This window comes from Nesterenkonia sp. AY15 (assembly GCF_022565855.1).
In the GTDB taxonomy this organism is placed as follows: domain Bacteria; phylum Actinomycetota; class Actinomycetes; order Actinomycetales; family Micrococcaceae; genus Nesterenkonia.
Genome location: NZ_JAJOYV010000002.1, coordinates 113541 through 169473, shown reverse-complemented (window position 1 = coordinate 169473; position 55933 = coordinate 113541). Strand labels below are relative to the sequence as shown.

At 66.0% G+C, this 55933-nt stretch carries 65 protein-coding genes (2 of these 65 only partly in view); 53 read left to right on the top strand and 12 right to left on the bottom strand.

Annotation, left to right across the window (positions count from 1 at the left end; genetic code table 11):
* The 40 genes from rpoB to glmM all read left to right on the top strand — a co-directional run.
* Positions 1-259: the end of a DNA-directed RNA polymerase subunit beta gene (rpoB, locus tag LSI54_RS04635; protein WP_241465390.1), read on the top strand. The gene continues 3260 nt to the left of window position 1, outside the view; the window shows 259 of its 3519 coding nt (coding positions 3261-3519); the start codon falls outside the window, past its left edge; it ends in the stop codon at positions 257-259.
* Between the two features lie 62 nt (positions 260-321).
* Positions 322-4209 (top strand): DNA-directed RNA polymerase subunit beta', encoded by a 3888-nt coding sequence (locus LSI54_RS04630; RefSeq protein ID WP_241465389.1) that lies wholly within the window; start codon positions 322-324, stop codon positions 4207-4209.
* A 382-nt stretch (positions 4210-4591) separates the two neighbouring features.
* Positions 4592-4966, top strand: coding sequence for a 30S ribosomal protein S12 (gene rpsL / locus LSI54_RS04625; RefSeq protein ID WP_036473238.1), 375 nt, complete (start codon positions 4592-4594; stop codon positions 4964-4966).
* A complete protein-coding gene (gene rpsG / locus LSI54_RS04620) occupies positions 4966-5436 on the top strand; it encodes a 30S ribosomal protein S7 (RefSeq protein WP_106121792.1) in 471 nt (156 codons plus the stop codon). Before rpsL ends, rpsG begins: the two co-directional genes overlap by 1 nt.
* 18 nt (positions 5437-5454) lie before the next feature.
* Positions 5455-7569, top strand: coding sequence for an elongation factor G (gene fusA / locus LSI54_RS04615; protein WP_241465388.1), 2115 nt, complete (start codon positions 5455-5457; stop codon positions 7567-7569).
* Between the two features lie 240 nt (positions 7570-7809).
* Positions 7810-9000, top strand: a complete 1191-nt coding sequence (tuf, locus tag LSI54_RS04610) for an elongation factor Tu (RefSeq protein WP_241465387.1) — start codon at positions 7810-7812, stop codon at positions 8998-9000.
* A gap of 574 nt (positions 9001-9574) precedes the next feature.
* Positions 9575-9883: a 30S ribosomal protein S10 gene (gene rpsJ, locus LSI54_RS04605; RefSeq protein ID WP_022871716.1), complete on the top strand. Its 309-nt coding sequence runs from the start codon at positions 9575-9577 to the stop codon at positions 9881-9883.
* A 21-nt stretch (positions 9884-9904) separates the two neighbouring features.
* Positions 9905-10567, top strand: a complete 663-nt coding sequence (gene rplC, locus LSI54_RS04600; RefSeq protein WP_241465386.1) for a 50S ribosomal protein L3 — start codon at positions 9905-9907, stop codon at positions 10565-10567.
* A 5-nt stretch (positions 10568-10572) separates the two neighbouring features.
* A complete protein-coding gene (gene rplD, locus LSI54_RS04595) occupies positions 10573-11187 on the top strand; it encodes a 50S ribosomal protein L4 (RefSeq protein WP_106121922.1) in 615 nt (204 codons plus the stop codon).
* Positions 11184-11492, top strand: coding sequence for a 50S ribosomal protein L23 (rplW, locus tag LSI54_RS04590; protein WP_106121796.1), 309 nt, complete (start codon positions 11184-11186; stop codon positions 11490-11492). Before rplD ends, rplW begins: the two co-directional genes overlap by 4 nt.
* A gap of 37 nt (positions 11493-11529) precedes the next feature.
* Entirely contained in the window at positions 11530-12366 is an 837-nt protein-coding gene (rplB, locus tag LSI54_RS04585) for a 50S ribosomal protein L2 (protein ID WP_241465385.1), read from the top strand.
* A gap of 12 nt (positions 12367-12378) precedes the next feature.
* Positions 12379-12660: a 30S ribosomal protein S19 gene (rpsS, locus tag LSI54_RS04580; RefSeq protein ID WP_036473245.1), complete on the top strand. Its 282-nt coding sequence runs from the start codon at positions 12379-12381 to the stop codon at positions 12658-12660.
* 68 nt (positions 12661-12728) lie between these two features.
* Entirely contained in the window at positions 12729-13094 is a 366-nt protein-coding gene (gene rplV, locus LSI54_RS04575) for a 50S ribosomal protein L22 (protein WP_036473246.1), read from the top strand.
* Positions 13094-13912 (top strand): 30S ribosomal protein S3, encoded by an 819-nt coding sequence (gene rpsC, locus LSI54_RS04570; protein ID WP_241465384.1) that lies wholly within the window; start codon positions 13094-13096, stop codon positions 13910-13912. Before rplV ends, rpsC begins: the two co-directional genes overlap by 1 nt.
* The gene (gene rplP / locus LSI54_RS04565) at positions 13912-14328 is read left to right on the top strand and encodes a 50S ribosomal protein L16 (protein WP_036473248.1); all 417 of its coding nucleotides are present in this window, start codon (positions 13912-13914) and stop codon (positions 14326-14328) included. The genes rpsC and rplP overlap by 1 nt, the downstream gene beginning before the upstream one ends.
* A 2-nt stretch (positions 14329-14330) precedes the next feature.
* Entirely contained in the window at positions 14331-14618 is a 288-nt protein-coding gene (gene rpmC / locus LSI54_RS04560; RefSeq protein ID WP_106121797.1) for a 50S ribosomal protein L29, read from the top strand.
* Between the two features lie 2 nt (positions 14619-14620).
* Complete coding sequence (rpsQ, locus tag LSI54_RS04555) at positions 14621-14893, top strand: 30S ribosomal protein S17 (RefSeq protein ID WP_106121798.1); 273 nt, start codon at positions 14621-14623, stop codon at positions 14891-14893.
* Between the two features lie 423 nt (positions 14894-15316).
* Complete coding sequence (rplN, locus tag LSI54_RS04550) at positions 15317-15688, top strand: 50S ribosomal protein L14 (RefSeq protein WP_036473253.1); 372 nt, start codon at positions 15317-15319, stop codon at positions 15686-15688.
* Between the two features lie 3 nt (positions 15689-15691).
* On the top strand, positions 15692-16027 hold the full coding sequence (rplX, locus tag LSI54_RS04545; protein ID WP_241465383.1) for a 50S ribosomal protein L24: 336 nt from the start codon (positions 15692-15694) through the stop codon (positions 16025-16027).
* A complete protein-coding gene (gene rplE / locus LSI54_RS04540) occupies positions 16027-16602 on the top strand; it encodes a 50S ribosomal protein L5 (RefSeq protein ID WP_036473255.1) in 576 nt (191 codons plus the stop codon). The genes rplX and rplE overlap by 1 nt, the downstream gene beginning before the upstream one ends.
* Positions 16603-16716: 114 nt before the next feature.
* Complete coding sequence (gene rpsH / locus LSI54_RS04535; protein WP_036473257.1) at positions 16717-17115, top strand: 30S ribosomal protein S8; 399 nt, start codon at positions 16717-16719, stop codon at positions 17113-17115.
* A 20-nt stretch (positions 17116-17135) separates the two neighbouring features.
* The gene (rplF, locus tag LSI54_RS04530) at positions 17136-17672 is read left to right on the top strand and encodes a 50S ribosomal protein L6 (protein WP_241465382.1); all 537 of its coding nucleotides are present in this window, start codon (positions 17136-17138) and stop codon (positions 17670-17672) included.
* Between the two features lie 3 nt (positions 17673-17675).
* Positions 17676-18047, top strand: a complete 372-nt coding sequence (gene rplR / locus LSI54_RS04525; RefSeq protein WP_106121803.1) for a 50S ribosomal protein L18 — start codon at positions 17676-17678, stop codon at positions 18045-18047.
* Entirely contained in the window at positions 18044-18805 is a 762-nt protein-coding gene (gene rpsE, locus LSI54_RS04520; protein WP_241465381.1) for a 30S ribosomal protein S5, read from the top strand. The genes rplR and rpsE overlap by 4 nt, the downstream gene beginning before the upstream one ends.
* On the top strand, positions 18802-19038 hold the full coding sequence (rpmD, locus tag LSI54_RS04515) for a 50S ribosomal protein L30 (protein WP_241465380.1): 237 nt from the start codon (positions 18802-18804) through the stop codon (positions 19036-19038). Before rpsE ends, rpmD begins: the two co-directional genes overlap by 4 nt.
* 2 nt (positions 19039-19040) lie before the next feature.
* Positions 19041-19535, top strand: coding sequence for a 50S ribosomal protein L15 (gene rplO / locus LSI54_RS04510; RefSeq protein ID WP_241465379.1), 495 nt, complete (start codon positions 19041-19043; stop codon positions 19533-19535).
* A gap of 162 nt (positions 19536-19697) precedes the next feature.
* The gene (gene secY / locus LSI54_RS04505; RefSeq protein WP_241465378.1) at positions 19698-21005 is read left to right on the top strand and encodes a preprotein translocase subunit SecY; all 1308 of its coding nucleotides are present in this window, start codon (positions 19698-19700) and stop codon (positions 21003-21005) included.
* Positions 21002-21571: an adenylate kinase gene (locus LSI54_RS04500; RefSeq protein WP_241465377.1), complete on the top strand. Its 570-nt coding sequence runs from the start codon at positions 21002-21004 to the stop codon at positions 21569-21571. The genes secY and LSI54_RS04500 overlap by 4 nt, the downstream gene beginning before the upstream one ends.
* A complete protein-coding gene (map, locus tag LSI54_RS04495) occupies positions 21568-22410 on the top strand; it encodes a type I methionyl aminopeptidase (RefSeq protein WP_241470674.1) in 843 nt (280 codons plus the stop codon). Before LSI54_RS04500 ends, map begins: the two co-directional genes overlap by 4 nt.
* 253 nt (positions 22411-22663) lie before the next feature.
* Entirely contained in the window at positions 22664-22885 is a 222-nt protein-coding gene (gene infA, locus LSI54_RS04490) for a translation initiation factor IF-1 (protein WP_036473267.1), read from the top strand.
* A 62-nt stretch (positions 22886-22947) separates the two neighbouring features.
* Positions 22948-23064 (top strand): 50S ribosomal protein L36, encoded by a 117-nt coding sequence (gene rpmJ / locus LSI54_RS04485; protein WP_036473268.1) that lies wholly within the window; start codon positions 22948-22950, stop codon positions 23062-23064.
* A gap of 214 nt (positions 23065-23278) precedes the next feature.
* Positions 23279-23647 (top strand): 30S ribosomal protein S13, encoded by a 369-nt coding sequence (gene rpsM / locus LSI54_RS04480; protein WP_241465376.1) that lies wholly within the window; start codon positions 23279-23281, stop codon positions 23645-23647.
* A 63-nt stretch (positions 23648-23710) separates the two neighbouring features.
* Entirely contained in the window at positions 23711-24112 is a 402-nt protein-coding gene (gene rpsK / locus LSI54_RS04475) for a 30S ribosomal protein S11 (protein WP_036473271.1), read from the top strand.
* Positions 24113-24231: 119 nt separating this feature from the next.
* Complete coding sequence (locus LSI54_RS04470; RefSeq protein WP_241465375.1) at positions 24232-25248, top strand: DNA-directed RNA polymerase subunit alpha; 1017 nt, start codon at positions 24232-24234, stop codon at positions 25246-25248.
* Positions 25249-25325: 77 nt separating this feature from the next.
* Positions 25326-25862 (top strand): 50S ribosomal protein L17, encoded by a 537-nt coding sequence (gene rplQ, locus LSI54_RS04465; RefSeq protein ID WP_241465374.1) that lies wholly within the window; start codon positions 25326-25328, stop codon positions 25860-25862.
* Positions 25863-25969: 107 nt separating this feature from the next.
* Entirely contained in the window at positions 25970-26848 is an 879-nt protein-coding gene (locus LSI54_RS04460; RefSeq protein ID WP_241465373.1) for a tRNA pseudouridine synthase A, read from the top strand.
* Positions 26849-27087: 239 nt separating this feature from the next.
* Positions 27088-28551, top strand: a complete 1464-nt coding sequence (locus LSI54_RS04455) for a sugar porter family MFS transporter (protein WP_241477849.1) — start codon at positions 27088-27090, stop codon at positions 28549-28551.
* Between the two features lie 368 nt (positions 28552-28919).
* Positions 28920-29363, top strand: a complete 444-nt coding sequence (gene rplM / locus LSI54_RS04450; protein ID WP_241465371.1) for a 50S ribosomal protein L13 — start codon at positions 28920-28922, stop codon at positions 29361-29363.
* A 37-nt stretch (positions 29364-29400) separates the two neighbouring features.
* Complete coding sequence (gene rpsI, locus LSI54_RS04445; RefSeq protein WP_241465370.1) at positions 29401-29898, top strand: 30S ribosomal protein S9; 498 nt, start codon at positions 29401-29403, stop codon at positions 29896-29898.
* Between the two features lie 115 nt (positions 29899-30013).
* On the top strand, positions 30014-31366 hold the full coding sequence (glmM, locus tag LSI54_RS04440) for a phosphoglucosamine mutase (RefSeq protein ID WP_241470570.1): 1353 nt from the start codon (positions 30014-30016) through the stop codon (positions 31364-31366).
* Positions 31367-31559: 193 nt separating this feature from the next.
* On the opposite strand, the gene LSI54_RS04435 is transcribed toward glmM, so the two are convergent.
* Positions 31560-32507 carry a M15 family metallopeptidase gene (locus LSI54_RS04435; protein ID WP_241477848.1) on the bottom strand — a complete coding sequence of 316 codons (948 nt, stop codon included), beginning with the start codon at positions 32505-32507 and terminating at the stop codon, positions 31560-31562.
* 54 nt (positions 32508-32561) lie between these two features.
* Complete coding sequence (coaA, locus tag LSI54_RS04430) at positions 32562-33554, bottom strand: type I pantothenate kinase (RefSeq protein ID WP_255727424.1); 993 nt, start codon at positions 33552-33554, stop codon at positions 32562-32564.
* An 83-nt stretch (positions 33555-33637) separates the two neighbouring features.
* Between coaA and glmS the strand changes: the two genes are divergently transcribed.
* The 8 genes from glmS (at position 33638) to tsaD (ending at position 41777) form a co-directional block, all read left to right on the top strand.
* Complete coding sequence (gene glmS, locus LSI54_RS04425) at positions 33638-35509, top strand: glutamine--fructose-6-phosphate transaminase (isomerizing) (RefSeq protein WP_241477847.1); 1872 nt, start codon at positions 33638-33640, stop codon at positions 35507-35509.
* Between the two features lie 74 nt (positions 35510-35583).
* Positions 35584-35934, top strand: coding sequence for a holo-ACP synthase (locus LSI54_RS04420; protein WP_241465366.1), 351 nt, complete (start codon positions 35584-35586; stop codon positions 35932-35934).
* Between the two features lie 2 nt (positions 35935-35936).
* Positions 35937-37421: an NAD(P)H-hydrate dehydratase gene (locus LSI54_RS04415; RefSeq protein WP_241477846.1), complete on the top strand. Its 1485-nt coding sequence runs from the start codon at positions 35937-35939 to the stop codon at positions 37419-37421.
* Between the two features lie 43 nt (positions 37422-37464).
* Complete coding sequence (gene alr / locus LSI54_RS04410; RefSeq protein WP_241477845.1) at positions 37465-38712, top strand: alanine racemase; 1248 nt, start codon at positions 37465-37467, stop codon at positions 38710-38712.
* Entirely contained in the window at positions 38709-39320 is a 612-nt protein-coding gene (gene tsaE / locus LSI54_RS04405; protein WP_241470566.1) for a tRNA (adenosine(37)-N6)-threonylcarbamoyltransferase complex ATPase subunit type 1 TsaE, read from the top strand. The genes alr and tsaE overlap by 4 nt, the downstream gene beginning before the upstream one ends.
* Complete coding sequence (gene tsaB, locus LSI54_RS04400; RefSeq protein ID WP_241477844.1) at positions 39317-40057, top strand: tRNA (adenosine(37)-N6)-threonylcarbamoyltransferase complex dimerization subunit type 1 TsaB; 741 nt, start codon at positions 39317-39319, stop codon at positions 40055-40057. Before tsaE ends, tsaB begins: the two co-directional genes overlap by 4 nt.
* A complete protein-coding gene (gene rimI, locus LSI54_RS04395; protein WP_342357796.1) occupies positions 40054-40641 on the top strand; it encodes a ribosomal protein S18-alanine N-acetyltransferase in 588 nt (195 codons plus the stop codon). Before tsaB ends, rimI begins: the two co-directional genes overlap by 4 nt.
* A complete protein-coding gene (gene tsaD / locus LSI54_RS04390) occupies positions 40638-41777 on the top strand; it encodes a tRNA (adenosine(37)-N6)-threonylcarbamoyltransferase complex transferase subunit TsaD (protein WP_241477843.1) in 1140 nt (379 codons plus the stop codon). The genes rimI and tsaD overlap by 4 nt, the downstream gene beginning before the upstream one ends.
* A gap of 32 nt (positions 41778-41809) precedes the next feature.
* On the opposite strand, the gene LSI54_RS04385 is transcribed toward tsaD, so the two are convergent.
* Complete coding sequence (locus LSI54_RS04385) at positions 41810-42973, bottom strand: glutamate--cysteine ligase (protein WP_241465360.1); 1164 nt, start codon at positions 42971-42973, stop codon at positions 41810-41812.
* Positions 42974-43144: 171 nt separating this feature from the next.
* Between LSI54_RS04385 and LSI54_RS04380 the strand changes: the two genes are divergently transcribed.
* Entirely contained in the window at positions 43145-45013 is a 1869-nt protein-coding gene (locus LSI54_RS04380) for a glycoside hydrolase family 3 N-terminal domain-containing protein (protein WP_241477842.1), read from the top strand.
* A 4-nt stretch (positions 45014-45017) separates the two neighbouring features.
* Here LSI54_RS04380 and LSI54_RS04375 read toward each other — a convergent pair whose 3' ends face one another.
* Positions 45018-46307 carry a THUMP-like domain-containing protein gene (locus LSI54_RS04375; RefSeq protein WP_241465358.1) on the bottom strand — a complete coding sequence of 430 codons (1290 nt, stop codon included), beginning with the start codon at positions 46305-46307 and terminating at the stop codon, positions 45018-45020.
* Positions 46308-46618: 311 nt separating this feature from the next.
* On the opposite strand from LSI54_RS04375, the gene LSI54_RS04370 reads away from it, so the two are divergent.
* The 4 genes from LSI54_RS04370 (at position 46619) to LSI54_RS04355 (ending at position 50795) form a co-directional block, all read left to right on the top strand.
* Positions 46619-47710, top strand: a complete 1092-nt coding sequence (locus LSI54_RS04370) for a siderophore ABC transporter substrate-binding protein (RefSeq protein WP_241477841.1) — start codon at positions 46619-46621, stop codon at positions 47708-47710.
* A gap of 180 nt (positions 47711-47890) precedes the next feature.
* Positions 47891-48940 (top strand): ABC transporter permease, encoded by a 1050-nt coding sequence (locus LSI54_RS04365; RefSeq protein WP_241477840.1) that lies wholly within the window; start codon positions 47891-47893, stop codon positions 48938-48940.
* Complete coding sequence (locus LSI54_RS04360; protein ID WP_241477839.1) at positions 48937-50028, top strand: iron chelate uptake ABC transporter family permease subunit; 1092 nt, start codon at positions 48937-48939, stop codon at positions 50026-50028. Before LSI54_RS04365 ends, LSI54_RS04360 begins: the two co-directional genes overlap by 4 nt.
* A complete protein-coding gene (locus LSI54_RS04355; protein ID WP_241477838.1) occupies positions 50025-50795 on the top strand; it encodes an iron ABC transporter ATP-binding protein in 771 nt (256 codons plus the stop codon). The genes LSI54_RS04360 and LSI54_RS04355 overlap by 4 nt, the downstream gene beginning before the upstream one ends.
* On the opposite strand, the gene LSI54_RS04350 is transcribed toward LSI54_RS04355, so the two are convergent.
* The 8 genes from LSI54_RS04350 to LSI54_RS04315 form a co-directional block, all read right to left on the bottom strand.
* Positions 50789-51061: a hypothetical protein gene (locus LSI54_RS04350; protein ID WP_241477837.1), complete on the bottom strand. Its 273-nt coding sequence runs from the start codon at positions 51059-51061 to the stop codon at positions 50789-50791. The genes LSI54_RS04355 and LSI54_RS04350 overlap by 7 nt on opposite strands.
* A gap of 187 nt (positions 51062-51248) precedes the next feature.
* Positions 51249-51827 carry a DUF3618 domain-containing protein gene (locus tag LSI54_RS04345; protein WP_241476041.1) on the bottom strand — a complete coding sequence of 193 codons (579 nt, stop codon included), beginning with the start codon at positions 51825-51827 and terminating at the stop codon, positions 51249-51251.
* Complete coding sequence (locus LSI54_RS04340; protein ID WP_241465352.1) at positions 51824-52183, bottom strand: phage holin family protein; 360 nt, start codon at positions 52181-52183, stop codon at positions 51824-51826. Before LSI54_RS04340 ends, LSI54_RS04345 begins: the two co-directional genes overlap by 4 nt.
* 101 nt (positions 52184-52284) lie before the next feature.
* Positions 52285-53076, bottom strand: a complete 792-nt coding sequence (locus LSI54_RS04335) for a hypothetical protein (RefSeq protein WP_241477836.1) — start codon at positions 53074-53076, stop codon at positions 52285-52287.
* A 227-nt stretch (positions 53077-53303) separates the two neighbouring features.
* A complete protein-coding gene (locus LSI54_RS04330; RefSeq protein WP_241477835.1) occupies positions 53304-54407 on the bottom strand; it encodes a YihY/virulence factor BrkB family protein in 1104 nt (367 codons plus the stop codon).
* Between the two features lie 63 nt (positions 54408-54470).
* Positions 54471-54650 carry a DUF4235 domain-containing protein gene (locus LSI54_RS04325; RefSeq protein ID WP_342357725.1) on the bottom strand — a complete coding sequence of 60 codons (180 nt, stop codon included), beginning with the start codon at positions 54648-54650 and terminating at the stop codon, positions 54471-54473.
* Positions 54586-54939 (bottom strand): phage holin family protein, encoded by a 354-nt coding sequence (locus LSI54_RS04320; RefSeq protein WP_241477834.1) that lies wholly within the window; start codon positions 54937-54939, stop codon positions 54586-54588. The genes LSI54_RS04325 and LSI54_RS04320 overlap by 65 nt, the downstream gene beginning before the upstream one ends.
* Positions 54940-55223: 284 nt before the next feature.
* Positions 55224-55933, bottom strand: the 3' portion of a protein-coding gene (locus LSI54_RS04315; RefSeq protein ID WP_241477833.1) for a DUF2382 domain-containing protein. It continues 58 nt past the right edge of the window; the window shows 710 of its 768 coding nt (coding positions 59-768); the start codon falls outside the window, past its right edge — the gene reads right to left on this strand; it ends in the stop codon at positions 55224-55226.

Here is a 55933-nt window from a genome sequence, read left to right as displayed (position 1 = left end):
CAAGTCCGATGACATCCACGGTCGCGTGAAGGTCTACGAGGCCATCGTGAAGGGCGAGAACATTCCGGAGCCAGGCGTTCCGGAGTCGTTCAAGGTGCTCATCAAGGAGATGCAGTCGCTCTGCCTCAACGTGGAGGTCCTCTCCGCGGACGGCAGCAAGGTCGAGATGCGTGACTCGGAGGAAACCGGGTTCAGCGCTGCGGAGGAGCTCGGCATCGACCTCTCCCGCGCAGAGCCCAGCTCGGTCGAAGAGGTCTGAGGGCCTCACCGATGCACCTTCACTCCGTCACGAATCTTTAGAGAAAAGAGAGATACCGGACTATGTCCCAAGAATCCTCATTCGGCACAATGCGTATCGGGCTTGCCACCGGTGACGAAATCCGTGGTTGGTCATATGGTGAGGTCAAAAAGCCTGAAACCATCAACTACCGCACCCTGAAGCCCGAGAAGGACGGACTCTTCTGCGAGAAGATCTTCGGCCCGTCCCGGGACTGGGAGTGCTACTGCGGCAAGTACAAGCGGGTCCGCTTCAAGGGCATCATCTGTGAGCGCTGCGGCGTCGAGGTCACTCGCGCCAAGGTGCGTCGTGAGCGGATGGGCCACATCCAGCTCGCCGCCCCGGTGACCCACATCTGGTACTTCAAGGGCGTCCCCTCGCGCTTGGGCTACCTGCTTGACTTGGCGCCGAAGGACCTCGAGAAGGTCATCTACTTCGCCGCCTACATGATCACCGAGGTCGACACCGACCGTCGCCACGACGACCTGCCGAACCTGCAGGCCGAGATCGATCAGGAGCTCAAGCACCTGGCCGATCAGCGTGACTCCGACATCGCCGCGATCTCCAAGGACCTCGAGGGTGACCTCGAGCGCCTGGAGGGCGAGGGTGCCAAGGCTGCCGAGAAGAAGAAGGCACGCGACACCTCCGACAAGCAGATGTCGCAGGTGCGCAAGCGCGCCGACGCCGAGATCGAGCAGCTCGAGCGAGTCTGGGATCGCTTCAAGAACCTCAAGGTCTCCGACCTCGAGGGCGATGAGGCGCTCTTCCGTGAGATGCGCACCCGCTACGGGCAGTACTTCGAAGGTGCGATGGGCGCTGAAGCGATCCAGCGTCGCCTGGCCACCTACGACATGGAGGCCGAGGCAGAGCGTCTGCGCGAGATCATCGCCACCGGCAAGGGCCAGCGCAAGACCCGCGCCCTGAAGCGGCTGAAGGTGCTCAACGCGTTCCTCGCCAACGGGACCACCCCGCGCGGCATGGTGCTCGAAGCCGTCCCGGTGATCCCCCCGGAGATCCGTCCGATGGTCCAGCTCGACGGCGGTCGCTTCGCGACCTCAGACCTCAACGATCTGTACCGTCGCGTGATCAACCGCAACAACCGCCTGAAGCGTCTGCTGGATCTCGGTGCTCCCGAGATCATCGTGAACAACGAGAAGCGCATGCTCCAGGAGTCCGTGGACTCGCTCTTCGACAACGGTCGTCGCGGTCGTCCGGTCACCGGACCGGGCAACCGTCCGCTGAAGTCGCTCTCCGACATGCTCAAGGGCAAGCAGGGACGATTCCGGCAGAACCTGCTCGGCAAGCGCGTGGACTACTCCGGCCGTTCGGTCATCGTGGTGGGCCCGCAGCTGCAGCTGCATCAGTGTGGTCTGCCCAAGCAGATGGCGCTGGAGCTGTTCAAGCCCTTCGTGATGAAGCGCCTGGTCGACCTCAACCACGCGCAGAACATCAAGTCGGCCAAGCGCATGGTGGAGCGTCAGCGCCCCCAGGTGTGGGATGTTCTCGAAGAGATCATCACCGAGCACCCGGTGCTGCTGAACCGCGCACCCACCCTGCACCGTCTGGGCATCCAGGCCTTCGAGCCGCAGCTGGTGGAGGGCAAGGCCCTTCAGCTGCACCCGCTGGTCTGCTCGGCGTTCAACGCCGACTTCGACGGCGACCAGATGGCAGTCCACCTCCCGCTGTCTCCCGAGGCCCAGGCCGAGGCGCGCATCCTGATGCTCTCCTCTAACAACATCCTGAAGCCCTCGGACGGACGCCCGGTGGCGCTGCCCTCACAGGACATGATCATCGGTCTGCACCACCTGACCACCCAGCGTGAGGACGAGACCGGCGCAGGCCGCGCCTTCTCCTCCATCGGTGAGGCTCAGATGGCCTTCGACCTGCGCGAGCTGCACATCAACGCGCCGGTCAAGATCACCGTCGAGGGCTACACCCCCTCGGCGGCGGTTCCTGCTCCCGAAGGCTGGGAGCCCGGAACCCCGGCCACGCTGAACACCACGATGGGCAAGGTGCTCTTCAACCAGCTGCTGCCAGAGGGCTACCCCTGGCAGGACTCGGTGGCGGACAAGGGCCAGCTCTCGAGCCTGATCAACGATCTGGCCGAGCGCTACCCGAACAACGTCACCGCGCGCACCCTGGACAACCTCAAGGATGCCGGCTTCTACTGGTCCACCCGCTCGGGCGTCACCGTCGCAATCTCCGACGTGACCTCGAACATGGACAAGAAGAAGATCATGGACGTCTACGAGGACCAGGCCGCCAAGGTCCAGTCCCAGTACGACATGGGCCTGATCGGTGATGACGAGCGCCACGCAGAGCTGGTCGAGATCTGGACCAAGGCCACCGACGAGGTGGCCGCAGCGATGCAGGCCGGCATGGATGAGCACAACAACATCAACCGGATGGTCACCTCCGGCGCCCGAGGCAACTGGCTTCAGGTCCGACAGATCGCGGGCATCCGTGGTCTGGTGACCAACCCCAAGGGTGAGATCATCCCGCGGCCGATCAAGTCCTCCTACCGCGAGGGCCTCTCGGTCCTCGAGTACTTCATCGCCACCCACGGTGCCCGCAAGGGCCTGGCGGATACGGCGCTGAAGACGGCGAACTCGGGTTACCTGACCCGTCGTCTGGTGGACGTCTCGCAGGACGTCATCGTGCGTGAAGCAGACTGCGGGACCTCCCGCGGGCTGACCGTCACGATCGCGGTGGCCGATGAGAACGGTGAGCTGAAGCTGCACGACGAGGTGGAGAACTCCGCCTACGCACGCACGCTCGCCGTCGACGTGAACGACGCCGAGGGCAACCTTCTGGCCGAGGGCGGCTCAGACGTCGGCGATGTGCTGATCGACAAGCTCTTCGCCGCAGGCGTCTCTGAGATCAAGATCCGCTCCGTGCTGACCTGTGAGTCCGCCGTGGGTACCTGTACCCGCTGCTACGGACGCTCGCTGGCCACCGGACAGACCGTGGACATCGGCGAGGCTGTCGGCATCATCGCCGCACAGTCCATCGGTGAGCCCGGCACGCAGCTGACCATGCGTACCTTCCACACCGGCGGCATCGCCTCGGCCGATGACATCACCCAGGGTCTGCCCCGTATCCAGGAGCTCTTCGAGGCCCGCACCCCCAAGGGTGTGGCGCCGATCGCCGAGGTCGCCGGACGGGTGCACCTGGATGATTCAGAGAAGCAGCTGCGACTGGTGCTGACTCCCGATGACGGATCCGAGGAGCACGCCTACCCGATCCTGCGCCGCGCACGTCTGCTCGTCTCCGACGGTGAAGCCGTCGAGGTCGGTCAGCAGCTGGTGGCAGGCGCTGTGGATCCCAAGCAGGTGCTTCGAGTGCTCGGCCCCCGCGCCGCGCAGAAGTTCCTGGTCTCCGAGGTCCAGCACGTCTACCAGTCCCAGGGCGTGGGCATCCACGACAAGCACGTGGAGGTCATCGTCCGGCAGATGCTGCGCCGGGTCACCGTCATCGACTCCGGCGGCACGAAGCTGCTGCCGGGCGAGCTGGCGGACCGGTTCCGCTTCACTGCCGCCAACCGCAAGGCTGTGGCAGAGGGCGCGCAGCCGGCCTCGGGCCGTGACGAGCTGATGGGCATCACCAAGGCCTCACTGGCCACGGATTCCTGGCTCTCGGCGGCCTCCTTCCAGGAGACCACCCGGGTGCTCACCCAGGCGGCGATGGAGAGCAAGTCCGACCCGCTGCTGGGCCTGAAGGAGAACGTGATCATCGGCAAGCTGATCCCGGCCGGCACCGGTCTGGATCGCTACACGCAGTCCACGGTCGAGCCGACCGAGGAGGCCAAGGCCAACCTCTTCACCGGCCCGAGCCTCTACGGATCCAGCTTCGACTACGCAGGAGTCGAGGGCGACGGCGAGTTCCATGCCATCCCGCTCGACGACTACAACACCGATGTCGACTTCCGCTGAGCGGAGCTGACGGCTGCGTCCGCTGAGGCCCGCAGCACCGGGTCTCAGGGACTGAGCACGAGAAGAGGCCCGGGGGAGCGACGCTCTCCCGGGCCTCTTCTCGTCCGTAGGACCTTCCTGCGGCTGCAGAGTCTCCAGTCGAGCGTCGTGCCGGAGGGCCCGCCGTCGGCCCCGTTCGCTCTCTGCGGGTGCAGCTGGTAGTGTTAACCTGATTGTTTCTGATGTGGCAGAGGGACTCGGTCCGGGTTGCGGGGAAGGTGCGCAACACATGCCACATTTTTGCACGCCTGGGGACCAGAGCCCGCGGACCGTGTGTAGAACTCTCGACCGCGGGCAGACCTCAAGCCTCTGCTTCCCTCACTACACGTATGGAGAACGCATAGTGCCTACTATTCAGCAGCTTGTGCGCAAGGGGCGTCATCCCAAGCGCACCAAGAACAACACCCCTGCACTGCAGGGCAGCCCGATGCGTCGTGGCGTATGCACCCGTGTGTACACCACGACCCCGAAGAAGCCGAACTCCGCGCTGCGCAAGGTGGCTCGTGTTCGCCTCGGCGGCGGCGTCGAAGTCACCGCCTACATCCCAGGCGAGGGTCACAACCTGCAGGAGCACTCGATCGTGCTCGTGCGCGGCGGCCGTGTGAAGGACCTTCCCGGTGTCCGTTACAAGATCGTCCGCGGCGCCCTCGACACCCAGGGTGTCAAGGGTCGCGGTCAGGCTCGCTCCCGCTACGGCGCCAAGAAGGAGAAGAAGTAATGCCACGTAAGGGACCCGCACCTAAGCGCCCTCTCGTCCAGGATCCGGTCCACGGATCACCCTTGGTCACACAGCTGATCAACAAGGTCCTGGTCGACGGCAAGAAGTCCACCGCTGAGCGCATCGTCTACGGCGCGCTCGACGGCGTCGCGAAGAAGTCCGGCGATGACCCGGTGACCACGCTCAAGAAGGCCATGGACAACGTCCGCCCCGCACTGGAGGTCCGCTCCCGCCGCGTCGGCGGCGCGACCTACCAGGTCCCGGTGGAGGTCAAGCCCGGTCGCTCGACCGCGCTGGCCCTGCGCTGGCTGGTCGGCTACTCCAAGGACCGCCGCGAGAAGAGCATGACGGATCGCCTGATGAACGAGATCCTCGACGCCTCCAACGGCCTCGGTGCCGCTGTGAAGCGCCGCGAGGACACTCACAAGATGGCAGAGTCCAACAAGGCCTTCGCCCACTACCGCTGGTAATAGAAAAGGGGAATCACCGTGGCACAAGACGTGCTCACTGACCTCAAGAAGGTCCGCAACATCGGCATCATGGCTCACATCGATGCCGGTAAGACCACCGCAACCGAACGCATCCTGTTCTACACCGGCATGAACCACAAGATCGGTGAAACCCACGACGGTGCGTCCACGACGGACTGGATGGAGCAGGAGAAAGAGCGCGGCATCACGATCACCTCCGCCGCGGTGACCTGCTTCTGGGGCGACAACCAGATCAACATCATCGACACCCCCGGGCACGTGGACTTCACCGTCGAGGTGGAGCGCGCGCTGCGCGTCCTCGATGGCGCCGTCGCCGTCTTCGACGGCAAGGAAGGCGTGGAGCCGCAGTCTGAGACTGTCTGGCGCCAGGCCGACAAGTACAACGTCCCGCGCATCTGCTTCGTCAACAAGATGGACAAGCTCGGCGCTGACTTCTACTACACCGTGGACACCATCAAGTCCCGACTCGGTGCAACACCCCTGGTGATGCAGCTGCCGATCGGCTCTGAGAGTGAATTCGTCGGCGTCGTCGACCTGCTCCAGATGAAGGCCCTGGTGTGGCCCGGTGACTCCAAGGGCGATGTGACCATGGGTGCTGAGTATGAGACCCAGGAAATCCCCGAGGACATGAAGGAGCAGGCCGAGGAGTACCGCAACACGCTCATCGAGCAGGTTGCCGAAGCTGACGATGTGCTGATGAACAAGTACCTCGAAGGCGAAGAGATCTCCAACGACGAGCTCAAGGAAGGCGTCCGCAAGCTCACCGTGGCTTCCGCCGCCTACCCGGTCTTCTGCGGCTCCGCGTTCAAGAACCGCGGCGTCCAGCCGATGCTCGACGCTGTCATCGACTACCTGCCTACCCCGGCAGACGTCGAGGCCATGGAGGGCCACAAGCCCAACCATGAGGACGAGATCCTGACCCGCCGCCCGAGCAAGGACGAGCCGTTCTCCGCTCTGGCATTCAAGATCGCCTCCCACCCCTTCTTCGGGCAGCTCACCTTCATCCGCGTCTACTCCGGCAAGCTCAACGCCGGAGCGCAGATCGTGAACTCCACGAAGGGCAAGAAGGAGCGCATCGGCAAGCTCTTCCAGATGCACGCCAACAAGGAGATGCCGGTCGACGAGATCCAGGCCGGTCACATCTACGCGGTCATCGGACTCAAGGACACCACCACCGGTGACACCCTGTGCGATCCGAACCACCAGATCGTGCTCGAGTCGATGACCTTCCCGGAGCCGGTGATCTCTGTGGCCATCGAGCCGAAGTCGAAGAGTGACCAGGAGAAGCTCTCCACGGCCATTCAGAAGCTTGCAGCCGAGGACCCGACCTTCACCGTCACCCAGAACGACGAGACCGGCCAGACCGAGATCGGCGGAATGGGCGAGCTCCACCTGGACATCCTGGTGGACCGCATGCGCCGCGAGTTCAACGTGGAGGCGAACGTGGGCAAGCCCCAGGTCGCCTACCGCGAGACCATCAAGAAGCGTGTGGAGAAGGTCGACTACACCCACAAGAAGCAGACCGGTGGTTCGGGTCAGTTCGCCAAGGTGCTCATGAACTTCGAGCCCCTGGACACCGCGGACGGCGAGATGTACGAATTCGCCAACCTGGTGACCGGTGGACGCATTCCCCGCGAATACATCCCCTCGGTGGATGCAGGCATCCAGGACGCCATGGGTCTCGGCGTCCTCGCCGGCTACCCGATGGTCGGTGTCAAGGCCGAACTGACCGACGGCGCCTACCACGACGTCGACTCCTCGGAGATGGCGTTCAAGCTCGCCGGCTCCCAGGTGTTCAAGGAAGGCGCACGCCGGGCCAACCCGGTGCTGCTCGAGCCGATGATGTCCGTCGAAGTCCGTACTCCTGAGGAGTACATGGGCGAGGTCATCGGTGACCTGAACTCCCGCCGCGGACAGATCCAGTCCATGGATGACGCGGCAGGCGTGAAGGTCATCAAGGCACTCGTGCCGCTGTCCGAGATGTTCGGCTACATCGGCGAGCTGCGCTCGCGCACTCAGGGCCGCGCAGTCTTCACCATGTCCTTCAACTCTTACGCAGAGGTTCCGAAGGCCGTGGCAGAAGAGATCATCGAGAAGAACCGCGGCGCCTGATCCCCAACTCGGCTCCCCGGGTCCGCTGAGTCCGCTCAGCGGCCCGGGACCGAGCCGGGCGGCTCGGCAATGCTTTGAGGAAGCGAGGTCCCCGATTGACCTCCATTGCTCCTCACGCACCACCATTCGGGAAATTTCACCAAATACCTAGCGATTAGTAGACTTGCATGAGTTTCAGCCTCGTTGACAGTGCGGCTGGAGTAAGTCTTCTTACCTGAACAAGTTCTATAGGAGGAACCTGTGGCCAAGGCAAAGTTCGAGCGTAACAAGCCGCACCTTAACATCGGCACCATCGGTCACGTCGACCATGGCAAGACCACCCTGACCGCCGCGATCTCAAAGGTCCTGGCAGATAAGTTCCCGGACCTGAACCAGGGACGCGACTTCGCCTCGATCGACAACGCTCCCGAGGAGCGCGAGCGCGGCATCACGATCAACGTCTCCCACGTGGAGTACCAGACCGACAAGCGCCACTATGCACACGTGGACGCCCCCGGTCACGCTGACTACGTGAAGAACATGATCACCGGTGCTGCTCAGATGGACGGTGCGATCCTGGTCGTCGCCGCCACTGACGGCCCGATGGCACAGACTCGCGAGCACGTGCTGCTCGCCCGCCAGGTGGGCGTCCCCTCCCTGCTGGTCGCACTGAACAAGTCCGACATGGTCGAGGACGAAGAGCTCCTGGACCTCGTCGAGATGGAGGTGCGCGAGCTCCTCGATTCACAGGGCTACGACGGCGACAACGCACCGGTCATCCGCACCTCAGGCCTGAAGGCTCTCGAGGGCGACGCCGAGTGGGTCAAGACCGTTGAAGAGCTCATGGAAGCCGTGGATACCTTCATCCCGGAGCCAGAGCGCGACAAGGACAAGCCGTTCTTGATGCCCATCGAGGACGTCTTCACCATCACCGGTCGCGGCACCGTGGTCACCGGCCGCGCAGAGCGCGGCACGCTGAAGATCAACTCCGAGATCGAGATCCTCGGTATTCGTCCGAAGCAGAAGACCACCGTCACCGGTATCGAGATGTTCCACAAGCAGCTCGACGAGGCATGGGCCGGCGAGAACTGTGGTCTGCTGCTTCGCGGTCTGAAGCGCGATGACGTTGAGCGCGGCCAGGTCGTGGCTGCTCCCAACTCCATCACCCCGCACACCCAGTTCGAGGCCAACGTCTACATCCTCTCCAAGGATGAGGGCGGTCGCCACAACCCCTTCTACACCAACTACCGTCCGCAGTTCTACTTCCGGACCACCGACGTCACCGGCGTCATCTCGCTGCCCGAGGGCACCGAGATGGTCATGCCCGGTGACAACACTGAGATGACCGTTGAGCTCATCCAGGAGATCGCCATGGAAGAGGGCCTCGGCTTCGCCATCCGCGAGGGTGGACGCACCGTTGGTTCAGGTCGAGTCGTCAAGATCCTCAAGTAAGACCTGAGCTTCATGATGGTCGCGCAGACCTGAGCTGAACAACAGCTCAGCACAGGTCTGCGCAGCTCGATGAACAGGAGACCCCGGTGGCATGAGCCACCGGGGTCTCCTGTTTGTCATGGGTCTCCATCTATGTGAGAATAGACAGGTTGCTCACGGGCGCCATGCCCCGGTGTGCCCTCGGGTCCACCGTGTGGAGCGAATACCAGAACTTCAAAACCGACACCTCGCCAAGTGTCTCGCTGTGTGCAGATTCACTGTTCATATAAGCGACACGCCCGACCGCGGGGGTCGGATGCCCGTCAGTTCGAGGAACCCGTCGAGACCTGCTTCCCGCAGGATTCGCCCGGACGGATTCGGACTGTGCGGGTCGTGCATCAGCTTCGTGATCGTCAGACTCGGGAGACCGAGCAGATCGTGTTGCAGGTGCGCAGCCCATAACTGCAGAAGGTCAGTACCGCCTGTGCCCGCGAGGGACCAGCGCTGAATGCCTCTCTGGGAGCCCCATGGCTCCGTCACAGTCTTGGGCTGCGACGTAAGACGAATGTCAGAACACCAGAAAGAGGCTCAACGCATGGCGGGACAGAAAATCCGCATCCGGCTGAAGTCGTATGACCACGAAGTCATCGACACCTCGGCCCGGAAGATCGTCGACACGGTCACACGTGCTGGTGCAACGGTTGTCGGCCCAGTGCCGCTGCCCACCGAGAAGAACGTGTACGCCGTGATCCGGTCTCCCCACAAGTACAAAGACTCTCGCGAGCACTTCGAGATGCGCACCCACAAGCGCCTGATCGACATCGTGGATCCGACGCCCAAGGCTGTCGATTCCCTGATGCGACTCGACCTGCCTGCAGACGTCAATATCGAGATCAAGCTCTAGCAGGGAGGTGCTGAGAACACTATGACCAATATTTCCCGCGTTGAACTGAACGTCAAGGGGCTGCTGGGCACGAAGCTCGGCATGACCCAGGTCTGGGACGAGAACAACCTTCTCATCCCAGTCACTGTTGTCCAGGCCGACTCCAACGTCGTGACCCAGATCCGCACCACCGACAGCGACGGCTACAACTCCGTCCAGATCGGCTTCGGACGCATCGATCCCCGCAAGGTGACCAAGCCGCTGGCAGGCCACTTTGAGAAGGCCGGCGTGACTCCACGCCGCCACGTCGTGGAGATCCGCACCGGTGACTCGGGCTCGTATGAGCTCGGCCAGGACCTCACCGTCGAGTCTTTCGAGACCGGCCAGAAGGTCGATGTCATCGGCAAGACCAAGGGCAAAGGCTTCGCCGGCGTCATGAAGCGTCATGGCTTCGCTGGTGTGGGCGCCTCGCACGGTTCCCACAAGAACCACCGCAAGCCAGGCTCCATCGGCGGCGCATCCACTCCGGGTCGCGTCTTCAAGGGTCTGCGCATGGCAGGTCGGATGGGCGGCGTCCGTCAGACCACCCACAACCTGACCGTCCACGCAGTGGACCCCGAGAAGAACCTGCTGCTCATCAAGGGTGCCCTTCCGGGTGCTCGCGGCCAGGTCGTCCTGGTCCGCACCGCAGTGAAGGGAGCATGATCCACATGGCCAACAAGGTTTCTGTCGACTTCCCCGCCGAAGTATTCGACGCCAAGACCAATGTCGCGCTGATCCACCAGGTGGTCGTCGCACAGCGGGCCGCGGCTCGCCAGGGCACCCACAAGACCAAGACTCGTGCAGAGGTCTCCGGCACCGGCGCCAAGCCGTTCCGGCAGAAGGGCACAGGTCGTGCTCGTCAGGGTTCGCTGCGCGGACCGCACATGGTCGGCGGTGGCGTGGTCCACGGACCGCAGCCACGCGACTACTCCCAGCGCACGCCCAAGAAGATGAAGGCCGCCGCCCTGCGCGGTGCCCTCTCTGACCGGGCACGCAACGACCGCATCATCGTCGTGGATGCACTGGTCACCGACCAGGCGTCGACGAAGGCGGCCAAGGCTGCACTGGCAGGTCTCGGCGGAGCGAACCGCAACTGGCTGGTCGTGCTCGACCGCAGCGATGACATCGCCGCGCTGTCGACCCGCAACCTGCCGCACGTCCACACCCTGTATGCCGATCAGCTGAACACCTACGACGTCATCGTCTCCGATGACATCGTGTTCACGCAGGCCGGCTATGACGCCTTCCTGGCACAGGGAACTGCGAAGGAGGAGACCAAGTGAGCGTCCTTACCAGCAAGGACCCGCGCGACGTCGTCATCGCACCCGTCGTGTCGGAAAAGTCCTACAGCCTCATCGATGAGGGCAAGTTCACCTTCCTGGTGGACCCCCGGGCCACGAAGTCCGAGATCAAATACGCGGTGGAGAAGATCTTCTCCGTGCGTGTCGACTCGGTCAACACCATCAACCGAGCTGGCAAGCGCAAGCGCACCAAGTTCGGATGGGGCTCACGCACCGGCACGAAGCGGGCGATCATCACCCTCAAAGAGGGACACAACATTGACATCTTCGGAGGATCCGCAGCCTGATCGGCTGATCGGAACCACTTGATCGAGGAAGAAGAATATGGCTATCCGTAACCTCAAGCCGAACACACCGGGCCAACGCGGCTCGTCTGTGGCCGACTTTGCAGAGATCACCCGGGACACCCCGGAGAAGTCCTTGCTGCGTCCGCTGTCCAAGACTGGCGGCCGAAACAGCTCGGGCAAGATCACCACACGTCACAAGGGTGGTGGCCACAAGCGCCAGTACCGTGTGATCGATTTCCGTCGCGCAGACAAGGACGGCGTGCCGGCGAAGGTCGCTCACATCGAGTATGACCCGAACCGCACCGCTCGTATCGCGCTGCTGCACTTCATCGATGGCACCAAGCGCTACATCCTGGCTCCGGCCAAGCTGGAGCAGGGTGCTGCCGTGGAGTCCGGCCCCAACGCTGACATCAAGCCGGGCAACAACCTGCCGCTGCGCAACATCCCACTCGGCACCGTGGTGCACGCGGTGGAGCTGCGGCCAGCAGGCGGCGCCAAGCTCGGCCGCTCCGCAGGTGCAGGCATCCAGCTGGTGGCCCGCGAGGGCAAGTTCGCCCAGCTGCGTCTGCCCTCCGGCGAGGTCCGCAACGTCGACGTGCGCTGCCGTGCGACCATCGGCGCCGTGGGCAACGCCGAGCAGTCCAACATCAACTGGGGCAAGGCTGGACGCATGCGCTGGAAGGGCGTTCGTCCGACCGTCCGCGGTGTTGTGATGAACCCGGTCGACCACCCGCACGGTGGTGGCGAAGGCAAGACCTCCGGCGGTCGTCATCCGGTCAACCCGAATGGCAAGCCGGAAGGGCGCACCCGCCGTCCGAACAAGGCAAGCGACAAGCTCATCGTGCGTCGCCGTCGTACCAAGAACAAGCGATAGGAGCCTGGAGACATGCCACGCAGCTTGAAGAAGGGCCCCTTCGTAGATCAGCACCTGTACCTCAAGGTCGTCGCTGAGAACGAAAAGGGCACCAAGAATGTCATCAAGACATGGTCCCGCCGTTCCATGATCATCCCCGACATGCTCGGCCACACTCTGGCTGTGCACGACGGACGCAAGCACATCCCCGTGTTCATCACTGAGTCGATGGTCGGGCACAAGCTCGGCGAGTTCGCTCCGACGCGTACATTCCGCGGCCATGTGAAGGACGACAAGAAGGGCAAGCGCCGCTGATCGCTTCCTCATCCGAGGAACGATCTGCGAGCTTGTGCTTCGTGTCACAAGACGAGAGAAGGAAAGCAATGGAAGCCAAGGCAATTGCGCGCTACCTGCGTGTGACGCCTATGAAGGCCCGGCGCGTCGTCGACCTTGTCCGCGGCAAGCAGGCCAACGAAGCACTGGCAATTCTGAAGTTCGCCCCTCAGGGCGCTACAGAGCCGGTGGCCAAGGTGGTCGCTTCTGCGCTGGCGAATGCTCGCCAGCACGCAGACAAGGAAGGAGTCGCCTTTAACGAGGACGCCTTCTTCATCACCGAGGCACGCGTCGACGAAGGCCCGACCATGAAGCGGTTCCGACCCAGGGCTCAAGGCCGGGCGTTCCGCATCAACAAGCGCACCAGCCACGTGACCATCGTGGTCGGCGCCGAAGAGAAAGGTGGGGATCAGTAGTGGGACAGAAGATCAACCCCAATGGTTTCCGTCTGGGCATCACCACTGACCACGTTTCGCACTGGTACGCCGACTCGACCAAGGCCGGTCAGCGATACAAGGACTTCGTGAAAGAGGATGTCCAGATTCGGGAACTCCTGGCCAAGTCCGTGGAGCGCGCCGGCATCTCGAAGGTTGAGATCGAGCGCACCCGCGATCGTGTTCGTGTGGATATCCACACTGCGCGGCCAGGCATCGTCATCGGTCGCCGCGGCGCCGAGGCGGACCGGATCCGCAGCGAGCTGGAGAAGCTCACCGCCAAGCAGATCCAGCTGAACATCCTCGAGGTCAAGAGCCCCGAGACCGATGCTCAGCTGGTCGCCCAGGGTGTGGCCGAGCAGCTCGCGGCTCGTGTGGCCTTCCGCCGCGCGATGAAGAAGGCCATCACCTCGGCGATGCGTTCAGGGGCAAAGGGTATTCGTATCCAGTGCGCCGGTCGCCTCGGCGGTGCAGAGATGTCCCGCTCCGAGTTCTACCGCGAAGGTCGCGTTCCGCTGCACACCCTGCGCGCGAACATCGACTTCGGCAAGCACGAGGCCAAGACCACCTTCGGCCGCATCGGTGTGAAGGTCTGGGTCTACAAGGGCGATCTCACCGCCAAGGAACTCGCCGCCCAGCAGGCTGCACAGCCTTCCGGTCGCGGTGGAGCCCGTGGTGGTCGTGGTGGACCCCGTGGTGGAGGCGAAGAGCGTCGTCGTCGTGGCCCAGGCCGCGGTCGCGAAGCCGGTGCCCAGGCACCCGCCGAAGCCGGATCTGGTGCTGAAGGAGGGCAGAGCTGATGTTGATGCCCCGCCGAGTCAAGTACCGCAAGCCGCACCGGCCCAAGCGCCGCGGGCGGGCCAAGGGTGGAACCGAGCTCGCCTTCGGCGAGTACGGCATCCAGGCCCTTGATCCCGCCTACGTGACGAACCGCCAGATCGAATCTGCGCGTATCGCCATGACCCGCCACATCAAGCGTGGCGGCAAGGTCTGGATCAACATCTACCCGGACCAGCCGCTGACGAAGAAGCCTGCCGAGGTCCGCATGGGCTCCGGCAAGGGTTCTCCCGAGTGGTGGATCGCCAACGTCAAGCCCGGACGCATCATGTTCGAGCTGTCCGGTGTCACGGAGGAAGTCGCCAAAGAGGCGCTCCGCCTGGCAATCCACAAGCTGCCCATGAGGGCACGCGTGATCAGCCGAGAGAGTGGTGAGTGACAATGGCAGTTGGAACCAAAGAGCTGACCGTTGAGAAGCTCGCAGAGATGGACTCAGCAGGCCTGTCAGAGGCGCTGCGCTCTTCCAAGGAAGAGCTGTTCAACCTCCGCTTCCAGTCCGCCACCGGCCAGCTGGAGAGCTCCAGCCGGTTGAAGGACATCAAGCGCGACATCGCCCGGATCTACACCGTGGTGCGTGAGCGGGAGCTGGGCATTCGTGAGAATGTCGATGCCGCCGCGGACTCCTCGGATTCGGCTGATGAGCAGAACGAGAAGAAGACTGAGGACTGAGCATGAGTGAAGCAACTGCAGAGACCCGCAATGACCGCAAGACCCTGCGTGGCGTCGTCGTCTCCGACAAGATGAATAAAACCATCGTCGTCGAGGTCGAGGACCGTCGCAAGCATGGTCTGTACGGCAAGATCATGAAGCGGCACACGAAGTTCATGGCACACGATGAGAACGAGCAGGCAGGTGTCGGCGACACCGTGGTGATCGCCGAGACCCGTCCGCTGTCCGCAGCCAAGCGCTGGCGGCTGGCCGAGATCGTCGAAAAGGCAGAGTGATTCCGGTGCTCCGGGATCGGCCCAGCAGCTGCTGCCGCTGACGCCGGAGCACCGAGAGCGCCTGCGTGCCTCCGAGGGCCCGACTGCTGCACCCCAGGGTGCGGGAGTTGGGCCCTCGGTGTATCTCGTGTAGGATATTGAGGCTGTGCGCCCTTTTAGATGAGGCTATCCACCTCAAAGGACAGCGCACGTCCCCGAAAGGGCCCCTCGGGGCCCCGGGAAACGCCGCCTCGGCCATGCATTCAGCTGCCCGTCCCGTGAGGGACGGAGAGTGTGTGGGTAAGCGGCCAGGGGACTTGTCAGGTAAGTCGGACCACATGCCCGAAGCGGTTTGATCGCCGCGTGAAGGTGTCCGACTCAGGCTAGAAGTTCCACAAGGCTCGGCACGAGTCCGAGAACCAGTGAGACGACAGGAGAAAACAAGTGATTCAACAGGAATCGCGGCTCAAGATCGCCGATAACACCGGTGCCAAGGAAGTCCTTGTCATCCGTGTCCTCGGTGGATCCGGACGCCGCTATGCAGGTATCGGCGACACATTCGTCGCCACCGTCAAGGACGCAATTCCGGGCGGCAACGTCAAGAAGGGCGACGTCATCAAGGCTGTTGTCGTGCGCACCAAGAAGAAGATCCGTCGCAACGACGGGTCATACATCAGCTTCGACGAGAACGCTGCTGTGATCCTCAAGGGTGAGACTCCTGAACCGCGCGGAACCCGTATCTTCGGGCCCGTCGGTCGCGAGCTGCGCGAGAAGAAGTTCATGAAGATCGTCTCGCTCGCCCCGGAGGTGCTCTGACTCATGGCCAAGATCAAGAAGGACGACCTCGTCCAGATCCTCACCGGCAAAGACAAGGGCAAGCAGGGCAAGGTCCTGCAGGTCCTGCCTCAGAAGGAACGCGTCCTCGTAGAGGGCGTCAACCGCGTGAAGCGTCACCTCCGTGCCGGCCAGTTCGGCAGCACCGAGGGCGGCATCGTGGAGTCTGAGGCTGCTATCCACATCTCCAACGTCGCTGTGGTTGACCCCGAGACGGGCAAGCCCACTCGCGTCGGCTACCGGCAGGAGACCGTGGAGCGGGATGGCGTCAGCAAGACCGTGCGCATCCGCTTCGCCAAAGCTTCCGGAAAGGACCTGTGATGACTGAGGTTCAGAGCGAGACTGAGAAGACCACCCCACGGCTCAAGGGCAAGTACCGCGCGGAGATCCGCTCCACGCTGCAGGAAGAGTTTGGATACTCCAACGTCATGGAGGTCCCCGGCCTGGTCAAGGTCGTGGTCAACATGGGCGTCGGCGAGGCAGCTCGCGATTCCAAGCTCATCCAGGGCGCCATCGAGGACCTGACCAAGATCACCGGTCAGAAGCCCAAGGTGACTCGCGCTCGGAAGTCCATCGCTCAGTTCAAGCTGCGCGAAGGACAGCCGATCGGCACGCACACCACGCTGCGTGGCGACCGCATGTGGGAGTTTGTGGACCGCCTGGTGACCCTAGCACTGCCCCGTATCCGCGATTTCCGCGGACTCAGCGGCAAGCAGTTCGACGGCAACGGCAACTACACCTTCGGTCTGACCGAACAGTCGGTGTTCCACGAGATCGATCAGGACAAGATCGATCGCCCTCGCGGCATGGACATCACTGTGGTGACCACCGCGAAGACTGATGAGGAAGGCCGCGCGCTGCTCAAGGCGCTGGGCTTCCCCTTCAAGACCGAATAACAGTAACTACGCCGCAGGTCCTTTCACCAAAGGTTCCGAACCCCCCGATTCACCTCGGGGGATCGAGTTCCTTCGGAGATCTGAAACCACGGCGAGGAAGGGCAGAAGCCCCTCATGACAATGACTGACCCAGTTGCAGACATGCTGACACGTCTGCGCAATGCCAACTCGGCTTTCCACGATCAGGTCTCGATGCCAAGCTCCAAGCTGAAGGTTCGCTTGGCTGACATCCTGAAGGCGGAAGGCTACATCTCCGAATGGCGCGAAGAGGAGGCCGAGGTCGGCAAGACCCTGGCCATCGACCTCAAGTTCGGCCCGAACCGTGAGCGTTCGATCGCCGGCCTGCGCCGCATCTCCAAGCCTGGTCTCCGGGTGTACGCGAAGTCCACCAACCTCCCGCACGTTCTGGGCGGCCTCGGCATCGCGATCCTGTCCACGTCCTCCGGTCTCCTCACTGACCGGCAGGCAGCCAAGAAGGGTGTAGGTGGGGAAGTCCTCGCCTACGTCTGGTAACCGGAAGGAGTCGAAGCACTATGTCACGCATCGGTCGTCTTCCGATCACCATCCCTGCCGGCGTCGAGGTCAAGCTGGAAGGTCGCCAGGTCTCCGTCAAGGGGCCCAAGGGCGAACTCTCCCGCACTCTTGCCGAAGGCATCACCGTCTCAGAAGAGGACGGCACCCTTACGGTGTCCCGTCCCAACGATGAGCGCGAATCGCGTTCACTCCACGGCCTGACCCGCACCCTGATCAACAACATGATCATCGGTGTCACCGAGGGCTACTCCAAGAAGCTCGAGATCGTCGGCACCGGTTACCGTGTGCTGGCCAAGGGCTCCGACCTGGAGTTCGCACTCGGCTACTCGCACCCCGTTCCGGTGAAGGCCCCTGAGGGCATCACCTTCGAGGTTGCGACCGCCACCAAGCTGGCTGTCAGCGGGATCGACAAGCAGCAGGTCGGCGAGGTCGCCGCCAACATCCGCAAACTGCGCAGGCCTGACCCGTACAAGGGCAAGGGCGTGCGTTACGAGGGCGAGCAGGTTCGCCGCAAGGCTGGAAAGGCAGGTAAGTAAACCATGGCTATTGGTATCAAGGGCAAGTCCAAATCCGCTGCCCGCGGCCGCCGCCACCTCCGCCTGCGCAAGAAGCTCAACGGTTCCGCTGAGCGTCCGCGCCTGGTGGTCAACCGCTCTGCTCGTCACATGGTCGCTCAGGTCGTCAACGACCTCGAGGGCACGACCCTGGTCTCCGCCACCACTATGGAGGCAGACCTGCGCAGCTTCGACGGCGACAAGACCGCCAAGGCGAAGAAGGTCGGCGAAATGGTCGCTGAGCGCGCCAAGGCAGCCGGCATCGACGCTGTGGTCTTCGACCGCGGCGGCAACAAGTACCACGGTCGCGTGGCCGCCGTCGCCGACGGCGCCCGGGAAGGTGGTCTGAAGCTGTGAGTGAGAACGCAAACAACCCTGAGAAGGACTCGTCTGTGACTGAGGCCAAGGAAACCGCCGCCCCCGAGACTGCACCGCAGACTCAGGCCGCCGGCGAGAACAGCAATGCTGCTCGCGGTGAGCGCGGCGGCCGCGGTGACAACCGCGGCGCTCGTGGTGGTCGCAGCGAAGGCGGCGGCCGCGGCGGTCGTGGTGGTCGTGGCGGGCGCGAAGAGGAGAAGGACAAGTTCCTCGAGCGCGTCGTGACCATCAACCGAGTGTCGAAGGTCGTCAAGGGCGGTCGTCGCTTCAGCTTCACCGCCCTGGTCATCGTCGGAGACGGCGACGGCCTGGTCGGCGTCGGCTACGGCAAGGCCAAGGAAGTCCCGGCTGCCATCGCCAAGGGTGTGGAAGAGGCCAAGAAGAGCTTCTTCCGTGTCCCGCGCGTCGGCTCCACCATCCCGCACCTGGTCAAGGGTGAGGATGCTGCCGGTGTCGTCCTGCTTCGTCCGGCCGCACCGGGTACCGGTGTGATCGCCGGCGGTCCGGTCCGCGCAGTCCTGGAATGCGCAGGCATTCACGACGTGCTGACCAAGTCCATGGGCTCGGTGAACGCCATCAACATCGTTCACGGCACCATCGACGCCCTCAAGCAGCTCGAAGAGCCCGAAGCCGTGGCAGCACGCCGCGGCAAGGCTCTCGACGAGATCGCACCGGCCCGGATGCTGCGCACGATGGCGGCTGACCGCGAAGCCCGTGCACAGAAGGCAGGTGCATGACTTTGCGCAGTACCGTCAATTACAACACCGCGCGGAACCTGAAGATCGGTGAGCACAAGCTCACCGTGACCCAGGTGAAGTCCCTGATCGGCGCCAACCCCAAGCACCGCGAGACTGTTCGCTCGCTCGGCCTGAAGCGGATCGGCCACACCGTGGTCCGTGACGCAGACGCCGTGACCGTGGGCATGCTCAACAGTGTGAAGCATCTAGTGAAGGCTGAGGAGGCGAACTAAGGATGCCAGAGAACACCGCTGCAGAATCCAACGTCCTCAAGGTCCACGATCTGCGTCCAGCACGCGGCGCCAAGAAGTCCCGCACCCGTGTGGGACGTGGTGAAGCCTCCAAGGGCAAGACCGCAGGCCGTGGTACCAAGGGCACGAAGGCCCGTTACCAGGTCCGCGCCGGCTTCGAGGGTGGTCAGCTTCCGCTGTACATGCGCCTTCCGAAGCTGCGCGGCTTCAAGAACCCGTTCCGCGTGGAGTACTCGCCGGTCAACCTGACCAAGCTCGGCGAGATGTTCCCCGAGGGCGGCGACGTCACTGCTGATGACCTCATCGCCAAGGGGGCTGCTCGCAAGGGCCGCCCGGTGAAGGTCCTCGGCTCCGGTGAGATCTCTGTCGCCGTGTCCGTGAAGGCTCACGCCTTCTCGGCCAGCGCCGAAGAGAAGATCAAGGCTGCCGGTGGTTCCACCGAGCAGCTGGCGCTGAAGGCTGCTTCCAAGCAGGCCTGATCGGCTCATCAATGATCAAGACCCCCGTGGTTCCCACGGGGGTCTTGTCATATCCGGGCCGACTCCGGCCGCAGGATTCTTTCCCCGTGCGCACCGCGCGTTAGTATGACTGACTGTGTGGCCGAAGGCCGCGCAACGGCAATTCACGCATCAGGAGGCCGCTTGTTCAGCGCGATCGCAAGGGTGTTCAAGACACCCGACCTGCGTCGAAAGATCTGGTTCACCATCGCGATCATCGCGATCTACCGCATCGGCGCATTCATCCCGGCACCCGGGGTGGACTACTCAGCAGTGCAGCAATGTCTGGCACTGGGGACCACTGAGGGCGGCCTCTATTCCTTCGTGAACATGTTCTCCGGCGGGGCCATGCTCCAGGTGTCCATCTTCGCGCTCGGGATCATGCCCTACATCACCGCGGCCATCATCGTGCAGCTGCTGCGCGTGGTCATCCCGCGGTTCGAGAACCTCCAGCGGGAGGGTGCGCAGGGGCAGTCCAAGCTGACCCAGTACACGCGCTACCTCACCATCGCGCTGGCCCTGCTCAACGCCACCACCCTGGTCTCCATGGCCCGCACCGGTGCGCTGCTGGGCTGCGACATCCCGATCATCACCAACGACGTGCTTCCGGTCGTGCTGCTGATGATCCTGGCCATGGTCACCGGTGTCGCGCTGATCATGTGGCTCGGCGAGCAGATCACCGAGCGCGGCGTCGGCAACGGCATGTCCATCCTGATCTTCGTCTCCATCGCCGCCGGGTTCCCCGGCGCCATGGGCGAGATCTGGACCACCCAGGGCTGGCGGACCTTCGGCATGGTGATGCTCATCGGTCTGGTCACCATCGCCGCCGTGGTCTTCGTGGAGCAGTCCCAGCGTCGCGTGCCGGTCCAGTACGCCAAGCGCCAGGTGGGCCGCCGCACGGTCGGCGGGACCTCCACCTACATCCCGATCAAGGTCAACATGGCCGGCGTCATCCCGGTCATCTTCGCCTCCTCGGTCCTGATGCTCCCCTCGGTGCTGGCCCAGTTCAACCAGCCCGGTCCCGGTGAGGAGCCCTCGGCCTTCATCCAGTTCATCCAGACGTACTTCGTGGGCGGAACGCACCCGCTCTACATGGCCGCGTTCTTCATGATGACCATCTTCTTCACCTACTTCTACGTGACCATCACGTTCAACCCGAACGAGGTCGCCGAGAACATGCGCAAGTTCGGTGGGTTCATCCCCGGAATCCGCGCGGGCAAGCCCACCGAGAGCTATCTCGCCTACGTGATCTCCCGGATCACCTTCCCCGGCGCGCTCTACCTGGGCCTGATCGCGCTGATCCCGCTGATCGCCTTCGTCCTGATCGGGGCGAACCAGAACTTCCCGTTCGGCGGCACCTCGATCCTCATCATGGTCGGCGTCGGGCTGACCACGGTCAAACAGATCAACGCACAGATGGAACAACGAAACTATGAAGGGTTGCTGCGATGACGCGCATGTTGATAGTTGGACCGGCCGGTTCAGGCAAGGGAACCCAGTCGAAGCGGATCTCCGAGGACCTTGGCATCGTCGCCATCTCCACCGGTGACATCTTTCGGGTGAACATCAAGGAGCAGACCGAGCTCGGACGCGAGGCGCAGGGCTATGTCGACGCCGGCGACCTCGTCCCGGACTCGGTCACCAACCGGATGGTCGAAGATCGACTCACCTGGAAGGATGCGGAGAACGGATTCCTGCTCGATGGCTACCCGCGAAACCGGACGCAGGTCGCCGCGCTCGATGAGATGCTCTCGCGTCTGGATGTGAGCCTCGATGTGGTGCTGGAGCTCACGGCTGACCGCGAGGAGCTGATCACTCGGCTGAAGAAGCGCGCAGAGATCGAAGGCCGGGAGGACGACGCCGACGAGGGCGCCATCCGCCGTCGGCTGGAGATCTTCGAATCCGAGACCGCGCCGATGATCGCTGAATATGACTCCCGCGGGCTCGTGCGCCGCGTCGACGGGCTGGGCCCCATGGACGAGGTCAACTCACGCATCATGGAAGCACTGAAGTCCTGATGTTCTCGCGCAGCCGGATCGAGCTGAAGTCGGAGCAGCAGCTGCGTCATATGGCCGCGGCGGGCGCGATCCTCAACGAGGCCCTGGAGGCCACGCTGGCGACGGCCGTGCCGGGCGTGACCACCGGGGAGCTCAACGACGTGTTCGCCGAGGTCATCACCGCCCGCGGCGCGAAGCCCAACTTCTTGAACTACCACGGGTTCCCCGGCTACATCTGTGCCTCGGTCAACGAAGAGGTCGTCCACGGGATACCGGGGGAGCGGGTCCTGCAGCCCGGGGACGTGCTCAAGATCGACGGCGGCTGCATCATCGAAGGCTGGCACTCCGACTCGGCCCGCACCCGGATCCTGGGGTCCTCCCAGGACGGCACCGCGGACCCTGAGGACGAACGGCTCTCGGCGATCACGGAGGCGGCCATGTGGCGGGGGATTGCGGCATTCGCGACCGCCAAGAGCACCGGCGAGATCGGCGAGGCGATCGAGGACTACGTCTCGGCCCAGCCCGGCAGGAAGCTCGGGATCCTGGAGGACTACGTGGGCCACGGCATCGGATCGCAGATGCACATGCCCCCGGATGTGTTCAACTACTCCACCGGCATGAAGGGCGCCAAGATCCGCCCCGGCATGGCGCTGGCCATCGAGCCGATGCTCACCCGCGGCGGCATCGAGACCGAGGTGCTCGACGATGACTGGACGGTGGTCACCAGCGATCGCTCCCGCGCAAGCCAGTGGGAGCACTCGGTGGCACGTCATGAGGACGGGATCTGGGTGCTGACCGCCGCAGACGGCGGGGCCGCGGCGCTCGCGCCGTTGGGCGTGACACCGGTGCCGCTTCCTTAGCGCCCGAGCAGAGTCGGCGCGGCGACGTCAGATGAGTCGTCGCCCTCTCTGAACTGAAGTTGTCCAGGGCGGAACCGTCCTGTAGGCTGTACTGCTGGTTGTCTCTGTCGTTCTGCATGCCTGCATACTGTGCCGGCATGCATGATCCAGAGGCGCCGCAGCAATCGAATCAGACCCCTCGGTCATCTGGAACTGCACTGCGCCGCAGTGTGGGCTTCGGAGGGCTCGGGGTCGCGAACGGTATGTGGAGCATATGGGTAAAAAAGAAGGCGTCATCGAAGTAGAGGGCCGGGTTTCTGAAGCCCTGCCGAATGCAATGTTCCGCGTGCGTCTGGAGAACGAGCACGTCGTCCTCGCGACCATTTCGGGCAAGATGCGCCAGCACTACATTCGCATCCTCCCCGAGGACCGCGTAGTGGTGGAGATGAGCCCGTATGACCTCAACCGTGGGCGCATCGTCTACCGCTACAAGTGAGTAGCCGAACGCGTCGGTCAACGTAAAAAACTGTCGCACGCGACCGAATAAGAGGAGAACCCATGAAGGTTCAGCCGAGCGTGAAGCAGATCTGCACTGACTGCAAAGTCATCCGCCGCAGCGGCGTGATCCGTGTGATCTGCAAGTCGAACCCACGCCACAAGCAGCGCCAGGGCTGAGTCCTTCACTTACATCACGTAAGTGAGGGCGCACCCGCGCTGGACAGCTCACATCATATGCAGTGCAGCCCGTCACTGAGCTGGACGAGCACACCCCCGGTTTCCGAAGGCCGGGGACCCGCTGATGACATCACCTCCGATGTCGGACCGTTCAGGTCCCAGAGGGAATTGCACTGCTTGAGACCTTCGGAAGAGAACAAGGAGGACTGCCACTGTGGCACGTCTGGCAGGTGTAGACATCCCGCGCGAAAAGCGCACGGTGATCGCACTCACTTATATCTACGGCGTTGGGCGCACCAGCGCCGAAGCAGCCGTTGAAGCAATCGGTATCGAAGCAGGTACCCGCGTGAAGGATCTGACTGACGATCAGCTGATCTCTCTGCGTGACTACATCGAGAGCAATCTCACCGTCGAGGGTGACCTTCGTCGTGAGGTCGCTGCTGACATTCGCCGCAAGGTGGAGATCGGCTCTTACGAAGGTATCCGCCACCGTCGCGGCCTTCCGGTCCGCGGTCAGCGCACCAAGACCAACGCTCGTACCCGCAAGGGCTCGAAGAAGACCGTCGCAGGTAAGAAGAAGTAGTTCAGCAGCGCAGGCTCACACCGAGTCAGCAGTTGATCCGAAGAACTCAGTCACGGAGAAGAAATGCCACCAAAGTCACGCGCAGCGGCACGCAAGCCGCGCCGCAAAGTCAGCAAGAACATCACCCAGGGTCAGGCTCACATCAAGTCGACCTTCAACAACACCATCGTCTCCATCACCGATCCCCAGGGCGCAGTGGTGTCCTGGGCGTCCTCAGGTGAAGTTGGATTCAAGGGTTCACGCAAGTCGACTCCTTTCGCCGCGCAGCTCGCCGCCGAGCAGGCCGCGAAGCGCGCACAGGAGCACGGGATGAAAAAGGTCGAGGTCTTCGTCAAGGGACCCGGTTCGGGACGCGAAACCGCGATCCGCTCGCTCCAGGCCGCAGGCCTGGAGGTCGGCTCCATCTCGGACGTCACCCCGAGCGCGCACAACGGCTGCCGCCCGCCCAAGCGCCGTCGCGTCTGAGCAAACTTCTTTAACAAGACATTAGAGTCTGCCCCCGGCCGCAACGCCGGGGGCAGGCCGAGCATCATTACTCAGTGAGAATGCGTCAAATAGCGGACGCACTCTGAAAGGAACAATCAGTGCTCATTGCACAGCGCCCCACGCTGACCGAAGAAGTTGTCGCCGACAATCGCTCCCGCTTCGTCATCGAGCCCCTCGAGCCCGGCTTCGGCTATACCCTGGGCAACTCCATGCGTCGCACCCTGCTCTCCTCCATCCCCGGTGCGGCCGTCACCAGCGTTCGGATCGATGGTGTGCTCCACGAGTTCACCACCATCGCCGGCACCAAGGAAGACGTCACCGAGCTCATCCTCAACGTGAAGCGACTCTCCGTCTCTTCCGAGCATGATGAGCCCGTCGTCGCATACCTCCGCAAGGAGGGCCCCGGTCCCGTCACCGCGGCGGACATCACTCCGCCGGCAGGCGTGGAGTTCCACAACCCGGACCTCCACCTCGCCACGCTGAACGAGCACGGCAAGCTCGACATGGAGCTGACCGTCGAACGCGGCCGCGGCTACGTCTCGGCGGCACAGAACAAGATGGCCGACGCAGAGATCGGCCGGATCCCGGTTGACTCCATCTACTCCCCGGTCCTGAAGGTCTCCTTCAAGGTCGAGGCGACTCGTGTGGAGCAGCGCACCGACTTCGACAAGCTCACCGTCGACGTGGAGACCAAGTCGTCCATGGAGCCCCGCGATGCCCTGGCATCGGCAGGCACCACCCTGGTCGAGCTCTTCTCGCTGGCTCGCGAGCTCAATGTCGCAGCCGAGGGCATCGAGATCGGCCCTTCGCCGACCGACGCCGCGCTGGCTGCCGACATGGCTCTGCCCATCGAGGACCTGGAACTGACGGTGCGCTCCTACAACTGCCTCAAGCGCGAGGGCATCCACAGCGTGGGTGAGCTCGTGGCACGTTCAGAGGCCGATCTGATGGACATCCGGAACTTCGGTGCCAAGTCCATCGACGAGGTCAAGGACAAGCTCGTCGAGCTTGGTCTGAGCCTCAAGGACTCCCCGGCAGGCTTCGACCCGACCGCGGCTCGCTTCCAGGAAGCTGGCGACGAGGACTACGTCGAAGAAGAGCAGCAGCGGTTCTAGAGAACTGCGGCCCACGACAACTATTCGCGCTGACGTTCAACTGAACTGACTGCGCACCACTCAAGGAGAACCAGACCATGCCTACCCCCACCAAGGGTCCGCGCCTGGGCGGCAGCCCGTCGCACGAGAAGATGATGTTGGCGAACCTTTCCGCCAACCTGTTCGAGCACCGCGCGATCACCACCACGCTGACCAAGGCCAAGCGCCTCCGCCCCTACGCCGAGCGTCTGATCACGATGGCGAAGCAGGGCGACATCGCTGCTCGCCGTCGCGTGGTCGGCAAGATCAGCGCCAACAGCGCGACCAACCAGGCCATCGTCCACGAGCTGTTCACCGTGATCGCCCCGGCCATGGCCGAGCGCGAAGGCGGCTACACCCGCATCGTGAAGATCGGCAACCGCAAGGGCGACAACGCTCCGATGGCTGTCATCGAGCTCGTCATGGAGCCCGTCTCGCCGAAGCAGGCAGTGGTCAGGGAGGCCGAACAGGCCACCGCGACCCCCGCCCAGCAGCCGGCGCAGGAGGAGACCACCGAGGTCGAGTCCACCGAGGCTGCGGCCACCGAGTCGGAGTCCGCTGCGTCGGAGTCCACCGAGGCCGAGGGTCAGAAGTAGACCCTTCAGCACGCATTCGTCAGGCGCCCCCGATCTCAGCGATCGCGGGCGCCTGACGTGTCTGCAGCTGAGCCCGCATCGAACTCTGCACGTACAGGGGGCAACGCATGAACATCCGCGAAGACCCGCAGTGCCTGACCCTGCGGGTGCGTCTGGACCTGGCCTATGACGGAAGCGCGTTCCACGGGTGGGCCGTCCAGCCTGGGCTTCGCACCGTGGAGGGAGCCCTGCGTGAGGGCCTGGCCACCCTCCTGCGCCGCGAGGTGCCGCTTATCGTGGCCGGACGCACCGACGCCGGAGTCCATGCCCGGGGGCAGGTGGTCCACCTCGACCTGAGCTTGGCCGAGTATGCAAATCTGGGTCGAGACCGAGGGATCACCCCGGAGGAGGCGCTCGTGCGCCGCCTGACCGGGGTTCTGCACGGTGAGCGCGGCGCCGTCGTCGTCTTCGCCGCTGCCATCGTGTCGCAGGACTTCGACGCGAGGTTCTCCGCGCTGAGCCGCACCTACCGCTACCGCATCGCCGACGCCGCCTCCCACCGCGACCCGCTGCGTCGCCTGGACACGGCGTGGCACCGGGTGCCCCTGAACGCTGAGCTGATGAGGCTCGAGGCCGCCTCCGTGGCCGGACTGCAGGACTATGGCAGCTTCTGCCGGCCCAGGGAGCGCAGCACCACCATCCGGGAGCTGCATGACTTCAGCATCCACCGGGACGCCGACGGCGTGATCCTCGCCGCGCTCACCGCCGACGCCTTCTGCCACCACATGGTGCGCGCCCTGATGGGGGCCTGCCTGGACGTGGGGGAGGGGCGCCGGGCCCCCGGCTGGCTGATGAGCCGGCTCGCCGAGCCGGTCTGGGACCAGCGGGTCCGTCTGGCCCCGCCCGGCGGCCTGGTGCTGGAGTCCGTCCAATACCCGGCAGACGAGCAGCTGGGCCGCCGCGCGGAACAGACCCGAGCGCTCCGGCAGCCTGCTGAGCAGGGCTGAGCAGGGCTGAGAGTCGGGACCTGCTGTGATATCAGCCACAGCAGACCGCCGCCCTGGACAGGTCGGTCCGGGTGGAGTGCCCTGTCAGTGCTGGGCAGGACACTCGCGTCACCGCTTCTGAGGCAGCGTCAACCGGGGTCGCGGGAGTCGCGAGGTTCACGATCGAGGACCATAATCGTTCGGGCTCGCCTTCACCGACGAAGGCCCTCATCCCTGACCTGCAAAGGAACCAACCACTGATGAGCATCACCTCTCGCTCGCAGGACTCCGGCATCGGCGGCGTCGCCTGGGTCGTCCTGGTCGCCGCGTTCGGCGGCTTCCTCTTCGGCTTCGACACGGCGGTGATCAATGGGGCCGTCGGTCCCATCCAGGCCCAGTTCGACCTCTCAGACATCGCTGTCGGCTTCACCGTCTCCTCGGCCCTGCTGGGCTGCATGATCGGCGCATGGGCCGGCGGCAGCCTCTCCGACCGCATCGGCCGCCAGCGCGCCATGATGGTCGCCGCCGCACTGTTCTTCGTCTCCGCGATCGGCTCCGGCCTGGCGTTCGGCGCCGTCGACCTGGTGCTCTGGCGGGTGCTGGGCGGCATCGGCGTCGGCATGGCCTCGGTGATCGCCCCTGCCTACATCGCCGAGGTCGCCCCGACGCACCTGCGTGGACGCCTCGGCTCGACCTGGCAGCTCGCGATCGTGGTCGGCATCTTCATGGCCGCCTCCTCCAACGCCTTCATCGCCAACGTCGCCGACGGTGCGGCCGAGGAGCTGTGGTTCGGTCTGGAGGCCTGGCGCTGGATGTTCCTGCTGGAGGCAGGAGCGGCGCTGCTCTACGGCCTGCTGGCCTCCTCGATCCCCGAATCGCCGCGCTACCTGGTCTCCCGCGGTCGCGAGAAGCAGGCGGCCAAGGTGCTTGAGGAGATCGTCGGCATCCAGGGTGAGTCTGCGATCGCGCAGAAGATCAAAGAGGTCCGCGAGACCATCAACCTGGAGGCGAGGCAGAAGTTCCGCGACCTCATCGTCAGCGGCAGGCTCACGCCCATCGTCTGGGTGGGTCTGGGCCTCGCGGTCTTCCAGCAGTTCGTCGGCATCAACGTCATCTTCTACTACTCCAACACCCTGTGGCAGGCCGTGGGGATCGCCGAGGACCAGGCGTTCCTGGTCCAGATCATCACCACCAGCGTGAACATCGTGGCCACCGTCATCGGCATCATCATCGTGGACAGGGTGGGTCGTCGCATCCCGCTCGCCGTCGGCTCAGCCGGCATGACGGCGGGACTGGGCATGATGGCCGTGGCGTTCAGCCAGGCCGTGGTCACCGTGGGCGCCGACGGCGAGGAGCTGGTCTCCCTGCCGGGCGCCTGGGGCATGGTCGCGCTGGTCTCCGCGAATGTCTTCGTGCTCTTCTTCGGCGCCACCTGGGGACCGTTCATGTGGGTCCTGCTGGGGGAGATGTTCCCCAACCGGATCCGTGCGGTGGCCCTGGGCGTCACCGCCTCCGCAAACTGGGCGGCGAACTTCCTGATCTCGATGCTCTTCCCCGAGATGGCCGCGTTCTCGCTGGTCTTCGCCTACGGCTTCTACGCGGCCTCGGCGCTGCTCTCGATGTTCTTCGTGCTCAAATGGGTCCCGGAGACCAACGGGTGCGAGCTTGAAGACATGTCAGACACCGCCTACGCGAAGGCTCCTCGCGCCGCGAAGACCCGATGAGGCGGCCCTGAGGACCCAGCCGATCCAGCGCTGGGAACACAGCAGGATCAGCCGCGTCCCCGCCCGGAGAACAGGTCACCGGCAGGGGTCCTGGAGCGTGACTTTGCTCAAAGGCGGGGGTGCTCTGTATAGTTGTTGGTTGTTGTGCGTGTCCACCCCTGCGTGGGTCCGTGTCGAGGCGGCTCAGTTGCATGGTCGTCAGCCTCCGCGGACTGCAGGGGAACCCACGGGCCCGGTCTCTTCCCAGTCCTCACCTGGGAATCCGGACGTCGCACTCGCGAAGAAACAGTCACTGACACTCGGTGCCTCTCACACACCAGAGAGTCCAGTGCGCTGAACCGTAGAACATCGACCGAAGGCATACCAACGTGCGTACGTACACCCCGAAGCCTGGCGACGCCGACGCCCAGTGGCACGTCATCGACGCGACTGACGTCGTGCTGGGCCGTCTCGCCTCACAGACTGCTGCGCTGCTGCGCGGCAAGCACAAGCCGACCTTCGTCCCACACCAGGACATGGGCGACTTCGTCATCATCATCAACGCCGAGAAGGTCGCTATGACCGGCGACAAGGCCGAGAAGAAGCGCTACTGGCGCCACTCCGGCTTTCCCGGCGGCATCAAGTCGCTGACCTTCAACGAGATGGTCTCGCGCTACCCCACCCGCGCTGCGTACCAGGCGGTCAAGGGCATGTTGCCACATAACAAGCTCGGAACGGCTCAGCTGAAGAAGCTGCGCGTCTATGCAGGTGCAGAGCACCCGCATGTCGCCCAGCAGCCGAAGCCGTTCGACATCTCCCAGGTCACTCAGTAGTCCTGGCCACCCGACACTAGAATTTTCAAGGAGAATCGTGGCTCAGAACACTGAAGAGCTCACCGAAACCGAGGAGCTCTCAAGCTACACCTCGGAATCAACCCCCACCGAGGAGACCGCCGGCGAGTCCGAGCGTGCACCGTTGACCGTCGGCGGAGCCGCCATCGGTCGACGCAAGCGCGCACGTGCTCGCGTCCGCATCACCCCGGGCACCGGCACCTGGACCCTCAACGGTCGCAGCCTGGAGGAGTACTTCCCCAACAAGCTGCACCAGCAGGAAGTGAATGATCCCTTCACCCTGCTGGGCCTCAAGGGCGCCTACGACGTCATTGCTCGCATCGACGGCGGCGGCCCCTCGGGCCAGTCCGGCGCCCTGCGGCTCGGCATCTCCCGTGCACTCAACGAGATCGACCGCGACCACAACCGCGCGGCACTGAAGAAGGCTGGATTCCTGACTCGCGACGCCCGTGCGGTGGAGCGCAAGAAGGCCGGTCTGAAGAAGGCCCGCAAGGCACCGCAGTACTCCAAGCGCTGATCCTTCAGCACTGGTCCCAGTGCTGATCCCCAGCTGCTCGAAGAACCCCGCCGGAGACTCTCCGGCGGGGTTCTTCGCGCATGTGGGGGATCCGCCCAGTAGACTGACCGTCATCATGGCAAGACTTTTCGGCACTGACGGCGTGCGCGGTGTGGCCAACGAGCTGCTCACCGCTGAACTCGCCCTCACCCTCTCCCAGTCAGCAGCGACCATCCTCGGCCACCGGCAGGTGACCCCCGGCACCCGACCCACCGCAGTCGTGGCGCGGGATCCGCGCATCTCAGGGGAGTTCATCTCCGCCGCGGTGCAGGCCGGCATCGCCAGCAGCGGGGTCGACGTCTTCGACGCCGGCGTGCTGCCCACCCCTGCCGCCGCCTTCCTGGTCGCTGACATCAATGCAGACTTCGGCGTGATGATCTCCGCCTCGCACAACCCCGCCCCGGACAACGGGATCAAGTTCCTGGCCCGCGGCGGGCACAAGCTCGACGACGCCGCCGAGGACGCGATCGAGACCGAGATGGGGCGGACGCCCCCGCGGCCCACCGGAGCCGACGTCGGGCGGGTCAGCCGGTTCGCCGACGCCGAGGACCGCTACCTGGTGCACCTGCTGCGCTCCCTGAACGGCATCAGCCTCAAGGGGCTCAAGATCGTGCTCGACTGCGCCCACGGCGCCGCCGCCGGCGTCTCACCCCAGGCCTTCACCGACGCCGGGGCCGAGGTGATCGTCATCGGAGCCGAGCCCGATGGGCTGAACATCAACGAGGGCTACGGCTCCACCCATCTGGGTCCGCTGCAGGACACTGTGCGTGAACACCGCGCCGACCTGGGCATCGCCCACGACGGCGACGCCGACCGCTGCCTCGCGGTCGACCACACCGGAGAGATCATCGACGGTGACCAGATCATGGGCATCCTGGCCATCGCGCAGAAGGAGGCCGGGACCCTGGTGGATGACACTCTGGTGGTCACCGTGATGTCCAACCTCGGTCTGAAGCTCGGCATGGAGGCGGCCGGGGTCAGACTCGTGGAGACCGCAGTCGGGGATCGCTATGTGCTCGCCGCGATGCGCGGAGCCGGCTACAACCTCGGTGGCGAACAGTCGGGGCATCTGATCTTCGCGGACTACGCCACCACCGGTGACGGTCTGCTCACCGGGCTGCAGCTAGCGGCCCGGGTCGCCGCCACCGGGAGATCGGTCCGGACCCTGGCCGCGGAGGCCATGACGCGGCTCCCGCAGGTGCTGATCAACGTCAAGGGCGTGGATCGGACCCGGGTCAAGACGCATCAGCCGGTCCAGGAGGCCGTCGCGCAGGTGGAGGCCCGTCTGGGAGCCACCGGCCGAGTGCTGCTGCGCCCCTCCGGCACCGAACCGGTGGTAAGGGTCATGGTGGAGGCACCGACCGCGGATCTCGCCCGGGCGGAGTCCGAGGCGCTGGCCGACGTCGTGAAGGCCGAACTGGCCCTCTGAGCCGGCTCGCTGAACCGGCTCGCTGAGCCGGCTCGCTGAACCGGCCGCACCCCACCCAGCGCGTCGAGCGGCGGATTCTCCGAACATCTCAGGCCTGGACGGCCCTCGGATGAGCCGAGAATCCGCCCCTCAACACTGGGGGTCCTCGCCTGTGCCCAGCGCCGGGTGCCGATCAGGAGATTCACCGCGGGCCTCAGGGTGCAGACAGGTCTGGCTCCGCGACGTCGTACTCCGCCGCTGCCGGCTGGTCCCAGTACTCCTCCAGGGTGAGGCCCTGCGCGGCGACCTCACCTGCAGTGTCCTGCCCGACGTAGCGCAGATGCCAGGGTTCGAACTCGTAACCGGTGATCTCCTCGGCGCCTTCCGGATACCGGATCACGAAGCCATGGTCCGCGGCGTGCTCCGCCACCCATTGCCCCTCAGGCGTATCGGCGAAGCAGTGCCCCTGGATGCAGTCGGGATTGTCGATGCTGATCACATCTGCCGCGAGACCGGTCTGATGCTCCGAATAGCCCGGGCGGGCCACCAGCTCATCGGTCTCCTCGGTGCCGACCGCCGAATGTCGGTTCGCATACAGCTCAAGCTGTGCCGCGTAGGAGCGGTACCCGCTGGTCATCGCCAGGACCTGACCGTCCTGGGCTGCGGCGTCGATCAGCTGGGCGAGCGCCTCAGCGGCGGGTCGGCGCAACAGCAACTGATTCTCGGTGGTCATCCGCACGTCCGGAGCCTCCAGGTCTGAAGGGGCGTGGTCCTCGGGGTCCAAGGAGTTCTGCGGGTTCACCAGCACGTGGATGGAGTCCGGGTCCCAAGAGGGATCGCTGGCGCGCACAGGGGTGGGTTCAGGACTGGGCTCGGCGTCAGCCTCGGCGCCGGAGTCCGGCTCAGCGCTGGACTCCGCCCCCGGTGCCGGGTCCTCCGCCTCGGGGAGCTGATCACCGCGCACCTCGGAGAGCGTCTGGTCCCCGGTGAGGCCCGCGTGGACCGCATCCCATGCGCGGGGCAGGAAGTACCCCGCCAGCAGCAGCGCACCGACGGTCAGGGCAGCCACGAGCACCCGACGTCGGCGGTAGACCCGGGCGCGCCGGGCCTGCTGCTCCGGCCACTGGCGACGACCGTCCGGGGTCAGCTGTGCCTCAGGCATAGAGCACCCCCGGGACGCGGAGGGGCGCAGCGGGGCAGAACCAGCTTCACGGACTCAGACCTTGCGCAGCAGGACGCGGGAGACGGAATGGTCCTCGCCCTTGGCCATCACGAGCCGCGCCCGGGAGCGGGTCGGGGCGATGTTCGCGCGCAGGTTCGGGCCGTTGATCCGGTTCCAGATCTCGGAGGCGCGAGCCTGCGCCTGCTCGTCGTCGAGGAAGGAGTACTGGTGGAAGTAGCTCTGCGGGTCCGCGAAGGCTCCGTCGCGCCAGCGCATGAACCGGTCCACGTACCACTGCTCGATGTGCTTGGGCTTGGCATCGACATAGATGGAGAAGTCGAAGAAGTCGCTGAGCGCCAGGCCGGTGGTGCCGTCCTCGCGCACCCGCGCCGGCTGCAGCACATTGAGCCCCTCCACGATGAGCACATCGGGCTGACGGATCACCACTTCACGGTCCGGGACGATGTCATAGACCAGGTGCGAGTACCAGGGGGCGCGCACCTCGGGCTTGCCCGACTTCACCTCGGAGACCATCCGCAGCAGCGCCCGGCGGTCATAGGCCTCCGGGAAGCCCTTGCGGTCCATCAGGCCGCGGCGCTGCAGCTCGGCGTTGGGGTAGAGGAAGCCATCGGTGGTGACCAGCTCCACCCGCGGGGTCGACGGCCAGCGGCGAAGCATCTCCTGGAGCACCCGGGCGGTCGTGGACTTGCCCACCGCCACGGATCCGGCCACCCCGATGACGAACGGGGTGCGCAGGGTCTGCTCGCCGAGGAACTCATTGGCCGCGGAGCGCAGCTGCGCGGCGGACTCCACATAGATCGAGAGCAGCCGGCTCAGCGGCAGGTAGATCTGCTCGACCTCATTGAGCGAGAGATGTTCGCCGATGCCGCGCAGCCGGTCGACGTCGTCCTGGTTCAGCGGCTGTTCGATGGTGTCGGCCAACCGGGCCCAGGCCTGGCGGTCCAGCTCCGCGAAGGGGGAGTGGGAGGTGTTCGGCTGATCGGGCTTGAACGGGGACCCCGCCCAGGGCGCGGTGCCCGCCACCAGGGCGGGAAGCGGACCCGCAGAGGTGCGCGGATGAGGATCTTCGGATGGGCGCTCAGACACGTTGACACGATACGCTATCCCTCATGTGTGGAATCGTCGGCTATATAGGCCTGCCCGAGAAGACCAGTCAGCACTCAGCCCTCGACGTGCTCCTAGAAGGACTCCGTCGCCTGGAGTACCGCGGATATGATTCCGCGGGCGTGGCGACCGTGACCGGCGGAAGCGTCTCGACGAGGAAGAAGTCCGGCAAGCTCGCCAACCTCCTCGCCGAGATCGAGGCGGACCCGATGGCTGAGGCCTCGGTGGGCATCGGTCACACCCGCTGGGCCACCCACGGGGCGCCCACGGACCAGAACGCGCACCCGCACCTGGCCGACGAGGGCAAGCTCGCCGTCATCCACAACGGCATCATCGAGAACTTCGCGCAGCTCAAGGCCAAGCTCGTCGCGACCGGTGAGGAGTTCAGCTCGCAGACCGACACCGAGGTGGCCGCGAAGCTGATCGGCCAGTACTTCGCCGGCTCCGCCGCGGGTGACCTGACCGAGGCGATGCGTCTCGCGGCCAGCGAGCTGGAAGGCGCGTTCACGCTGCTCGCCGTCCACGCCGACCAGCCCGACCGTGTGGTCGCCTCACGCCGCAACTCACCACTGGTGGTGGGCCTGGGCGAGGGGGAGAACTTCCTCGGCTCCGACGTCTCCGGATTCATCGACTTCACCCGTGAGGCCGTGGAGCTGGAGCAGGACCAGGTCGTGACCATCACCACCGACGACGTGGCCATCATCAACTTCGACGGCACCCCCGCCGAGGGCAAGCGCTTCTCGGTGAACTGGGACGCCGCCGCCGCCGAGAAGGGCGGCTACGGCACCTTCATGGAGAAGGAGATCCACGATCAGCCCAAGGCCGTGGAGGACACCCTGCTGGGGCGCACCGACGCCTCGGGCCGCCTGGTGCTCGACGAGCTGCGCATCGACCCCGAAGAGCTCAAGGGCATAGGCAAGATCATCGTGCTGGCCTGCGGCACCTCCGCCTACGCCGGCATGGTCGCCAAGTACGCCATCGAACACTGGGTGCGCGTGCCCGTGGAGGTGGAGCTCAGCCACGAGTTCCGCTACCGCGATCCGATCATCGATGACTCGACGCTGATCGTCTCGCTCTCCCAGTCCGGGGAGACCATGGACACCCTGATGGCGGTCCGCTACGCCAAGGAGCAGGGCGCCCTCACCCTGGCGATCTGCAACACCAACGGATCCACCATTCCGCGCGAGTCGGACGCGGTGCTCTACACCCACGCCGGACCCGAGATCGCGGTGGCCTCCACCAAGGCCTTCCTGGCCCAGATCACCGCCTCCTACCTGCTGGGCCTCTACATGGCACAGCTGCGCGGGAAGCTCTTCCAGGGGCAGATCGAGGACATCCTCGCGGACCTGCACAAGATCCCCGCCAAGATCCAGGAGATCCTCGACGGGGCCGATGACATCCGCAAGCTCGCCCGCGAGATGGCCCAGGCCCCTTCGGTGCTCTTCCTCGGGCGCCACGTCGGCTACCCGGTGGCGATGGAGGGCGCGCTCAAGCTCAAGGAGATCGCCTACATCCACGCCGAGGGCTTCGCCGCCGGCGAGCTCAAGCACGGCCCGATCGCGCTGATCGATGAGGGTCAGCCGGTCTTCGTCGTCGTCCCTTCCCCGCATGGCCGGGATTCGCTGCACGCCAAGGTGGTCTCCAACATCCAGGAGGTCCGCGCCCGCGGCGCCAAGACGATCACCGTGGCCGAGGTCGGCGACGCCGACGTCGTGGACTACTCCGAGACGGTCTTCTACGTCCCGGAGACCCAGCCGCTGCTGATGCCGCTGCTGACCACCGTCCCGCTGCAGATCTTCGCCTGCGCACTGGCCGCCGAGAAGGGCTACGACGTCGACCAGCCGCGCAACCTGGCCAAGTCGGTCACCGTGGAGTGACCATCTAAGTGGAGTGACCATCTAGGTGGTGTGTCCCTTTGAAAGAGAGTGATCCCGCGCAGAAGGAGCAGCACATGATCGTCGGTATCGGCGTCGACGTCGTCCTGGTGACCAGGTTCGAACACCAGCTGCGCCGGACTCCGGCGCTGCGGCAGCGGCTCTTCGTCCCGGCCGAGCGTGAGCTGAACACGCGCTCCCTCGCCGCGCGCTTCGCGGCGAAGGAGGCGGTGGCCAAGGCGCTGGGCGCCCCGGCGGGGATGAACTGGCAGGACTGCCAGGTGGTCATGGACTCCGCGGGTGCGCCTCATGTCGAGGTGTCCGGGACCGTGGCGCAGGTGGCCGAGTCCAAGGGCGTCAAGCGCTGGCACCTCTCGCTCTCCCACGACGGTGACGTGGCCACCGCCATGGTGGTCGCAGAGGGCTGACCATGACTGCATCCTCGCTTCCGCTCTATTCCGGCACCCAGATCCGCGCCGCTGAAAGGCCCCTGGTCGAGGCCGGCGAAGGTCCGGCCCTGATGCGCCGCGCCGCCTATGGCCTTGCCAGCCAGGTGCTGGAGCTGCTCCGCAGCGCCGGTGGAATCTATGGGGCGCGGGTCGTGGGTCTCATCGGCGCCGGCAACAACGGCGGCGATGGACTCTACGCCTTGGCCGAGCTGCGCTCCCGAGGCGTCGATGCGCACGCAGTGCTCCTCGCTGACCGCGCCCACCCGCAGGCGTTGGAGGGCTTTCTCCGCGCCGGCGGTCGGCTGCGTGAGGACGTCCCTGCAGACACGACGGTGCTGATCGACGCGATCCTGGGCACCGGAGCCCGCGGCGCCTTCGTCCTCCCCGAGGTGTCCGGGCTGACCGACGCGGCGCGCACCAGCACCGTCGTCGCCTGTGACATCCCCTCAGGAGTCGACGCCGACACGGGCCGCTGCCCCGGTGACGCCCTGGCGGCCCAGCACACCGTCACCTTCGGAGCGGCCAAAGTGGGGCTGCTGCTGGGTCAGGGTGGTCTGCTCAGCGGGGAGATCCACACCGTGGACATCGGAATGGATGACCGGCTGCCGACTCCTGCGGCCTGGGAGCTGACCGGACCTGAGCGAAACGCCCCGCGACCACGACCGGGGGACCATAAGTACAGCCGTGGGATCCTGCAGGTGGTGGCCGGCTCCGCACAGTTCCCCGGGGCGGCCGAGCTGACCGTGGGCGCCGCCATCACTTCGGGCGTCGGGATGGTGCGGCTGCAGGCCGAAGCCAGCGTCTCATCCTCGGTGCTGCAGTCCTGGCCCGAAGCCGTGATGAGTCACGGGCGCGCAGAGAAGGCCATCGAGGGTGCCACCGCCGCCGCCATCGGACCTGGTCTCGGACGTGATCGGTCCCGCCAGGTGGAGGCCGAGACCATGCTGCGCGCCACCGTGGAATCGCGGATGCCCTGCGTGCTCGACGCCACCGGCCTGGAGCTGCTCCGCGGTGATCTGCTCAGCTCCGGAGAACTCGGTGCCCAGCTGATCCTGACCCCGCACCTCGGCGAGGCGCGACGAATGGCCGAGGTGCTGGAGGACGAGTCCCTGCAGAGCCTGCTCGCCGAGGATCCGGACACCCTCGAGGCGACCCGCGCGCTGGCCCGGGCGCTGGGCGCAACCGTCCTGCTCAAAGGGCCCAGCACGGTGGTGGCGGGCCCCGACGGCGCCGCGCCGCTGATCGTGCGCTCCGCGACTCCCGGGCTGGCCACCGCAGGCACCGGTGACGTGCTGACCGGGATCATCGGGGCGCTGCTGGCCACCGCGTCGAGCGCGCAGAACCTGGACTTCGCCCGCATCGCAGCCGAGGGCGCCCGGCTGCACGCCGCCGCCGCGCAGCGCCTGGATCCCCACGGTCGGGGACACTTCGGAGCCAGCGCGCTCATCGGCGCGCTGCGCGAGTAGCGCCGCCGCCCGAAGTGTCCGTGGCTCTCGATAGGGTGGTCACATGAGCATCATCGGCGACCCCCGCGCCACCCCCCATCCCGAGGCCGCCGAGCGCGCGGCGGTGATCGACCCCGCCGCGATCAGGCACAATGTGCGCACCATCGCCTCCTACGTGCATCCGGCCAAGGTGCTCGTGGCGGTGAAGGCCGAGGGCTACGGGCACGGGGCGGTCACCGCCGCCAGGGCGGCCCTCGACGGCGGAGCGGACTGGCTGGGCACCGCTCATGTCAGCGAGGCGCTGGTGCTGCGCGCCGCCGGAATCCAGGCGCCGATCCTTGCCTGGCTGCACACCCCCGGGACGGACTTCGCGGCGGCCATCACCGAACACATCGACCTGGGCATCTCGGGCTGGGAGATCCACCACGTGGCCCGCGCCGCGGAATCCCTGCAGAAGCCGGCCCGCGTGCATCTGAAGATCGACACCGGGCTGGGCCGCAACGGCTGCACCATCGAGGATTGGCCCGACCTGCTGCGCCTCGCGGCGCAGTTCCAGGAGCGTGGCCTGCTCAGCGTGGAGGGCATCTTCACCCACCTCGCCGTGGCCGACGAGCCTGACCGCCGTGAGACCGACGAGCAGCTTCAGGTGTATCGGGAGGCGCTGACCCTGGCCGAGGAGCACCGGATCGTGCCAGACCTCCGCCATGTGGCGAACACCCCCGGCGCGTTCTCCCGGCCGGACGCCCATTTCGACATGGTGCGGGTCGGGGTCGGCGTCTACGGGCACAGCCCCTTCGCCGACCGGACCGCCGAGGACCTGGGACTGCGCCCGGCCATGGAGCTGCGCACCTCCGTCGCCAATGTGAAGCGCGTGCGTGCGGGCCAGGGCATCAGCTACGGACTCACCCACCGGGTGGACCGCCCCACCAGCCTGGCCCTGATCCCGCTGGGCTACGCCGACGGCATCCCGCGCGTGGCCGTCCACGCCCCGGTATGGATCAGCGGCAGGCGCTACCGGTCGGTGGGCCGGGTCGCGATGGACCAGTTCGTGGTCGACCTCGGAGAACTGGACACCGACGTCCAGGTCGGCGACGAGGTGGTGATCTTCGGAGGAGACTCCGGGATCGAGGCGGCCGACTGGGGCAGCGCCGCCGGAACCATCAACTACGAGATCATCACCCGGATCGGGGAGCGCGTCCCGCGCATCGTGGTGGACTCTGAGCTGACCCCGGCCGCAGGCGGCGCCACGAGTTCGGTCCACGCCGCCGCGTCACCCGCCACACCGGCCACGCCCCCGCGGGGTCCCGCATGAGCCACGGCCAGGACCCCGCCGCACCGCTGGAGGGGGAGCGGTGGAGCGTCGAGGTCATCCTGGATGACCTGCAAGCCACCGCCGGGTTCGCCGAGGATCTCGCCAGCCTGTTGAACCCGGGCGTGCTGCTGGTGCTCACCGGAGGTCTGGGGGCGGGCAAGACCACCTTCACCCAGGCCCTGGGCGGCGCGCTGGGGGTCAGCGGGATGGTCAGCTCGCCGACCTTCATCCTCAGCCGAATCCACCGAGCGCAGGGCGACGGGCCGGACCTGGTCCACGTGGACGCCTATCGCACCGACCCCGACGGCCTGGAATCCCTGGACCTGAGCTCCACGCTGGCCGATTCCGTGACCGTGGTGGAGTGGGGCCGCGGGATGGTCGAAGCGGCACTGGTCGGGGTGGAAGGCTCCTGGCTGGACCTTGAGCTGATCCGGGGTGAGGGCACCGAGTCCTCGCCGCGAGCGGGTGGGCAGCAGACCGAGATCGTCACCGACTTCTCCGAGACCGAGGCCGATGTCTTGGGATCCCGACGGCGCGCCGTGCTGCGCGGCTACGGGCCTGACTGGGCGCGGCCCCCGCAGCTGGGACGAACTACGATGGAGGGGTGATTCTCGCGATCGACTCCTCCGCCGGCGCCTCCGTGGCCGTGCTCGACCACGGCCACGTGCGCGCCCAGTGGCGCACCTCCGAGACGACGACCCATGCTGAGGTCCTCGCCGAGGCGGTGGCGAACACGATGCGCGAGGCCGAGGTGAGCGGAGCCGGTCTGTGCGGCGTCGTCGTCGGAGTGGGTCCCGGGCCCTTCACCGGGCTGCGGGTCGGACTCGCGCTGGCGCATTCGCTCGCCGAGGTATGGGGTGTCCCGCTTCATGGGGTGTGCAGCCTGGACTCGATGGCGCAGCGCGCCGTAAACTCCCCGGCCGAGCCTTCAGCCGTGCCCGGGGAGTTCCTCGTCGCCAGTGACGCCCGCCGTCGCGAGGTGTACTGGGCCCGCTACCGCGCCGACGCCCACGGATTCGCCGAGCTGCTCGACGGGCCCCAGGTCAGCGCGGCCACCGAGCTGCCAGATCTGCCGGTTGTCGGCGTGGGCGCGAGCCTGTATCCGGAGGTTCTGACCCCGCGCGCGGCGCCGGAGTCGCACTGGCTGCCCGATGCGGTGGAGCTGGGCCAGCTCGCCCAGCGCGAGCTTGGGCGTGACCGGCGAGTCCCGGGCCAAGCTGGGGCGCACCCGGCGGCCCAGCCCGACAGCGTCGCCAGCGCGGTGCTGCGCGAACCCCTTCCGCTGTACCTGCGTGAGTCTGACGCCAAGGTGCCCGCCCAGATGCGCGCGAAGCAGGCGTCATGACCGGCACGAACCCGCCCATCCCCACGGACCCTGCCGATTCACCGAACCAGACTGACTCTGCGCCCGAGCCATTCGGAGTCATCCCGATGACCGCTCTGGACGTGCCGGAGGTGCTCGCCCTGGAGAACCGGCTCTTCCCGCATGATGCCTGGCCGGAGAGCTTCTTCTACGACGAGCTGGGGCACACCTCCGCCACCGGAGGCGCCGAGCCCACCCGGCGCTATTGGGCGGCCCGGGATGCCGCAGGTCGGCTCGCCGGCTATGCCGGCATGATGTGCGTGCTGCCGCTGGCCGATGTTCAGACCCTGGCGGTGGCCCCGGAGGCACAGGGCCACGGACTCGGCACCCGGTTGCTGCGCCTGCTGATCCTTGCCGCTCGGGAGCAGTCCGCCGAGCAGATCCTGCTCGAGGTCCGCGCCGACAACCCCGGGGCGCAGGCGCTCTACCGGCGTGAAGGCTTCACCCACATCCACACCCGGGCGCAGTACTACCCCGACGGCGAAGATGCGCTGATCATGCAGAAGCCGTTGACCGACCTCACCGCGCCCAGCTCAGCGGCAGACCTCAGGAGTCCGACCCCATGACCAACACCTACTCGGCCCGCGGCGCCCCGCTGGTGCTCGGCATCGAGACCTCCTGCGACGAGACCGGCATCGGGATCGTTCGCGGGACCCAGCTGCTGGCGAACACCGTCTCGTCCTCCATGGAGGAACACGTCCGCTTCGGCGGCGTGATCCCGGAGATCGCCGCACGCGCCCACCTCGAAGCCTTCATCCCGACGCTGCGCCAGGCGCTGGACACCGCCGGGATCGAGCTGCGTGAGGTCGACGCCATCGCGGTCACCGCCGGTCCCGGGCTCGCCGGAGCGCTGATGGTCGGCCTCTCCGCCGCCAAGGGACTCGCCCTTGCCGCGGACAAGCCGCTCTACGGGGTCAACCACCTCGTCGCCCACGTCGGCGTCGGCCTGCTCGACCCCGCCGACGAGCCTGGTGAGCAGCAGGGCCATGCCGCGACCGCGGCCGGAAGGGGCATGCGAGCGCTGCCGGAGAACACCGGAGCGCTGCTGGTATCCGGCGGCCACACCGAGATCCTGCGGGTCGGCTCGCTGACCAGTGACGTCGAGCTGCTGGGATCCACGATCGACGACGCCGCCGGTGAGGCCTTCGACAAGACCGCACGGCTGCTGGGGTTGGGATACCCCGGAGGCCCCGCCATCGACGCCGCCGCAGCCTCCGGTGATCCGCGCGCCTTCCGGTTCCCGCGCGGTCTGACCATGCCGAAGTTCGAAGGCTCCGCCGAGGCGCCGGGGAAGCATCGGCACAACTGGTCCTTCTCTGGGCTGAAGACCGCGGTGGCCCGCGCGGTGGAGCAGTTCGAGGCCGCCGGCCGACCGGTCCCGGTCGCGGACATCGCCGCCAGCTTCCAGGAAGCGGTGGTGGACGTCATCACGGCCAAGGCCGTGCGCGCCGCGGCTGAGCACGGCATCACCACGCTGATGCTGGGTGGGGGAGTCGCGGCGAACAAGCGGCTGCGCGAGCTGCTGGCGCAGCGCTGCGCCGAGGCAGGGATCGAGCTGCGGATTCCACCGGTGAGCCTGTGCACGGACAACGGCGCCATGGTCGCGGCCCTGGGCGCGCAGCTCGTCGCCGCCGGTGTCGCCCCTTCCTCGCTGCAGATCCCGGCAGACTCCTCCCAGCCGGTGCAGCTGATCAGCGTCTGATTCAGCCGGTCTGAACGCTCAGGCCCGCGCGGTCAGACCCGCCGCGGCCCATTGATGGACATCCGGGTCCGCGCGGCCGCATCGAGCACCACCTGCCGCAGATCCCCCTGGTGGGTCTCGGCCACCTGGCGCTGACGGATGTAGCCCGCGCCGTCGCGCATCATCTGCTCCACCAGGGCGAGCTCATCGGCACAGCCGAGCTCCTTGGCCACCGGTTCGAGCCGGTTCAGCTCCTGCTGAAGGTGATCGGTGACCAGCATCTCGTCGCCGTCGGCGTTGAGGATGATCTCGGCGTCCAGGCCGTAGCGCGCGGCGCGCCACTTGTTCTCCTGCACGAACCACGGCGGCATCGAGACCACCTTGCCGCCGTTCTCCAGGTCCTTGACCGTGGAATGCACGATGCACTGGGTCAGCGCCGCGACTCCAGCGATCTCCTCCAGCGTGGCCAGTCCGTCGCAGACCCGCAGCTCCACGGTGCCCAGCCGTGGCACGGCGCGGACGTCCCAGCGCACCTCGGTGACATCGTTGATCACCCCGGTGTGCTCCAGGTCGCTGACGGCCTTCTCATAGCCGGACCATTCCTCGAACTGGAAGGACGCGCCCGCGGTGGGCAGCTGCTGGAAGACCAGCGCCCGCTGCGAGGCGTAGCCGGTGTCCTCCCCGGACCAGTAGGGAGAGGAGGCGGTCAGGGCCTGGAAGTGGGCGTTGTAGTTGCACAGCGCGTTCACCGCCGGCATCGCCTGGGCCACGTCGTCGAGCCCCACGTGCACATGCACCCCGTAGATCACCATCTGTCGGCCCCACCACTGGGTGCGCCGGATCAGCTCCGCGTAGCGCTCCTTGTCCGTCACCTCCTGCTCGGTGGGGGCGGCGAAGGGATGGGAGCCCTGGCAGTACAGCTCGACGTCGAGCGGCTCACAGTGGCGCATCACATTGCGAGCGGTCTCGCGCAGCTGGTCCACACCGGTGTTCACATCCGGGCAGACATCGGTGATCAGCTCCACCGTGTTGGTCAGCAGCTCCTGCTTCACGTAGGGGTGCTCGTCCTCCGGACGAAGATCCGGCATGTCCTCATGACAGGCGCTGAGAATCTTGTCCGCCACCGACCGGAGGTCTCCGGACTGTCGATCCACCAGCGCCAGCTCCCATTCAAGGCCAAGGGTGGAACGTCGTGATTCAGCGAAGGGTAGTTCCAACTTGGCTCCTCAGGGTGTCAGGGCCGGCGGCCGCATCACCACACAGAATACTGCCCCGACCGGCCGATCCCGGATGCCCGGCCCGACGTTCGCTCAGGCGTCGGACCCACCTGGGTGGTGACCCGCGGGGTCGGACGCGGCTGTCCAGGCTGCGCGGATATCCTGACTGACATGTCTTCTGCCGGTTCCTCGCGTCGTCGCCCGCTTCTGGCTGTGGCGCTGCTGTCTTGTCTGCTCCTCAGCTCCTGCGCCGGGGCGGGCGATCCCGATGCCCCCGAGGGTGAGTCGACGGATGGGGCCTCGCCGAGCGAGCAGAGCGCCGAGGAGGCCGCCGCAGCCGCGGAGGAACAGCGCCGCGCCGACGCCGAGCAGGCCCAGGAGGCCGCGCTCGCAGGACCCGGGCAGCCGCACCAGGAGCGCGCCGCCGAGATCGTGACCGAATATTCGCTCGCCGAGCTGGCCGGGTCCGTGCTGGTCGGGGAATACGCGACCACCGATGCCTCCGCGATGGCGGACCTGATCGAAGAGCTGCACCTGGGTGGCGCCATCATCATGGGCGCCAACGTTCCCGCCTCGGACGGGGGTGTCGACACCGAGGAGCTGGCCGAGGAGCTGAGCACCCTGCGTGACGCCGGCGGCGAGCGTGAGGTGCCCCCGATGATCAGCGTGGACCAGGAGGGTGGTCTCGTCACCCGGGTCGGCGCACCGCTGACCGAATGGCCCACGCCGATGGCCTACGGCGCGGCCGCTTCAGGGCTGGGCGCGTCCGAGCAGGACGACCCGGAGGCACGCGGGCAGCACGACGAGCAGGACGACGACCCGCTCGCCCGCTCCGGTCACCGCCTGCTCGCCACGGAGCTGGCCGAGCTGGGGTTCACCACCAGCTTCGCCCCCAACGGAGACGTCACCGTGGGGGCCTCGGATCCGACCATCGGCTCACGGTCCTTCGGCTCTGACGCCGCGTCGGTCGCCGCACTGACCATGGAGAGCATCCGCGGCCTCGCCGACGGCGGGCTGGCGGGCTCGGTCAAACACTTCCCCGGACACGGTTCGGTCACCGAAGATTCACACCAGACGCTGCCGGTGCAGAGCGCCAGCCTGGAGGAGCTGCGCACCCGCGACTGGGCACCCTTCGCTGAGGCCGCCGAAGCTGGTGTCCCGATGATCATGATGGGCCACATCGAGGTGCCTGCCCTGGAAGCAGGCGTTCCCTCCTCACTCTCGGCCGCCGCCTACGCAGAGCTGCGCGAACTCGGCCACGACGGCGTGGTGGTCACCGATGCGCTGAACATGGGCGCCATCGTCCAGGGCTACGGCGGCGATCAGGCCGCGGTGACCGCCCTGGAGGCGGGCGCGGACCTGCTGCTGATGCCAGCCGATGTCCGCGGCGCCCACATCGGCCTCGTCGCGGCCGTGGAGTCAGGTGAGCTTGACCGGTCCCGCCTCGAGGAGGCGTCCGAACGCGTCGCCGCGCTGCAGCTCTGGCAGGCCGAGCTGGCCGCCGGAGACCTTGCCGCCGGGCCCGGGGCGCAGCTGCCCGAGGAGCTGCGCAGCGAAGAGGCAGCAGGCGATGAGACGGATCCGGACCAGGCCGAAGCGGACGGGACAGCAGGCAGTCCTGCCGAGGAAGCGGAGTCCGGCAGCGCCGCAGAGACCGCGGTGCAGCTGAGCGAATCCGCGGTGACCCTGGTGGCCGGAGAGTGCGAGGCCGATCTGGGCTCGTCCGGCATCACCATCGTCGGCGGCAGCGACCAGGACCGCTCCCGGCTGACGCAGGCCGCCGAGGCTGCCGGCCTCAGCGTGGGCACCGGAACCGTGGTGAACCTGGTGGGCGAGTCCAGTGCCGCTGGCGGAGACGTCGCGGTGGCCCTGGATCGCCCCGAGGTGCTGGCCGGAGCCGATGCCGCGACCCAGATCGCGCTCTACGGCCGCACCCAGGAATCCTTCCTGGCGCTCGCCGCGGTGCTCGCCGGAGCACAGGCGCCTGGAACGCTGCCGGTGGAGGTCGGGGAGCTGCCGCGCGGGCACTCCGCCTGCTGAGTGCTCACAGCGGTTCCACCACCGCAAAGACCCGGTCCTCGCCCAGCCGGGTGACCACCACCGTGGCGTGATGCTTGCGCCCCTTGGGCCGCTTCTTCGGCAGGACCTGCTGGCGCAGCTGTTCCGGGACGATGTCGACCCCACGCTTCTTGATCTCCAGGCTGGTCACCCCGGCGCCAGCCGCCCAGGACTTGAGCGCCTTGACGTTGAAGGCCTCGACCTCGAGCACCCGGAACTGCCGGGAGAGCCGGTGGGACGGGTCCGTCACGGGTGCATCCGTGCAGAAATAGGCGATGTGCTCGTCGAGCATGTGACCGTCCAGGGAGTCGGCAAGCTCGGCGACCAGGCCGGACCGGATCACCGCAGGGTCCGGTTCATGCAGCACCCCGGCGAGCCCGGTCCGCCCGGCTGGTCCGAGTTCGACGCCGGCGCCGAAGTCAGCCGGACTGTTCAGCTCCACGGGTGCGGCGGTCCCGCTGTGCAGCAGCGTCGCAGTCCGGCGCACTCCGGGCCGGGCCAGTGCGTTGAACCAGAGCACCACCTCCACGAGGTCCCCGTCCACGGAGACCCATTCGGCCTCGCAGTCGGACGGGATCAGCTCATGCGGCAGTCCCGGGCCGAGCTTGACCCCCATCGGGGTGCCGGTGCGCGCCAGAGCGGTCACGAAGCTCAGCGGCGGGGAGAAAGACTCAGGATCCCAGAGCCGGGCGGGCCCGGTCGATGCGGCGTCCTGGGCTGCATGCGGGTCTCGGCGGGCGGGATCCAGCCACAGACCCCAGCCGGGGGGAGCACCGGCGTGAAGCAGGCCGAAGGTCTCGGCGAAAGCCTCCGCGGTGCCATGCTGGACCGCCGCCTCCGGAAAGGGATGCAGGTTCATGGTCGCCGCTGCCGCGATGCTCTCATCGGCCTCCACGGCCGTCACCGCCAATCCCAGCGACGCCGCAGCCAGCGCATCACCGCCCAGGCCGCAGCCGAGATCTATCACCCGGTCAAGGTTCGCGGTGCGGAAGCGCTGGGCATGGCGCGCCGCCACCGGCAGCCGCGTGGACTGCTGCAGTCCCTCGTGGGTGAAGAGCATCCGCTCGGCGAAGTCACCGAACTTCTTCCGCGCAGCCGCGCGCAGACGTGACTGTGTCAGGGCCGCCGCGACCAGGTCCGGCGGGTGGCCGGCTTCGCGCAGCCGCATGTTCAGTCCGAACGCCGCGTCCTCGTCATAGGGCGGCAAGGAGTTCAGCAGCTCCCACCCCTGGGGAGTGAGAACTGGGGCGAGCGGATCAGCAGCGTGGGAGGACATCGCTCCTACGGTACCGGTCGCCAGGAACAGTCCCGGGCTTCAGAGATGCACTCCAGCCCGCCTGACGCCAATACGTCACGACATGCTGCGCGAATCGCTTCTGCTGTCATATGCGAGGCGCCGTTTGCGCTTAATTAGTTAAGTCTGTAGCTTTTATTTAGCTTAGGCGACACTAAGTCGCCACGTCACTCCGCTGGTTCACTCCGGCACTCTGCATCGTGAAAGGTAGGGCCATGCCCATTGAAGAATTCACATCCGAGGACATCGCGTCTCAGTGCCCTGGGTGCGAGAATGTCTCCCACGAGGGGCCTGTGCGCAGCGCCTCTCGGGCGCATCGATCCAGGATCCTGGGCACGCTCTCCATCGGCGTCATCGCGCTGCTCGCCCTGAGTGCCTGCGGGTCGCAGGCCGAGGCCGAGGAGCCGGAAGCCGCCCAGGCGGAAGCAGGCGGGCCGGAAGCCGCCGAAGCGGAGGAGGGTGAGACCGAGGCCGCCGAGGCTGAAGCTGAAGGCGCAGGCGCGGCGACGATCACCATCGAAGATGACCACGGCACGCACGAGGTCTCCACCGATCCGCAGAGCGTCGTCGTCACCGACAACAGGTCCTATCGGACCTTGGAAGCTTTCGGGGTCGAGCCCACCGCCGCTGCGCGCAGCCTGATGGATGCCCAGACCCACGCCTACGCCGAGGATGAGTCCATCCTGGACCTGGGCAATCACCGCGAGCCCGATCTGGAGAACGTGGTCGCGGCAGAGCCCGATCTGATCATCAACGGGCAGCGCTTCCAGGACTACTACGACGACCTCCGTGGACTGGCGCCGGAGGCCACCGTCCTGGAGTTCGAGCCCCAGCCAGACGCTGACCTGGTCGAAGAGCTCATCCGCAAGACCGAATCACTCGGCGAGGTCTTCGGAAAAAGGGATGTCGCCGCGGAGCTCGTCGAGGAGCTTCAGGCCGAGATGGCCCGGGTCCAGGACGCCTACGACGGCGAGTCCACCGTGATGGGGCTGCTCACCTCCGGCGGTGACATGAGCTATGTCGCCCCAGGTCCTGATGGCCGCGCCATCGGGCCGGTCTTCGACACGTTCGACCTCACTCCCGCACTGGAGCAGGAGGGTGAGAACGAGTCCCACGGCGATGACATCTCGGTGGAGGCGATCGCCACCGCGAATCCAGACTGGCTGCTCGTGCTGGACCGCGATGCCCGGATCACCCAGGAGGAGGGCGAGGAGTACAGCCCCGCTGCAGAGATCGTCGAGGAGTCGGCCGCGCTGGCCGACGTCTCCGCGGTGGAGAACGGTCAGATCGTGTACCTGCCGGAGAACTTCTACCTCACCGAAGACATCCAGGCCTACACCGAATTCTTCCGCGACTTCGCAGACGCACTCGAGGCCGCGGAATGACCGCAGTTCACTTTCTTGCCAGTCGGTGAATGATGGTCGCCCGACGGTCCCACGCAGGCCTGGACAACCTGTGTGGGACCGTCCTTAATAGCGCCATGCCAGTATTCGCTATTCCGAATCAAACGTGACAGACAATGCAAGGACTTGCATAGTTATGCTTCTGCTCCTGGAAAGCCTCCCATGCCTGAAACCCCTCCCGCGGCGCTGAGCCGCGACGGACACGCGCCTCCGGAGACCCCGCCGGAGTCTCCGGAGGCGCGCGGGACCCGCAGGCAGCGCCTCTTCACCCCGGCGCTGGTGATCGGGATCCTGATCACCCTGGGGCTGCTGCTGCTCTCGCTGACCACCGGGCAGTACGACGTCTTCTCGGAGGACGGGTTCTGGATGTTCGGCATCACCCGCGTCCCGCGCACCATAGCGCTGGTCCTGGCGGGCGCCTCGATGGCCATGTGTGGACTGATCATGCAGCTGCTCACCCAGAACCGCTTCGTGGAGCCCACCACCACCGGCACCACCGAATGGGCGGGGCTTGGACTGATCCTGGTGCTCTGGCTCTTCCCCGGCGCCTCGATGCTGGCCCGGACGGGCGGCGCCGTGACGATGGCCTTCATCGGCACCGTCATCTTCTTCCTGTTCCTGCAGCGGGTGACCCTGAAGTCCTCGCTGATCGTGCCGATCATCGGCATCATGCTGGGCGCCGTGGTCAGCTCCTTCACCACCTACATCGCGCTGATGACCGACCATCTGCAGACCCTAGGCATCTGGTTCGCCGGATCCTTCACCCGCGTGGTCGAAGGGCGCTATGAGCTGATGTTCCTGGTGCTGGTGGTGACCATCCTGGTCTTCATCACCGCCGACCAGTTCACCGTAGCCGGACTCGGCAAGGACATGGCCACCAACGTGGGCCTGAACTACACCGCCGTGCTGTTCATGGGCACCGCCATGGTCGCGGTGGCCACCGGGGTCACCGCCACCGTGGTGGGCACGCTGCCTTTCCTGGGGCTCGTGGTGCCCAACATCGTCTCGCTCTTCCGCGGCGATGACCTGCGCAGCAACCTGCCATGGGTCGCGCTGCTCGGGATCGCGACCGTGACCGTCTGCGACCTGATCGGCCGCACCATCCGAGCGCCCTTCGAGATCCCGGTGGGTCTGGTGCTGGGGCTGGTCGGGGCCGTGGTGTTCGTCGGCCTGCTCCTGCGGCAGCGAAGGAAAGGTGGGCTCCTCACATGACCGCGCAGCTTGATCGCGAGCGGCGCACCCCACGGGTCTCCGCCGGAACCGCCACGACCTCCGCCGGCACCACCCCCGCACCGCGACGCCGACGCACCGGGGCGATCACCACCCGACGCCACGGCCTGCGCTGCTGGGGCGTCATGGCGCTGCTTGGCGGGCTCTCGGTGTTCTTCACCGCCGGGATCCTCAGCTACGACAACCCGATGCCCTTCGGCTCTGACGGATACTGGCTGATCGCGGGAATGCGCGTGGAGACCGTGCTGGTCATCGGCGTCGTCGTCTTCTGCCAGGCGATGGCCACGGTGGCGTTCCAGACGGCGACCAACAACCGGATCATCACCCCCTCGATCATGGGATTCGAATCGCTGTATGTGGCGATCCAGACCGGCGCGGTGTTCTTCTTCGGCATCGCCGGGATCACCCTGGTCACCGGACTGCCGCAGTTCCTGATGCAGGCCGCTGCGATGGTGCTCTTCGCCACGATCCTCTACTCCTGGCTGCTGAGCGGGAGGTTCTCCAACATCCACATCATGCTGCTGGTGGGCGTGGTGATCGGCGGCGGACTCGGCTCGCTGTCGACCTTCATGCAGCGAGTGCTCACCCCGAGCGAGTTCGATGTGCTCACCGCCCGACTCTTCGGCAACATCGGCAACGCTCGCGCCGAATACCTGCCCTATGCGATCCCGATCGCGCTGGCAGCCGCGGGCGCGCTGTGGTGGCGGGCGCGACGGCTCGATGTGGTCGCCCTGGGACGCAGCACCGCAGACAACCTCGGGGTCAACCACAGGCGGGAGGTGATGATCATCTTGACACTGGTCTCGGTGCTGATGGCAATGAGCACCTCGCTGGTCGGCCCGATGACCTTCCTGGGCTTCCTGGTCGCCACCCTTGCGTATCAGTTCGCCGACACCTACTCCCACCGGATGCTGTTCCCGATGGCCATGCTGATCGGCTACACCGTCCTGGCCGGGGCGTACTTCATCATGCGCAACATCTTCTACGCCCAGGGCGCGGTGACCCTGATCATCGAGCTCATCGGCGGAGTCGTCTTCCTGATAGTCCTGATGCGAAAGGGTCGCCTGTGATCAGCCTGACCGAGGTCACCAAGAACTACGGCGCAGCAGGGGCCGGCGACACCGTCGCCATCGGCCCGGTCAGCGTGGACATCCCCGCCGGCGGGATCACCGCGCTGGTGGGCCCCAACGGCGCCGGAAAGTCCACGATCCTGACCATGATCGGGCGGCTGCTCGATGTGGATTCCGGACGGATCGAGGTGGCTGGGCACGACGTCGTGAACTCGCCGTCGAGGAGCATCGCCAAGATCCTCTCCATCCTGCGCCAGGAGAACCACTTCGTCACCCGGCTCACGGTGCGCCAACTGGTGGGCTTCGGCCGGTACCCGCACTCGCAGGGCCGGCTCACCCAGGACGACGAGCGGCACATCTCTGAGGCCATCGACTTCCTGGACCTGACCGCACTGGAGGGGCGGTACCTCGACCAGCTCTCCGGTGGTCAGCGCCAGCGCGCCTATGTGGCGATGGTGCTGGCGCAGGACACCGACTACGTGCTGCTCGATGAGCCGATGAACAACCTCGACATGCAGCATGCGGTGCAGATGATGCAGCAGCTGCGCCGCGCCGCCGACGAGCTGGGCCGCACCATCGTCATCGTGCTGCACGACATCAACTTCGCCGCCCGCTACTCGGACAAGATCCTGGCCATGAAGAACGGCGTGGTGGTCGAGCACGGAACCCCGGAGCAGATCATGCAGGATGCGGTGCTGAGCAGGGTCTTCGACACCGAGGTCACCGTGATCGAGGGTCCGCGCGGGCCGCTGGCGGTGTACTACTGAGAGCTCGTGGTGATCGAGTTCACTCCTGGGCGGTCGCGGATCAACCCTATGGAGGCCTCGTTCTTCGCGCTCGCGCTCGCGGACGTGAAGAACGAGAACGCTCGGGAAGGAGAGGCATCAATGACCTGCAGACCGAGCAGCTCTAGTTGGTGAGTGGTCTCGAGGCGATGGTCGCGGATGGGCTCTATGGCGATCTGTCCTTCACCGCCGACCTCGGCCCCCATCATCCCCGGTAAGTCGGTGGTGTTCGATGCGTCGAGGGTCACTGCGAACGACACCGTGCTCACGGCTGCGGTGCAGTCGGTGTGGAATGCCCCCGGAAGTAGGTCAACGCGCGCCCGAAGAGCAACGCCAGGGGTGTAGAGGGCGATGACTGAAACCACCTTCGCGAGCCATCGATGACCAGGGCGGGTCCAACGTCGATACCGCAGGCCCGCCCTGGTGCACCAAGTGTCAGCTGCCCCGGACGTCCTCAGCCGAGGACTTCGCGGAGTCAGCGACCGTGTCCTTCTGGTCCTGAACTTCAGACTTCACGTTCTGAGCGCTGTGCGTGGCGGAGTCCTGAACCCGCTGCGCCGATTCCAGGGCGGGCTCCTTGAGCTCCTCGGCCATCGACTGCGCCTGGCGCTTCGCGTCATCCACCAGCGGCTGAGCCTGATCCTCAAGCTTCGCCGCTGTCTTCTTCTCCGGCTCAGAGGCCGGAAGGATGGACGCTGCCAACCAGCCCGCCCCCAGAGCGATCAGACCCGCCGCGAGCGGGTTGCCCCGGGTCTTGCGCTTGAGCTCCTGGGGTGCCCGCTGGGCGCTCGCGGCGGCACTATGTGCATTCTCAGAGACCTCCGAAGAGGCATCATCGGCTGACCCCATCACACTGTCCTTCCAACCTCCAACGGTGCTGCGAATCTTCTCGGTCTGGCGCTGGGCCACCTTCGACGGGGAAACCTTGTCGGCGACGGCGTCAACGTCTAGGGAGAGGCTGTTGCGGGTCCGCTCGATATCGGCGCGGATCTCATCGGGGCTCTGCTGTGTCATCGGGTCTCCTTGGAAGGGGTGAGAGCATCAGGGATTTCCTTCAGGGTCTCCGCGGTCTGCGGCGCTCCTTCGGCCTGATCGAAGTTCTTCTTGCCGAGCACCGCCAGCACGGCGGCGATGATCGCCCAGATCGCAGCGACGATGACCGCAGACCAGGCGCTGCCGATCGCGGTGGCACCCAGGGCGGCCCAGAGGGCGACGGAGAGGAAGAGCAGCACAAAGTGGCCGGCGACTCCGGCGCCGCCGAGCATGCCGGCCCCCTTTCCTGCGTTCTTCGCGGTCTCGCTCAGTTCGGCCTTGGCGAGGGCGATCTCCTGCCGGATCAGGGTAGAGAGGTCACTGCTGACGTTGGACATGAGCGAACCCAGGGATTCCTCTTCCGCTCTGCGCTCCAACCCAGGCGTGGATCCTGTCCCAGATGTGGGTTCTGGGTCCATGGGGCGACGGGCATGGCTGCTCATCGGCCAGCACCGCCGGCGTAGGGATCGGTGCCGCCGGTGTAACCCGGGGTGGGACTGGCGGGACCGGTCTCATAGGCCGGGGCACCAGCGCTCTGGTGTCCGGACACCGGAGCTGCCGGTGAGCCGGATCCTGACCGGGCCGTCCCTGGTCCGGCCGGGGCAGTGCCGGAGTCGGCATCACCGGCAGCAGGCCCGGTTGCGACGGCGCCTGCGTCATCGGCGTGGTGCTGCTTGAGTCCTCGGGTCAGCCGGCCGGCGGCGAAGCCGACACCGGCTGCGATGGCAAGGAAGGCAACCGGACGACGCCGCGCGAAGCTCTGGACCTCGTGGAGGACCTCCCTGGGGTCATGGTCCTCAAGCCAGGTCGCCGTGGCCTCGGCCCGGGAGCTCAGCTGGTCCAGGAGGTCGTTCGCGACACCTGGTTCGGGCTTCTCACCGCGAGCGATGCGCGCGACGTCGTCGCTGAAGGTGCGCACCGTGCCCGCTGCGCGGTCCAGCTGCTCAGACGCCTGGGACTCCAGCATCGTGCCCGCCTCGCCGCCGAGGCGCTTGGCCTCGCGGACGGCGTCGTCCTTGACTCCGGCGGCTTCCTGGGCCGCGGTGTCCTTGACTGCTCGTCCGGCGTCCTTGGCGTCGCCGGCGACATCTTGGGCTGCGCCCTTGGCCTGATCCGACTTCTTCTGGGTCTGAGACGCAGAATCGGACGCAGAATCGGACGTGGAATCGGACGTGGAACCAGACCCGGAGCCGGGACGCCCCGAGTGCTGTGGCTGCCCGGAGATCGGCATGGTCCCAAGTGGGAGATCGTTCGTTGCAGAACCCGTTTCCCTGCCGGGTGAGGTCGACGGAGGCGTCGGGAGCGTATGGGCTCGTGACGCGTCCTCTCCGCCGAGATTGCTATGAGGGGTGCTGTGTGGGTTTGACATGATTACCTTTCGTCGTGTCCTCGAATTCGCGGCGAACCGAGGTTGAAAAGAGAGTCTGGAGATCAACTGGACGGGCGACGCCCGACATCTCAGCGCCGGACAGCTTCATCCGGTCCGACTGCTGGTTCGTCTTGGCTGCGGCCTGCAGACCTGCGCAGATTACGTGCGCGCTGGACATCCTCCTGATGCTTCTTCGCCTTCTTATCGCTGGCCTTGGTGTCTCGGGCTGGCAGCTGGAGGTTCTCCTCTGCAGGCATTCCAGCCTGCAGCTCACGGCCGCGCTCGACTTCGCTATCAACCTCCGCACCGAAGAGCAGGATCGCGTTGACGATGTATATCCACAGCAACAAGATGATGACCCCGGCCAGCGCCCCATAGGTGGCGTTGTAGTTGCCGAAGTTGGACACATAGAAGAAGAAGCCCACAGAGGCCAGTACTGCGACCACGATGGCGATGACGGCACCGACGCTGACCCAGCGGAACTTCGGTTGATGCACGTTGGGAGTCGCATAGTAGAGCAGAGCAACGACGAACACGACGACGAACGCCAGGACGAACCATTGGGCGATGCTCCACACCGTGATCGCGGTTGAGCCAAGCCCGATCGCGCTTCCCACGGCTTCTGCGACCGGTCCCGACAAGATGAGGATCATCAGGGCAACCGCTCCCAGGACCAGGATCAGCGCTGTCAGGAGGTACATCTGCACATTGAGCTTGATCCCACCACGACCTTCAGGAACCTCGTGGATGATGTTCATCGCCCGGCCGAAGGCCTTCACGTAGCTGGAGGCCGACCACAGCGCGGCCAGCAATCCGAGGATGAGCCCCAGCCCCGGAGCAGGGGCTGTCAGGACAGACTCCAAGGCAGGTCGGACGGTGCCCCACGTGTCGGAGGGAACAATGCCCTCCGCCTGATCGAGGACCGCGGTGACGGTTCCTCCGCCCTGCCCGAAGAGACTCAGCACCGAGACCACGGCGATCAGTGCCGGGAAGATGGAAAGAACAGTGCGGTAGGTGAGGCCGGCGGCCAGATCGGTGCAACCGTCCGCGGAGAATTCGCGGATCGTGGTCCTGAGGATGTACTTCCACGTGGGTTTGGTGATCTCAGCAGGAGAGTCAGGCTTGCGATCGTCTTCCGGGTGAGGAGCGTCCGCCGGATCACTCTGGGTATCGTCGCGGGAGCTGTGAGACATGAAACGTGCCTTTCTCCGGGTGTGTAGGGAGCACGAGCTCCTGGAAACGGTGACGGTCTGGGTCTAGTCGCCTGGCCACTCTCCGGTGAGCCGCTGAAACGCCCGAGGTCCACCGCGATCTACGAGGGCATCGACAAAGGCGAAGAACGCTCCGTGTACAGCAGCCGCGAGAAGCACCTCACCGACGAGCCCGGATGGCTGGGAGGAGGGCTGCGGTCGCGGCGAGAGCCCCGACAGTCTCACCGAGCTCGCGCCGACTGAGCAGCGGAAGGGTTCTTCGTGCCTGTAGTCGGCGGGGCCCCTGAGAATTCTCGTGTTCAGCGGGTGTGGTGATCAGAACACCGACGCCGAACCACGCCAGGATGCCTCCGACGCTGAGGAACCCAGCACCGATACCGCCCTGTTTAGCCTTCGCGGTCAGCTCCGCCTGGGCGAGTCGCACCTCGTCGCGGACCAATCGTGAGGTCTGTTCTGAGAGGCGGGTCAGCAACTCTGGAACTGCAGGTTCGGGCGGCTTAGCGGGGTGACTCATGATGTGTGCCCTCTACATGTGAAACGACGTGCAACCAGTAGTTGCTGCTGGCATTCGAAGGTCAAGCTGCCCCGTGCCGCAGGACCGGTAGATGGATCGGGCCCAAGAACCGGCCATCACGGATTTCCCGATCAGCAGGAGATCCTGCATCTTGCGAGAGTGCCCTCCGGGCACCCGGGGCCTGTTCTTGATGGCACCTACCAGGGGTCGGATCCCACTCTCAGACCCGCCCCCGGTAGGTGCTCGACGTCAGACCCTGAATGCGCAGGCTGCAGAGATGTCACTCACCGCTTCGCACCGGGCTCAGCGTCGCCTTCAACGTCGATCTCTTCCTTGCGGACCTCGCCGGAGACGGTTTCGGTGTCCTGGACGGTGCGTTTGCCGACATTGACCTTCTCCGTGGCCACGGTCTCCTTGTCGACCACGGGGCGCTCCTCGCGCAGCGTCACCACCTCATCCTGGCGACCCGCATCATCGATCGTGCCTGCAGAGCGCGCCTCGGCAGAGTTCGGGTCGACCGTCTCCCGCTCGACGACGAGCTCTTCGCGCTGGACGGGCACTTCAATGCTCTGGTTCTCGGTGCGAACCCGCTTGCGCAGGCGCACCTGGCCTGCCTCGCGCTGCTCGGTGCCGACCTTCAGCCGCTCCTCATGAGCGACCATCTTGTCGGCATCTGCGGCAGTGGTGTCAAGACCGGGACCGCCAGCGTCTGTTCCCTGGCGTCCGGTGTCGCGATCAGGGCTGTAGTAGTCCCAGAGGCGCTGCTCCTCTTCAACACTGAGGTGTCCGTCGACGTCGATGTTGGGGGCATCCTTGATGTAGGCCTTGGTGAACGGCACCCTGAGACCTTCGGGGGAGTAGTCGGTCGCGCCGAAGGGAATGAAGGTCTCTTTGGCGCCGAAGAGGCCGATATTCACGGTGACGAACTCGGGTTCTTGAGTCTGACTGTCCACGTAGACCTGACCGACGGAGCCGACCTTGGCTCCCTCACTGT

Bases quoted from the DNA above. Each gene is read 5' to 3' on its own strand.
- LSI54_RS04320 (WP_241477834.1), bottom strand. From the start codon at position 54,939: ATGAGTCACCCCGCTAAGCCGCCCGAACCTGCAGTTCCAGAGTTGCTG.
- LSI54_RS04435 (WP_241477848.1), bottom strand. From the start codon at position 32,507: ATGCCTGAGGCACAGCTGACCCCGGACGGTCGTCGCCAGTGGCCGGAG.
- LSI54_RS04460 (WP_241465373.1), top strand. From the start codon at position 25,970: ATGAACATCCGCGAAGACCCGCAGTGCCTGACCCTGCGGGTGCGTCTG.
- rpmJ (WP_036473268.1), top strand. From the start codon at position 22,948: ATGAAGGTTCAGCCGAGCGTGAAGCAGATCTGCACTGACTGCAAAGTC.
- LSI54_RS04630 (WP_241465389.1), top strand. From the start codon at position 322: ATGTCCCAAGAATCCTCATTCGGCACAATGCGTATCGGGCTTGCCACC.
- LSI54_RS04345 (WP_241476041.1), bottom strand. From the start codon at position 51,827: ATGACACAGCAGAGCCCCGATGAGATCCGCGCCGATATCGAGCGGACC.
- LSI54_RS04500 (WP_241465377.1), top strand. From the start codon at position 21,002: ATGACGCGCATGTTGATAGTTGGACCGGCCGGTTCAGGCAAGGGAACC.
- rpsQ (WP_106121798.1), top strand. From the start codon at position 14,621: ATGAGTGAAGCAACTGCAGAGACCCGCAATGACCGCAAGACCCTGCGT.
- rplV (WP_036473246.1), top strand. From the start codon at position 12,729: ATGGAAGCCAAGGCAATTGCGCGCTACCTGCGTGTGACGCCTATGAAG.
- LSI54_RS04380 (WP_241477842.1), top strand. From the start codon at position 43,145: ATGTCTTCTGCCGGTTCCTCGCGTCGTCGCCCGCTTCTGGCTGTGGCG.
- infA (WP_036473267.1), top strand. From the start codon at position 22,664: ATGGGTAAAAAAGAAGGCGTCATCGAAGTAGAGGGCCGGGTTTCTGAA.
- rimI (WP_342357796.1), top strand. From the start codon at position 40,054: ATGACCGGCACGAACCCGCCCATCCCCACGGACCCTGCCGATTCACCG.
- rplC (WP_241465386.1), top strand. From the start codon at position 9,905: ATGACCAATATTTCCCGCGTTGAACTGAACGTCAAGGGGCTGCTGGGC.
- rplD (WP_106121922.1), top strand. From the start codon at position 10,573: ATGGCCAACAAGGTTTCTGTCGACTTCCCCGCCGAAGTATTCGACGCC.
- rpmC (WP_106121797.1), top strand. From the start codon at position 14,331: ATGGCAGTTGGAACCAAAGAGCTGACCGTTGAGAAGCTCGCAGAGATG.
- rpmD (WP_241465380.1), top strand. From the start codon at position 18,802: ATGACTTTGCGCAGTACCGTCAATTACAACACCGCGCGGAACCTGAAG.
- rpsK (WP_036473271.1), top strand. From the start codon at position 23,711: ATGCCACCAAAGTCACGCGCAGCGGCACGCAAGCCGCGCCGCAAAGTC.
- rplR (WP_106121803.1), top strand. From the start codon at position 17,676: ATGGCTATTGGTATCAAGGGCAAGTCCAAATCCGCTGCCCGCGGCCGC.
- rpsG (WP_106121792.1), top strand. From the start codon at position 4,966: ATGCCACGTAAGGGACCCGCACCTAAGCGCCCTCTCGTCCAGGATCCG.
- LSI54_RS04360 (WP_241477839.1), top strand. From the start codon at position 48,937: ATGACCGCGCAGCTTGATCGCGAGCGGCGCACCCCACGGGTCTCCGCC.
- rplP (WP_036473248.1), top strand. From the start codon at position 13,912: ATGTTGATGCCCCGCCGAGTCAAGTACCGCAAGCCGCACCGGCCCAAG.
- LSI54_RS04375 (WP_241465358.1), bottom strand. From the start codon at position 46,307: ATGTCCTCCCACGCTGCTGATCCGCTCGCCCCAGTTCTCACTCCCCAG.
- glmM (WP_241470570.1), top strand. From the start codon at position 30,014: ATGGCAAGACTTTTCGGCACTGACGGCGTGCGCGGTGTGGCCAACGAG.
- rplB (WP_241465385.1), top strand. From the start codon at position 11,530: ATGGCTATCCGTAACCTCAAGCCGAACACACCGGGCCAACGCGGCTCG.
- glmS (WP_241477847.1), top strand. From the start codon at position 33,638: ATGTGTGGAATCGTCGGCTATATAGGCCTGCCCGAGAAGACCAGTCAG.
- LSI54_RS04365 (WP_241477840.1), top strand. From the start codon at position 47,891: ATGCCTGAAACCCCTCCCGCGGCGCTGAGCCGCGACGGACACGCGCCT.
- rplQ (WP_241465374.1), top strand. From the start codon at position 25,326: ATGCCTACCCCCACCAAGGGTCCGCGCCTGGGCGGCAGCCCGTCGCAC.
- LSI54_RS04420 (WP_241465366.1), top strand. From the start codon at position 35,584: ATGATCGTCGGTATCGGCGTCGACGTCGTCCTGGTGACCAGGTTCGAA.
- alr (WP_241477845.1), top strand. From the start codon at position 37,465: ATGAGCATCATCGGCGACCCCCGCGCCACCCCCCATCCCGAGGCCGCC.
- rplX (WP_241465383.1), top strand. From the start codon at position 15,692: ATGGCCAAGATCAAGAAGGACGACCTCGTCCAGATCCTCACCGGCAAA.
- LSI54_RS04455 (WP_241477849.1), top strand. From the start codon at position 27,088: ATGAGCATCACCTCTCGCTCGCAGGACTCCGGCATCGGCGGCGTCGCC.
- tsaD (WP_241477843.1), top strand. From the start codon at position 40,638: ATGACCAACACCTACTCGGCCCGCGGCGCCCCGCTGGTGCTCGGCATC.
- rpsS (WP_036473245.1), top strand. From the start codon at position 12,379: ATGCCACGCAGCTTGAAGAAGGGCCCCTTCGTAGATCAGCACCTGTAC.
- rplF (WP_241465382.1), top strand. From the start codon at position 17,136: ATGTCACGCATCGGTCGTCTTCCGATCACCATCCCTGCCGGCGTCGAG.
- rplE (WP_036473255.1), top strand. From the start codon at position 16,027: ATGACTGAGGTTCAGAGCGAGACTGAGAAGACCACCCCACGGCTCAAG.
- LSI54_RS04330 (WP_241477835.1), bottom strand. From the start codon at position 54,407: ATGTCTCACAGCTCCCGCGACGATACCCAGAGTGATCCGGCGGACGCT.
- rpsH (WP_036473257.1), top strand. From the start codon at position 16,717: ATGACAATGACTGACCCAGTTGCAGACATGCTGACACGTCTGCGCAAT.
- LSI54_RS04335 (WP_241477836.1), bottom strand. From the start codon at position 53,076: ATGCCGATCTCCGGGCAGCCACAGCACTCGGGGCGTCCCGGCTCCGGG.
- tsaE (WP_241470566.1), top strand. From the start codon at position 38,709: ATGAGCCACGGCCAGGACCCCGCCGCACCGCTGGAGGGGGAGCGGTGG.
- LSI54_RS04340 (WP_241465352.1), bottom strand. From the start codon at position 52,183: ATGTCCAACGTCAGCAGTGACCTCTCTACCCTGATCCGGCAGGAGATC.
- LSI54_RS04415 (WP_241477846.1), top strand. From the start codon at position 35,937: ATGACTGCATCCTCGCTTCCGCTCTATTCCGGCACCCAGATCCGCGCC.
- rplO (WP_241465379.1), top strand. From the start codon at position 19,041: ATGCCAGAGAACACCGCTGCAGAATCCAACGTCCTCAAGGTCCACGAT.
- rpsJ (WP_022871716.1), top strand. From the start codon at position 9,575: ATGGCGGGACAGAAAATCCGCATCCGGCTGAAGTCGTATGACCACGAA.